The 56953-nt window shown below is 75.7% G+C and carries 52 protein-coding genes and 1 pseudogene (2 of these 53 cut by a window edge); 15 read left to right on the top strand and 38 right to left on the bottom strand.

The annotated features are described in order from the left end of the window. The 3 genes from pyk to ACGFZ2_RS18040 form a co-directional block, all read right to left on the bottom strand. Window positions 1-516 carry the 5' end (the start) of a pyruvate kinase gene (gene pyk / locus ACGFZ2_RS18050; RefSeq protein WP_357701687.1) on the bottom strand. It extends 933 nt beyond the left edge of the window, so only the first 516 of its 1449 coding nucleotides appear in the window; it begins with the start codon at window positions 514-516; the stop codon falls past the left edge of the window. Between the two features lie 567 nt (window positions 517-1083). Beyond that, window positions 1084-1449, bottom strand: a complete 366-nt coding sequence (locus ACGFZ2_RS18045) for a YciI family protein (protein WP_357701685.1) — start codon at window positions 1447-1449, stop codon at window positions 1084-1086. A gap of 393 nt (window positions 1450-1842) precedes the next feature. Beyond that, the gene (locus ACGFZ2_RS18040) at window positions 1843-2622 is read right to left on the bottom strand and encodes a lipase family alpha/beta hydrolase (RefSeq protein WP_393454813.1); all 780 of its coding nucleotides are present in this window, start codon (window positions 2620-2622) and stop codon (window positions 1843-1845) included. 249 nt (window positions 2623-2871) lie between these two features. Between ACGFZ2_RS18040 and ACGFZ2_RS18035 the strand changes: the two genes are divergently transcribed. Genes ACGFZ2_RS18035 through ACGFZ2_RS18025 form a run of 3 tightly spaced genes read left to right on the top strand, consistent with a single transcriptional unit; the run spans window position 2872 to window position 5208 of the window. Next, window positions 2872-4224 (top strand): pentapeptide repeat-containing protein, encoded by a 1353-nt coding sequence (locus ACGFZ2_RS18035; RefSeq protein WP_393262640.1) that lies wholly within the window; start codon window positions 2872-2874, stop codon window positions 4222-4224. Between the two features lie 30 nt (window positions 4225-4254). After that, window positions 4255-4743, top strand: coding sequence for an isochorismatase family protein (locus tag ACGFZ2_RS18030; RefSeq protein ID WP_393262643.1), 489 nt, complete (start codon window positions 4255-4257; stop codon window positions 4741-4743). Window positions 4744-4761: 18 nt separating this feature from the next. Beyond that, complete coding sequence (locus ACGFZ2_RS18025) at window positions 4762-5208, top strand: nitroreductase family deazaflavin-dependent oxidoreductase (RefSeq protein ID WP_393262646.1); 447 nt, start codon at window positions 4762-4764, stop codon at window positions 5206-5208. 123 nt (window positions 5209-5331) lie between these two features. Here ACGFZ2_RS18025 and ACGFZ2_RS18020 read toward each other — a convergent pair whose 3' ends face one another. The 5 genes from ACGFZ2_RS18020 to gltB form a co-directional block, all read right to left on the bottom strand. Continuing rightward, entirely contained in the window at window positions 5332-6207 is an 876-nt protein-coding gene (locus tag ACGFZ2_RS18020) for a hypothetical protein (RefSeq protein WP_393454810.1), read from the bottom strand. 4 nt (window positions 6208-6211) lie between these two features. Then, window positions 6212-8809, bottom strand: a complete 2598-nt coding sequence (locus ACGFZ2_RS18015; protein ID WP_393454807.1) for an FtsK/SpoIIIE domain-containing protein — start codon at window positions 8807-8809, stop codon at window positions 6212-6214. 125 nt (window positions 8810-8934) lie between these two features. Next, window positions 8935-10473, bottom strand: coding sequence for an MFS transporter (locus tag ACGFZ2_RS18010; RefSeq protein WP_393262652.1), 1539 nt, complete (start codon window positions 10471-10473; stop codon window positions 8935-8937). Between the two features lie 175 nt (window positions 10474-10648). Next, window positions 10649-12157 carry a glutamate synthase subunit beta gene (locus ACGFZ2_RS18005; RefSeq protein WP_393454804.1) on the bottom strand — a complete coding sequence of 503 codons (1509 nt, stop codon included), beginning with the start codon at window positions 12155-12157 and terminating at the stop codon, window positions 10649-10651. Next, complete coding sequence (gene gltB, locus ACGFZ2_RS18000; RefSeq protein ID WP_393454801.1) at window positions 12150-16844, bottom strand: glutamate synthase large subunit; 4695 nt, start codon at window positions 16842-16844, stop codon at window positions 12150-12152. The genes ACGFZ2_RS18005 and gltB overlap by 8 nt, the downstream gene beginning before the upstream one ends. Before the next feature lie 155 nt (window positions 16845-16999). On the opposite strand from gltB, the gene ACGFZ2_RS17995 reads away from it, so the two are divergent. Next, window positions 17000-17836, top strand: coding sequence for a GNAT family N-acetyltransferase (locus ACGFZ2_RS17995; RefSeq protein ID WP_393263298.1), 837 nt, complete (start codon window positions 17000-17002; stop codon window positions 17834-17836). A 30-nt stretch (window positions 17837-17866) separates the two neighbouring features. Here ACGFZ2_RS17995 and ACGFZ2_RS17990 read toward each other — a convergent pair whose 3' ends face one another. Further along, window positions 17867-19054 carry an FAD-dependent oxidoreductase gene (locus ACGFZ2_RS17990; RefSeq protein ID WP_393262661.1) on the bottom strand — a complete coding sequence of 396 codons (1188 nt, stop codon included), beginning with the start codon at window positions 19052-19054 and terminating at the stop codon, window positions 17867-17869. Between the two features lie 13 nt (window positions 19055-19067). Continuing rightward, window positions 19068-20225, bottom strand: coding sequence for a prolipoprotein diacylglyceryl transferase (gene lgt, locus ACGFZ2_RS17985; protein ID WP_393454798.1), 1158 nt, complete (start codon window positions 20223-20225; stop codon window positions 19068-19070). 101 nt (window positions 20226-20326) lie between these two features. Between lgt and ACGFZ2_RS17980 the strand changes: the two genes are divergently transcribed. Then, window positions 20327-20950 (top strand): NUDIX hydrolase, encoded by a 624-nt coding sequence (locus tag ACGFZ2_RS17980; protein ID WP_393454795.1) that lies wholly within the window; start codon window positions 20327-20329, stop codon window positions 20948-20950. A gap of 154 nt (window positions 20951-21104) precedes the next feature. Here ACGFZ2_RS17980 and trpA read toward each other — a convergent pair whose 3' ends face one another. Genes trpA through trpC form a run of 3 tightly spaced genes read right to left on the bottom strand, consistent with a single transcriptional unit; the run spans window position 21105 to window position 23991 of the window. Beyond that, window positions 21105-21908, bottom strand: a complete 804-nt coding sequence (gene trpA / locus ACGFZ2_RS17975; RefSeq protein WP_393262670.1) for a tryptophan synthase subunit alpha — start codon at window positions 21906-21908, stop codon at window positions 21105-21107. 4 nt (window positions 21909-21912) lie between these two features. Beyond that, complete coding sequence (trpB, locus tag ACGFZ2_RS17970; RefSeq protein WP_393262673.1) at window positions 21913-23151, bottom strand: tryptophan synthase subunit beta; 1239 nt, start codon at window positions 23149-23151, stop codon at window positions 21913-21915. Window positions 23152-23187: 36 nt separating this feature from the next. After that, entirely contained in the window at window positions 23188-23991 is an 804-nt protein-coding gene (gene trpC / locus ACGFZ2_RS17965) for an indole-3-glycerol phosphate synthase TrpC (protein WP_350681602.1), read from the bottom strand. Between the two features lie 486 nt (window positions 23992-24477). On the opposite strand from trpC, the gene ACGFZ2_RS17960 reads away from it, so the two are divergent. Beyond that, entirely contained in the window at window positions 24478-24735 is a 258-nt protein-coding gene (locus ACGFZ2_RS17960) for a hypothetical protein (RefSeq protein WP_393262674.1), read from the top strand. Here the strand turns inward: ACGFZ2_RS17960 and ACGFZ2_RS17955 are convergent. The 6 genes and pseudogenes from ACGFZ2_RS17955 to ACGFZ2_RS17930 form a co-directional block, all read right to left on the bottom strand. After that, window positions 24728-25357, bottom strand: coding sequence for a Trp biosynthesis-associated membrane protein (locus ACGFZ2_RS17955; protein WP_393454792.1), 630 nt, complete (start codon window positions 25355-25357; stop codon window positions 24728-24730). The genes ACGFZ2_RS17960 and ACGFZ2_RS17955 overlap by 8 nt on opposite strands. Next, window positions 25354-26943 carry an anthranilate synthase component I gene (locus tag ACGFZ2_RS17950; RefSeq protein WP_393454790.1) on the bottom strand — a complete coding sequence of 530 codons (1590 nt, stop codon included), beginning with the start codon at window positions 26941-26943 and terminating at the stop codon, window positions 25354-25356. The genes ACGFZ2_RS17955 and ACGFZ2_RS17950 overlap by 4 nt, the downstream gene beginning before the upstream one ends. Next, window positions 26940-27377: a phosphoribosyl-AMP cyclohydrolase gene (gene hisI, locus ACGFZ2_RS17945; protein WP_393263300.1), complete on the bottom strand. Its 438-nt coding sequence runs from the start codon at window positions 27375-27377 to the stop codon at window positions 26940-26942. The genes ACGFZ2_RS17950 and hisI overlap by 4 nt, the downstream gene beginning before the upstream one ends. A gap of 180 nt (window positions 27378-27557) precedes the next feature. Next, a pseudogene (locus ACGFZ2_RS17940) lies at window positions 27558-28154 on the bottom strand (phosphoribosyl-AMP cyclohydrolase); the annotation flags it as partial. Between the two features lie 159 nt (window positions 28155-28313). Continuing rightward, a complete protein-coding gene (locus ACGFZ2_RS17935) occupies window positions 28314-29318 on the bottom strand; it encodes an aldo/keto reductase (RefSeq protein ID WP_393454787.1) in 1005 nt (334 codons plus the stop codon). Then, a complete protein-coding gene (locus ACGFZ2_RS17930; protein ID WP_393262683.1) occupies window positions 29315-29701 on the bottom strand; it encodes a MerR family transcriptional regulator in 387 nt (128 codons plus the stop codon). The genes ACGFZ2_RS17935 and ACGFZ2_RS17930 overlap by 4 nt, the downstream gene beginning before the upstream one ends. 108 nt (window positions 29702-29809) lie before the next feature. On the opposite strand from ACGFZ2_RS17930, the gene ACGFZ2_RS17925 reads away from it, so the two are divergent. The 3 genes from ACGFZ2_RS17925 (at window position 29810) to ACGFZ2_RS17915 (ending at window position 31978) form a co-directional block, all read left to right on the top strand. Beyond that, complete coding sequence (locus tag ACGFZ2_RS17925; protein ID WP_393262685.1) at window positions 29810-30556, top strand: ABC transporter ATP-binding protein; 747 nt, start codon at window positions 29810-29812, stop codon at window positions 30554-30556. Further along, window positions 30553-31308, top strand: a complete 756-nt coding sequence (locus ACGFZ2_RS17920; RefSeq protein WP_393262687.1) for an ABC transporter permease — start codon at window positions 30553-30555, stop codon at window positions 31306-31308. The genes ACGFZ2_RS17925 and ACGFZ2_RS17920 overlap by 4 nt, the downstream gene beginning before the upstream one ends. A gap of 61 nt (window positions 31309-31369) precedes the next feature. Beyond that, window positions 31370-31978: a TetR family transcriptional regulator gene (locus ACGFZ2_RS17915; protein ID WP_393262688.1), complete on the top strand. Its 609-nt coding sequence runs from the start codon at window positions 31370-31372 to the stop codon at window positions 31976-31978. Between the two features lie 119 nt (window positions 31979-32097). Here ACGFZ2_RS17915 and ACGFZ2_RS17910 read toward each other — a convergent pair whose 3' ends face one another. The 3 genes from ACGFZ2_RS17910 to ACGFZ2_RS17900 form a co-directional block, all read right to left on the bottom strand. Beyond that, the gene (locus ACGFZ2_RS17910; RefSeq protein WP_393262689.1) at window positions 32098-32856 is read right to left on the bottom strand and encodes a DUF2470 domain-containing protein; all 759 of its coding nucleotides are present in this window, start codon (window positions 32854-32856) and stop codon (window positions 32098-32100) included. A gap of 76 nt (window positions 32857-32932) precedes the next feature. Next, window positions 32933-34729, bottom strand: a complete 1797-nt coding sequence (locus tag ACGFZ2_RS17905) for an ABC transporter ATP-binding protein (RefSeq protein ID WP_393454784.1) — start codon at window positions 34727-34729, stop codon at window positions 32933-32935. After that, window positions 34726-36606 carry an ABC transporter ATP-binding protein gene (locus ACGFZ2_RS17900; protein WP_393262693.1) on the bottom strand — a complete coding sequence of 627 codons (1881 nt, stop codon included), beginning with the start codon at window positions 36604-36606 and terminating at the stop codon, window positions 34726-34728. Before ACGFZ2_RS17900 ends, ACGFZ2_RS17905 begins: the two co-directional genes overlap by 4 nt. Before the next feature lie 146 nt (window positions 36607-36752). On the opposite strand from ACGFZ2_RS17900, the gene ACGFZ2_RS17895 reads away from it, so the two are divergent. From ACGFZ2_RS17895 to ACGFZ2_RS17885, 3 genes are all read left to right on the top strand, one after another. Beyond that, window positions 36753-37382, top strand: a complete 630-nt coding sequence (locus tag ACGFZ2_RS17895; RefSeq protein WP_357701640.1) for a TIGR03085 family metal-binding protein — start codon at window positions 36753-36755, stop codon at window positions 37380-37382. Between the two features lie 125 nt (window positions 37383-37507). Next, a complete protein-coding gene (locus tag ACGFZ2_RS17890) occupies window positions 37508-38458 on the top strand; it encodes a terpene synthase (protein ID WP_393454781.1) in 951 nt (316 codons plus the stop codon). Window positions 38459-38597: 139 nt separating this feature from the next. Further along, window positions 38598-40424, top strand: coding sequence for an AMP-dependent synthetase/ligase (locus ACGFZ2_RS17885; protein ID WP_393454778.1), 1827 nt, complete (start codon window positions 38598-38600; stop codon window positions 40422-40424). 93 nt (window positions 40425-40517) lie between these two features. Here the strand turns inward: ACGFZ2_RS17885 and ACGFZ2_RS17880 are convergent, their stop codons facing one another. Both ACGFZ2_RS17880 and ACGFZ2_RS17875 read right to left on the bottom strand, forming a co-directional pair. Next, complete coding sequence (locus tag ACGFZ2_RS17880; protein ID WP_393262699.1) at window positions 40518-41801, bottom strand: low temperature requirement protein A; 1284 nt, start codon at window positions 41799-41801, stop codon at window positions 40518-40520. A 50-nt stretch (window positions 41802-41851) separates the two neighbouring features. Beyond that, a complete protein-coding gene (locus ACGFZ2_RS17875) occupies window positions 41852-43309 on the bottom strand; it encodes a PLP-dependent aminotransferase family protein (protein WP_393262701.1) in 1458 nt (485 codons plus the stop codon). A 58-nt stretch (window positions 43310-43367) separates the two neighbouring features. Here ACGFZ2_RS17875 and ACGFZ2_RS17870 point away from each other — a divergent pair, with 58 nt between their 5' ends. Then, on the top strand, window positions 43368-44021 hold the full coding sequence (locus ACGFZ2_RS17870) for a YitT family protein (protein ID WP_393262703.1): 654 nt from the start codon (window positions 43368-43370) through the stop codon (window positions 44019-44021). A gap of 187 nt (window positions 44022-44208) precedes the next feature. Beyond that, entirely contained in the window at window positions 44209-44670 is a 462-nt protein-coding gene (locus ACGFZ2_RS17865; RefSeq protein WP_393262706.1) for a hypothetical protein, read from the top strand. Between the two features lie 26 nt (window positions 44671-44696). On the opposite strand, the gene hisF is transcribed toward ACGFZ2_RS17865, so the two are convergent. The 12 genes from hisF to hisD form a co-directional block, all read right to left on the bottom strand. Then, window positions 44697-45464 carry an imidazole glycerol phosphate synthase subunit HisF gene (gene hisF / locus ACGFZ2_RS17860; RefSeq protein ID WP_393262708.1) on the bottom strand — a complete coding sequence of 256 codons (768 nt, stop codon included), beginning with the start codon at window positions 45462-45464 and terminating at the stop codon, window positions 44697-44699. Between the two features lie 139 nt (window positions 45465-45603). Next, complete coding sequence (locus ACGFZ2_RS17855) at window positions 45604-46152, bottom strand: hypothetical protein (protein WP_393454775.1); 549 nt, start codon at window positions 46150-46152, stop codon at window positions 45604-45606. A 14-nt stretch (window positions 46153-46166) separates the two neighbouring features. Beyond that, window positions 46167-46340 carry a hypothetical protein gene (locus ACGFZ2_RS17850; protein ID WP_393454772.1) on the bottom strand — a complete coding sequence of 58 codons (174 nt, stop codon included), beginning with the start codon at window positions 46338-46340 and terminating at the stop codon, window positions 46167-46169. A 46-nt stretch (window positions 46341-46386) separates the two neighbouring features. Then, window positions 46387-49134, bottom strand: coding sequence for an AAA family ATPase (locus ACGFZ2_RS17845; RefSeq protein WP_393262714.1), 2748 nt, complete (start codon window positions 49132-49134; stop codon window positions 46387-46389). A 90-nt stretch (window positions 49135-49224) separates the two neighbouring features. Next, on the bottom strand, window positions 49225-49614 hold the full coding sequence (locus tag ACGFZ2_RS17840; protein WP_357693332.1) for a RidA family protein: 390 nt from the start codon (window positions 49612-49614) through the stop codon (window positions 49225-49227). After that, complete coding sequence (priA, locus tag ACGFZ2_RS17835; RefSeq protein WP_350709329.1) at window positions 49611-50336, bottom strand: bifunctional 1-(5-phosphoribosyl)-5-((5-phosphoribosylamino)methylideneamino)imidazole-4-carboxamide isomerase/phosphoribosylanthranilate isomerase PriA; 726 nt, start codon at window positions 50334-50336, stop codon at window positions 49611-49613. The genes ACGFZ2_RS17840 and priA overlap by 4 nt, the downstream gene beginning before the upstream one ends. A 16-nt stretch (window positions 50337-50352) precedes the next feature. Further along, entirely contained in the window at window positions 50353-50676 is a 324-nt protein-coding gene (locus tag ACGFZ2_RS17830) for a hypothetical protein (protein WP_357693329.1), read from the bottom strand. 36 nt (window positions 50677-50712) lie between these two features. Then, entirely contained in the window at window positions 50713-51345 is a 633-nt protein-coding gene (gene hisH / locus ACGFZ2_RS17825) for an imidazole glycerol phosphate synthase subunit HisH (RefSeq protein WP_357456637.1), read from the bottom strand. Window positions 51346-51445: 100 nt separating this feature from the next. Beyond that, window positions 51446-51688: a hypothetical protein gene (locus tag ACGFZ2_RS17820; protein WP_393454993.1), complete on the bottom strand. Its 243-nt coding sequence runs from the start codon at window positions 51686-51688 to the stop codon at window positions 51446-51448. Then, window positions 51678-52289 (bottom strand): imidazoleglycerol-phosphate dehydratase HisB, encoded by a 612-nt coding sequence (gene hisB, locus ACGFZ2_RS17815; protein WP_088999256.1) that lies wholly within the window; start codon window positions 52287-52289, stop codon window positions 51678-51680. The genes ACGFZ2_RS17820 and hisB overlap by 11 nt, the downstream gene beginning before the upstream one ends. A 55-nt stretch (window positions 52290-52344) precedes the next feature. Next, window positions 52345-53415, bottom strand: a complete 1071-nt coding sequence (locus tag ACGFZ2_RS17810; protein ID WP_393454769.1) for a histidinol-phosphate transaminase — start codon at window positions 53413-53415, stop codon at window positions 52345-52347. Continuing rightward, window positions 53412-54734, bottom strand: a complete 1323-nt coding sequence (gene hisD, locus ACGFZ2_RS17805) for a histidinol dehydrogenase (RefSeq protein WP_393454766.1) — start codon at window positions 54732-54734, stop codon at window positions 53412-53414. The genes ACGFZ2_RS17810 and hisD overlap by 4 nt, the downstream gene beginning before the upstream one ends. 106 nt (window positions 54735-54840) lie before the next feature. On the opposite strand from hisD, the gene ACGFZ2_RS17800 reads away from it, so the two are divergent. Continuing rightward, entirely contained in the window at window positions 54841-55545 is a 705-nt protein-coding gene (locus ACGFZ2_RS17800; RefSeq protein WP_393454763.1) for an LON peptidase substrate-binding domain-containing protein, read from the top strand. Here the strand turns inward: ACGFZ2_RS17800 and ACGFZ2_RS17795 are convergent. Together ACGFZ2_RS17795 and ACGFZ2_RS17790 are read right to left on the bottom strand one after the other, a co-directional pair. Further along, a complete protein-coding gene (locus tag ACGFZ2_RS17795; RefSeq protein WP_393454760.1) occupies window positions 55460-56389 on the bottom strand; it encodes a DUF2567 domain-containing protein in 930 nt (309 codons plus the stop codon). The two genes, ACGFZ2_RS17800 and ACGFZ2_RS17795, sit on opposite strands and share 86 nt — an antisense overlap. A 56-nt stretch (window positions 56390-56445) precedes the next feature. Beyond that, a protein-coding gene (locus ACGFZ2_RS17790) for an AAA family ATPase (RefSeq protein ID WP_393454757.1) crosses the window boundary here: on the bottom strand, window positions 56446-56953 show its 3' portion. The gene runs 1100 nt beyond the window's last position; the window shows 508 of its 1608 coding nt (coding positions 1101-1608); its start codon lies off the right edge, out of view; the stop codon is at window positions 56446-56448.

The following is a 56953-nucleotide window of genomic DNA, read 5'->3' as shown; positions in this document are numbered from 1 at the left end:
GGACATCGCCGGGACGCTGACCGCCACGTTGGGCAGCGAGACGCCCTTGTTGTTGGAGACCGGGCCGCCCTCGGTGACCAGGCAGCGGATATCGTTGCCGGTGACGTCGGTGACCTCGACGGCGACCCGGCCGTCGTCGATCAGCAGCCGGTCGCCGGGCTTGACCTCCTGCGGAAGCTTCCGGTAGGTGCAGGAGACCCGGTCCTTCGTGCCGAGGACGTCGTCGCCGGTGATCACGACCGAGTCGCCGGTGCGCCACTCGTGCGGGCCGTCGGCGAACCGGCCGAGCCGGATCTTCGGACCCTGCAGGTCGGCGAGCACGGCCACCGGGCGTCCGGCCGCCTCCGCGGCCTCGCGGACCAGCCGGTACACCGCCTCGTGGTCGGAGTGGCTGCCGTGGCTGAAGTTGAGTCTCGCCACGTTCATACCGGCCTCGACGAGCCCCCGGATCCGCTCCGGGGACGAGGTGGCAGGACCAAGAGTGCAGACGATCTTCGCGCGGCGTGTCACGCCCATCAGGCTAGTCTCTCCTCCGGGTCGGACTGCGGGCCGACCCCTCGCGGGCTGCGGAAAATTGTCCAACGACGCGCGTCACGCGCGCAGCCGGCGGGCGGAACCCACGCCGGAACGTTGAGACGGCGGGCAACGGCGACCGCGCGCCGGAATCGTACGCCCCCGGCGCCACCGGGCACCGGGGTGCTCCCGGCCGGCGCGCCCGCCGTCGATGGCCGGTCCACGCCGTGCCGCGCCCGCCGTCGATGGCCGGCCCACGCCGTGCCGCGCCCTGGCCGCACACCCGCGGCGCGGACGTCCGCCCGGCCCTACCCGCGCACACTCGCCCCGCCCGACCCGCGGGCGGCCTGGCCCGCACGCCCGACCCCGCTCCCCGGCCGATCCGACGGGTTCTGCTGATGGCGCCGGAGGGGTGCCGGCGCAATGGTGGCGATGCCGTTCCACGGTCGCAGGTGCCCGACCGGGTCGCTCGCGCGTCGGGGGGCGGACCGCCGCGGGAGGCCGGCGGTGCACGCCGGGACGGCGGCCCGCGCCGCGCGCCACGGTGCGCCGGGCGTCCGGCGGAACCGCTCAGGTCTGCGTCTTGACCAGTGGGAACTCCAGCGAGCCCGCCGGGCAGAGAAAGGTCATCACGTCCACCCGGTAGAGCCCGGCCTGCACCGCCGGGTCGGCCTCCATCACGCTGCGCACGTCGTCCACGGAACCGGTCCGGGCCAGACCGAAGCCGATCGGCGGGTCCGGCTCGCGGGCCTGGCCGTCCACCGAGCCGGCGACCAGGATGATCCCCCGCCGCTGGAGGGCCTGCATGTGCGCGAGGTGCTCGGCCTGCAACCGCTGCACCGTCTCCGCCGGCAGCGCCCGTCCGGCCGCGCCGGGATACAGCACGATGCACTCGTACGTGTCGAGCGCGAAGTCGACCTGCGGCACTCCCGTCATGGGCGCTCCCTCCCGCGTCGCGCCGCGCGGCGACCCGTGGTCGACGCCGACCGGCACGGGCCCAGCGTCGCACGCGCGGGCGGCCCGCACGGGCGCTCCGGTCAACTCCGCCCACGCCCCGGCCCGGTTGCCGCCCCGCTGCGCCCTTTCCCCCCACACGGCCCCCGTCCACGCCAGGGCCACGGCACGGCGCCGCGTGCGCCGCCGCAGGCCCACCTCGACCACCTGCCGGCCCCGGTGCACGTACGGCCCTGAGCGCCGGTGTCGCCGGTCGCGCACCTGGAGGAGATCGTCGCCGCGGCCGAGGTGCGGCTCACCGACGACGAGTACGAGGCCCTCGCCAGGGCGGCCTGACGCGGGGCGGGCGGCGCGCCATCCGCCCCGGCTGGTCCGCTACAGGGCGAGGCAGTCCGGGCGGATCGGGGTGTCGCGCAGCGCCTGCCGGACCACGGTGTACGTGGTGCCGTCCAGCACGAGCCCGAGGTGCCCGACGATCCGCAGCGGGCACGCCGCCTGGATCAGCACGTTGGTCGCGCCGTCGGCGAGCGAGGCGTTGTCGACCGGCCAGACCAGCTCGTCCTGCCACGTCCGGACCGTGGTCCAGCGGACCGCGCCGGGAGTGTCGTCGCCGCCGTTGAGGTCGGCGAGGAAGTCGGAGCCGATCGACATCTGCTGACAGGCGACGACTCCGGCGCAGCTGCCGAGGCCGACGACCCGCAGGATGTTCGCGACGTACGTGCCCTGCTGGGGGCTGCCGAGGCTGACGTAGCGGCCGACGGCCGACGCGCCGCCGAGGAACTTCACGTACCAGCGGGAGACCAGCCCGCCCTCGGAGTGGCCGACGACGTCCACCTGGGACGCACCGGTGACGGACCGGACCTGCTCGACGTACGCGGCGAAGGCGCGGGCGGAGTCGCGGATGTCGCCGAAGCCGAGGCCGGGCAACTGGTAAACGAAGACCCGGAAGCCGTCGGCGCGCAGCCGGGCGGCGATCGGCTCGTACGCGATGGATAGGCCGATCAGGCCGCCGACGACGATGACCGGGTTGGCAGTGGCGGTGGCAGCCGGGGCTCCCGTGGCGGGGCGATCGCGGGCGGCCGTCGCGGCGGTGGCCGGGACGAGCAGCACGGCGGCGGTGGCGGCGACGGCGGCGAGGATCTTTCGGAGCAGCATGGCTGCACCTCCGGCGGGAGGTACCCGGAAACCCGGGACGGCGGGCGGGGGGGCCGATCGATCGTGGGACGATGATGAAGGTCGTGATTCGCGGTCGTCAATAAGACCGTTACGGGCCGGTAACCCTTGTCGCGCCGGGAGCGCAAACCGGCAATTCGCGTGGTTCTTCGAGCGCCGGCGACGCGGTGGCCCGCCGTCCACGAGGGACGGTGCACACGCGGGCCCGGCGCCGGTGGCATGCTGGGGCCCGTGCGCCAGACACCGACCGACGAGAAGCCGCTGCGGGTGATGCCCTGGTGGCTCGTGCTCGTCGGGCTGCTGGCCGCCGCGCTGCTGGGCTGGCTGGTCCTGGACTGGCTGCTCAACGAGGCCGACCGGGCCGCCCAGCCGGACACCCGCGCCACGTTGCGCATCGACGCCATCCGCACCGGGCTGACCGTGGTGGCCGGCACCGGCGGCGGGTTGGCGCTGCTCCTCGCCGCCCGCCGGCAATGGATCAGCGAGCGCGCCCAGCGGCACCAGGAGGCCGTCGCCGCGCAGGAGCAGGCGCACCGGGACCGGACGCAGACGCACGCGGAGTCGGTCGCCGAGGCCGGGCAGCGGCACCAGGACCGGCAGGCCGAGGCAGCCGAACACGACGCCGCCGAGCGCCGGCTGACCGAGCTCTACACCCGTGCGGTCGAACTACTCGGCGACGACAAGGCGGCGGTACGCCTGGGCGGCCTGCACGCCCTGGAACGGCTCGGGCAGGACAATCCCGCACAGCGGCCGACGATCGTGGCGGTGCTCTGCGCGTACCTGCGGATGCCGGCGGCCGACGACGACGCGGGCGAGGCGGAGGTGCGCCGCACCGCGCAGCGGGTGTTGACCCGGCACCTGCGCGCCGACGACGACGCCTTCTGGCCCGGCGTCACGCTGGACCTGACCGGCGCCCGCCTCGACGGCTTCGACGCCGCCGGCTGCACCCTGGTCGACGCGGACCTCACCGGCGCGGTCTGCGCCGGCACCACCAGCCTCGCCGGCGCGACCGTACGCGGCCGGCTGTCCCTCGGCGCCACCTTCGCCGACCTACGCTGCGACGACCTGCGCGGCGACGCCGAGATCGTCCTGGACGACGCCCGGATCGACGGCCGCCTCAGCTTCGACCGCGCCGACCTCGGCGGCGGCCTGTCGTGCCGGCACGCCACCGTCACGCGGGCGTACCTCCGGGGCACCACGGTCGGACGGACGGCGAGCTTCGACGGGACCCGCTTCACCAGAAGCGCGACGTTCCGCGAGGCGGTCTTCCTCCGCGGGCTCTCGATGGACCACGCCGCGTTCGGCGGCTACGCCGGATTCCGGCACGCCCGCTTCGCCGACCTGGCCCTGTTCCGCTGGACCGAGTTCGGCGGCCAGACCTGGTTCGAGCGGGCCCGCTTCGACGGCGCCGCGAACTTCGGCCGGGCCCGCTTCCACGATTCGGCGACCTTCGACGGCGCGACGTTCGCCCGGCCTCCCCTGGTCGACCAGGCGCGGGCGGCGACGGCCGGCCCGCACGTCTGGCCCGAGGGCACGACCGTCGCACGGCTCGACGACGACTGGCTGCTGCTCACCGACCCCTGATCCGCACCGCTCGCCTTTATGATCATCCGCGTGACGACCGCCCTCGTGCTCATCGACCTGATGCCCCGGATCATCGCGCTGGAGTTGGCCCCGCACCGTGGCGAGGATGTCCTCGACCGCTGCCGCCGGCTCGCCGCCGTGTTCCGTGCCCAGGGCCGGCCGGTGGTCCAGGTCCGGGTCGAGCGGCCCGGGGTGACCGAGCAACCGCCGGGCAGCGACTTCGCCGAGGGGCTGGTCGAGCCGGGGGACGTCGTGGTCGTCAAGCGCACCGTCGGCGCGTTCCACGGCACCGACCTGCACGAGCAGCTGCGCCGGCGCGGGGTCGACACCGTGGTGCTGGCCGGGCTGGTGACCACGATGGGCGTCGAGTCGACGGCCCGCGCGGCCAGCGACCACGGCTACGAGTTGGAGTTCGTGGCCGACGCGATGTCCGGCTTCGCCGCCGACGAGCACGAGTTCACCGTCGAGCGGATCTTCCCGCGCTTCGGCGCCGTCCGACGCGCCGACGACTACCGCTGAGGCGGCTACGCTGCTCTGATGGCGGAGACCATTGAGGACAGTCCGGTCGGCTGGGTGGCCAGCCACGTGGAGCGTTACCTGGCCACCGACGGCGCCGACGGCGGCAGGTTCCACGGATACGACGCCCTGCTGATCACCACCCGGGGGCGCCGGACGGGCAAGCTGCGACGGACGGCGCTCATCTACGGCCGGGACGGCGACCGGTACCTGCTGGTGGCGTCGAACGGCGGTGCGGCGCGACACCCGGCCTGGTACCTCAACCTCTGCGCCGACCCCGAGGTGCAGGTGCAGGTCGGGGCCGAACGGTTCCGGGGCCGGGCGCGGACCGCCACCGCCGAGGAGCGGCCCCGGTTGTGGCAGGTGATGACCGGCGTCTTCCCGACCTACGCCCGCTACCAGCAGGGGACCGACCGGGAGATTCCCGTCGTCGTGGTCGAGCCGGTGCCTTCCGACGTCGCGCCGTAACGGAACCACCGGTGGAACACCACGGCCGTCTCCGGGCGCCGGTGACGTCCACCGTGTTCCACCGGTCCCGAGGGCCGGGCGCGCTGGCGACGGCCGGGCGCCTGGCGGCGGAGCGACGGCCGGTCAGCGGAGGAGGCGGAACAGCAGCAGATAGGCGACGTAGGCGACCGGCACGGCGACGAAGCAGATCAGGAAGCCCAGGTGCACGTAGCGGGGCGGGGTGCCGACGACCAGGGCCGGCCGCCCCCAGCGCCCGAGCACCAGGTAGCCGGCGAAGAACGACAGCGCGGGCAGGCCGGCGCAGATCCAGGCGCCCAGGGTGAACCCGTCGACCAGGCCGACGCCGGAGGCGAGCACCATCACCACCATCAGCACCGCCGCCACGGCCGCGCAGCCGGCGTAGACGGCGAGCGCCCGGGCCACCGGCGACCAGGCCGGCAGCAGCGCGGGGCGTTGCGCGAGCAACTCGGCCTGCTGCCCGTGCCGGTCGGACTCGTCGGCGTAGCGCCGGGCCAGCTCCAGCTCGGTGGTCGGGTCGGCCTCCGCCGGGCGCGGGCCCGGCACCCCACCCGCCGCCGGGGCCGCCCCCGGCGGCAGCGCGAGCTTCGTCTCCCCCACCCCGACCTGGGGATACGCCCCGACCACCGGCCGCCCCGGGGCGCCGGCTGCGCCGGCGGGCTCCCCCGCCTCCGGTCCGGCGCCGCCGGCCGGTGCGCCACCCGACGCCCCGTCGCCGGCCGGCGCGGTGAGAGGGCCCGCGGGTGCGGTGGCGGCCGGGGTGGAAGCGGGGCCGGTGGGCACGCCGGAGGCCGGGATGCCGATGGCCTGGCCGAGCTGGTCGAGGCGCTGCCCCTGGGCGGTCAGCCGGTGCTGGAGGTAGTCCGCGGCGGCGTGCAGGTTGCGTCGGCGCTCGGCCTCGGCGGCGGCGCCGCGCTCACCGGCCCGGCGCCGCTCGGCGAGCTGGCGGGCCAGCGCCGCGTACTCGGAGTAGTCGGACACCGCCTCAGTCCTCCCCGTCCGGGCCGTGCCCGTCGCGGGCGAACGGCACGATGAGCCGGGTGCGCTGGTCGTGCCGGTCGACCAGCAGCGCCCGGTCGGGCCGGGGCGCGTACGCGAGGTCGTGCACCCCGAGGTGCAGCCCGAGCTCGGTGCCGGGCACGTTCAGCGCCACCAGGCAGGCGACGTCGTCGCGGTTGTGCGCGCCGCCGAGGTCGTCGGCGAGCCGACGCAGCCCGCGCCACCAGCCGAGCAGGTGCACGCCCCGCGCGGGGCCCTGGCGCAGCAGCGCCCCCAGGTCGTCGTGGCCGGAGCGGAACGTCTCCGGGTCGGTGGCGGCGAGCGCGGCGCTGGCGGCGTCCATCCCGAACACGACGAGGTAGGTGCGGCCGGTGTCCGGCGCGGCACTGCCCTCCGGCCGGGCCGGGGTGGTCGGGCCGGACGCCGCGGTGGGGGCCGACAGCCCGGCGGCGAGGGTGGCGACGTGCCGGCGCAGGCCGGCGGTGTCGAGGCGGTCGACGGCGTGACCGGCGGCGACCAGGGTGGCGGTGGTGTCGTCGGCGGCGGGCTCGGCGGCGGCGACCAGCGGGGCGAGGAGGAACCGGGCGTCGCCCGGGGCGTGCTGGCGGGCGAGGCTCAGGGTGGCCGCCCGCAGCACCTCCGCGCCGGTGGCCGAGGTGCCCACCACGGCCAGGTGCCGGCCCGGGGTGGCGTCCATCATGAACAGCGCGGAGGTGCCGTCCACGTCGACCGTCCGCCCGACCAGGGCGAGCGGGCGACGCCCACCCGGGCGGAGCCCGGCGAAGGTGGGGTCGTCCTCGACGCGCGCGGTCTCGTAGCCCCTGAACACCGACGGGGGGCGCGCGCCCGCCGGCCGCGCCTGCCACAGCTCGTGCCGCAGTGCGGCCAGCTCGGCCGCGGCGGCGTGGGCGTCGGGGAAGCGGACGACGGTGTCGGCGCCGACCGCCCCGGCGGCGGTGTTGAGCACGGCCGAACCGACGGGCAGGGTGTGGGCGGCCTCGTTCAGCGGGTCGAGCACCCCGCCGCCGCCGGGCAGCGCCACCCGGAGCGCGAACTGACCGAAGATCGCCTCGGCCCGCCCGTAGAGCGCCTCGACGCCGGTCATGCTCTGGCTCGCCAGGACCAGGTGCACGCCGTACGAGCGGCCCTTGCGGGCCAACTCCTCCAGCAGGTCGACCGATTCGCGGGCCAGCGCGTCGTTGCCGGCGAGCAGCACGTGGAACTCGTCGACCACCGCCACGATCCGGGGCACCGGCGTGTCACGGGGCAGGTCGGCGAGCTTGGTGACGCCGTGCCGCTTGAGCGCGGCGGCCCGCCGCGACAGCTCGCGGCGCAGCTCCCGCAGGACGGCGACGCCGTATTCCCGGTCGGACTCGATGCCGACGGCCCGGGCGTGCGGCAGCCAGGACGGGTCGCGGGGGGTGGGGACGAACTCGGTGAAGCTCACCCCCTCCTTGAAGTCGAGCAGGTAGAGCTGTAGCTCGGCGGGCGAGTAGCGGGCGGCGAGCCCGTAGAGGACGTCGAGCAGGAAGACGGTCTTGCCGGCGCCGGTGCGCCCACCGACGAGCCAGTGCGGGGTGGCGTCGTCGAAGGCGACGGTGACCCGGTCCCGGCCGGCGCGGCCGACCACGGTGCGCAGCCCGTTGCCCGCAGACTCGGCCCACCGCCGCTCGGGCAGCAGCTCGGCGAAGCCCACCGCGTCGCCGCGCCGGGCGGCGGCGCCGAGATGGGCGGCGAGGGCCGCCACCGACGCGGCCGGCGGGTCGCCGTCGAGCAGCACGGGGGCCGCCAGGCCGGTGCCGTCGACGCTGAACGGGGCGCCGGGCGGGTCGCCGACGTGGGCGTACCGCTCGGTCAGCCGGACCGTGGTGGTGGCGCCGAGCTGCGGCGGCGGGTCGGCGGACGCGGCGGACGGCTGGCCGGCGACCAGGACACAGACGGCGGCGGCCGGCCCGGCGTGGGTGAGCGCGGCGAGCCGGGCCGCCTCGCGGGGCGGCGGCGTCGACGCGGCGACGACCAGCAGCAACTCCTGGTCGGGGCGGTCGGCGTGCCGGGCGGCGCGGGCGTGCCGTTCCGCGGCGTCGAGCAGGGCGGCCACCTCGGCCTCGCCGGTGGCGGGCGGGTCGAGCACGCCAGCGTCGACCAGCGGGCGCAGCGGCCCGAAGGTGGCGCCCAGCGCGGCGGTGTCGATCCCGGCGACCCGGACCCCGCCGGGCGGCGCCGTGGCGAGCAGCCGCAGCACGAGCGCCCGCAGCAGGCCGGCCACCCGGGGGTCGCGGGCGTCCGCGTCGACCGCGAGGTGGTGGCCGCCGCCCAGCGGCACGAGGACGGGGAAGGCGCCGTCGGGAGTGGACGCCTCACCGACGCGCACCGGGACGGGCGCGACGGCGACCGGGGTGGCCCCGGGGGTCGGGGTGGCGAGCGCGCCGCCGAGTTCGGCGAGCCGGGCGACGAGCGCGCCCGCGCCGTTCGGGACGGCCGGGGCGGCGTGGCCGGCGAGCGCCCGACGGGCGGTGTCGAGGTGGGACCGGGCCGCGCGGTGCGCCGCGACCGCCTGCCCGTACGCCGACGCGAGCCTGCCCACCCTCTGCTCCCGTCGCCGTCGCCCCGCCTGGTCCTCAAGGACCCTAACGGACACGGGCGACACCCGGACAGTGGCGAGGCGGGCGCGTCGGCCTTCCTTGCACCGTGGACAGGTGGGGCAGTGGGTCAGCCGGAGCGGGGGCATTCGGCCGGCTGGTCGAGCGGGCGTGCCGTGCCGGTCAGGTGGGAGCGGCGGCGGCCACGGCGCGGTGCGCAGGCTGCGCATTCGTGCGCCTCCCGGCCCGCCCGGGGTCGACCGGTGGCCGGCCGGGGCAGCACGGGGCGGCCGGCCGGCACGTCGCTTCCCGCCGGTCGGACGATCCGGGCGACGGCCCGGACGGGCCGGACGGACCGCACCGCGCTCGACGCCGGCCGGACGACGCGGGCCGCCGTCGAGGCGACCCGACGCACCGGACGCCGTACCGCCGGCACGGCCAGCGCCAGGGCGACCCGCCGGCGCAGCGGGCGCCCACGCAGTCGGTCGAGCCCGATCCCCGCCACCACGGTGGCGATCGCCGTCACCGTCCCGGCCAGCACGAGGGTCTGCCGGGGGCCCGCGTGCTCGGAGAGCCAGCCGAGCAGCGGCGCGCCGACCGCGGCGGAGACGGAGCCGGTGACCGCCAGCGCGGCCAGCACCCGGCCCCGCATCGCGTAGTCGGTGTCGAGCTGGGCCCGGGCGCCGACGGTGGTGTCGATGACCACGGCCGCGGCGGCGACCGGCAGGATCACCGCCGCGAAGCTCAGGGTGCCCGGGGCCAGGCCGGCGACGATCTGCAGCACGCTGGCCAGCAGGCCGGCAGCGAGCAGGATCCCGTAGCCCAGCTCACGCCGCCGGGCCGCGACGAGGGCGCCGAGCACCGTGCCGATCGCGAAGACGGTGGAGAGGAACCCGTAGCCGGAGGCACCGCCGCCCAGTGGTCCGTCGCTCATGGCCGCCATGGTCACCTGGTAGTTGCGGCCGAGGCTGCCGAGCACGAACGACAGGGCGAGCGCGACGAGCACCACCGGCTGGCGCAGCAGATAGCGGAAGCCGGCGACGATGCCGCCGTCCGCCTGCTCCGCGTCGGCCGGCGCCGGCTCCCCCGCGTGCAGCTCCCGCTCGCGTACGGCGAACAGGGCCACCACCACCGCGACGAAGCTGGCGGCGTTGACCGCGAAGAGCAGCGCGGGGCCGACGGCGGCGACCAGGACGGCGCCGGCGCTCATACCGAGGATGCGGCCGGCCGAGTTGGTCAGCGAGCCGAGCGCCAGGGCGTTGCCGAGGCTCTCCCGGTCCACCAGGGTCGAGCACCAGCGGCCCATCACCGGACCCTCGATGGCCGAGACCGCGCCGGTCACCAGCGAGATCGCGTAGATCGCCGGGAGGCCGCCCACGCCGGTGACGGCGACCAGCGCCAGCCCGGCCGCCAGGGCCGCGTGGAGCGCCTGGGCGATGATCAGCAGCGGCTTCGCGCGCAGCCGGTCGGCCAGCGCCCCGCCCCAGACGCTGAGCAGCAGGGTGGGAAGGGCCTGGAGCAGGACGGTGAAGCCCATCGACGTCGCCGAGCCGGTCTCGGCGAGCACGTACCAGTTCACGCCCAGGACCTGCATCCAGGTCCCGACGACGGACACGAACCCGGCGGCGGCCCAGATCCGGTAGTTCCGGTGGCGCAGCGCGGCGAACACGACTGATTCCCCCGTGGGACGGCGACATGACGGTGCCGAACCCGGGTGCGGTGCGCGGCAGCCGCCAAGTCTGGCGGCAATTAAACCGATTTGCCGTCTTTCGTGAGGCGGCTCACGCAATGTGGCCCCGGCCTGCCAGGCGCAGGCCGGGACCACGTCGGGTCCGAGCGGGTGGTCAGCGGGCCGCGAGCGGCTGCCGGGCCGGGTCCACCGGGGCCGGGAGCGTTCCGACCCCGCCGAGGTACGCGTGGATCGCGGCGGCCGCCGCCCGCCCCTCGGCGATCGCCCAGACGATCAGCGAGGCGCCCCGGTGCATGTCACCGGCGACGAAGACGCCATCGACGGCGGTCTGCCAGTCCGGCCGGGCGTCGACCGCCCCGCGCGCGTTGCGGACGACCCCGAACTGGTCGAGCAGCGGCTGCTCCTCGGTGCCCTCGAAACCGATGGCCAACAGCACCAGGTCGGCCGGCAGCTCCCGCTCCGAGCCGGGCAGCGGGGTGACGATCCGCCGCCCGTCCCGCTTCTCCACGCTCACCTCGGCGATCCGCACCGCCCGCACCTGCCCGGTGCCGTCGTCGACGAACTCCTGCACCGCGACGGCGAAGACCCGCTCGCCGCCCTCCTCGTGCGCCGGGTAGCTGCGCAGGAGCCACGGCCAGGTCGGCCACGGGTCCCGGGCCTCGTCGCGGGCCTGCGGCGGCTGCGGGTAGAGGTCGAGCTGGTGTACGCCGGCCGTGCCCTGCCGGTGCGCCACGCCGAGGCAGTCCGCCGCCGTGTCGCCGCCACCGATGATCACCACGTGCTTCCCGGCCGCGTCGATGGGCGTGCCGTCGGGCAGCACGGCGGTGTCGGGCCGGCCGCCGGCCGCCGCGGCGACCACCCGGTTGGCCGCGACGAGGTGCTCCATCGCCTGGTGCACGCCGCGCAGGTGCCGGCCCGGGGTCTCCGGGGTGTCCCGGCCCTGCAACGCGCCGCAGGCGAGCAGCACCGCGTCGTGCTCGGCGCGCACCTGCTCGGCGGTGACGTCGACGCCGACGTTCACCCCGGTGCGGAAGCGCACGCCCTCGGCGGCGAGCTGGGCCAGCCGCCGGTCGATGTGGGCCTTCTCCAGCTTGAAGTCGGGGATGCCGTACCGGAGCAGGCCACCGATCGCGTCGTCGCGCTCGTACACCGTCACGGCGTGACCTGCGCGGGCGAGCTGCTGCGCGGCGGCGAGGCCGGCGGGCCCGGAACCGACCACGGCGACCGAGCGGCCGGTCGGCGCGGGCACCGGGCGTGGCAGCAGGCCGCCCCGCGCGACGGCCGCGTCGGCGATCTCCACCTCGACCTGCTTGATGGTGACCGGCTGGCCACCGCCGATGCCGAGCACGCAGGCCGCCTCGCAGGGCGCCGGGCAGAGCCGGCCGGTGAACTCCGGGAAGTTGTTGGTGGCGTGCAGCGACTCCACCGCCGCGTCCCAGCCGCCCGTGCGGACCAGGTCGTTCCAGTCGGGGATGCGGTTGCCCAGCGGGCAGCCGTCGTGGCAGAACGGGATGCCGCAGTCCATGCAGCGGGTGGCCTGCTCGCGGATCAGCTCCTCGCCGGCCGGCGGGTAGACCTCCCGCCAGTCGCTGATCCGCACCGGCACCGGGCGGCGCGCCGGCAGCCGCCGGTCGTAGCGCAGGAAACCGTTCGGGTCAGGCACGAGCCACCTCCTGGACCGCCGCCCGCGGGGCGGGCGTGGTCGGCATGGACTTCGCGGCGGGCGCGGAGAGCGCGCTCATCACCGCGTCGTCGACGTCGCGGCCGGCGGCTTCGGCGGCCCGCATGATCTCCAGCACCCGGCGGTAGTCCCGGGGCACCACCGCGGTGAACTCCGCCACCGCCTCCGGCCAGCGCTTGAGCAGTTCCTCGGCGACCGCCGAGTCGGTCTCGGCGAAGTGCCGCTGCACCAGCTCGTGCAGCACGGCCTGCTCCTCCTCGGACAGCGGGGCCAGGTCGACCAGCTCCGCGTTGACCCGGCGACGGTCCAGCCGGTACACGAACGCGGTCCCGCCGGACATGCCGGCGGCGAAGTTGCGGCCGGTCGGCCCCAGCACCACCACGGTCCCGCCGGTCATGTACTCGCAGCCGTGGTCGCCGACGCCCTCGACGACGGCCAGCGCGCCGGAGTTGCGCACCGCGAACCGCTCCCCCACCCGCCCGCGCAGGAAGAGTTCGCCCGCGGTGGCGCCGTAGAGGATGGTGTTGCCGGCGATGGTCTGGTCCTCGGCCCGCTCCCCCGGTGCGGCGTCGCCGTCGACGAAGGGGGCGGCGGCGTCCGGCCGCACGATGAGCCGGCCGCCGGAGAGGCCCTTGCCGACGTAGTCGTTGGCGTCGCCGTGCAGCCGCAGGGTGACCCCGCGCGGCAGGAACGCGCCGAACGACTGCCCGGCGGTGCCGCGCAGCGTGAACTCGACCGTGTCGGCGGGCAGGCCGGCTCCGCCGAAGCGGCGGGTCACCTCGCCGCCCAGCATCGCGCCGACGCTGCGGTGCTCGTTGCGCACCGCCACCTCGACCCGTACGGGCGTGCCGTCGCGCAGCGCCGGCCCGGCGAGGGCGATCAACTCGTTGTCCAGCGCCAGGTCCAGGCCGTGGTCCTGGGCGCGGACGCCCCGGCGGGCGGCGCCGGCCGGCAGCTCCGGCAGGTGCAGCACGGGGGTCAGGTCGAGCCCGCCGGCCTTCCAGTGCGCGATCGCCGGGGCGACGTCGAGCAGCTCGGCGTGCCCGATGGCCTCCTCGATCGAGCGGAAGCCCAGCTCGGCCAGGTAGCCGCGGACCTCCTCGGCGAGGAAGAGGAAGAAGTTCTCCACGAACTCCGGCCGGCCGGTGAAGCGTTCCCGCAGCACCGGGTTCTGGGTGGCGATGCCGACCGGGCAGGTGTCCAGGTGGCACACCCGCATCATCACGCAGCCCTCGACGATCAGCGGGGCGGTGGCGAAGCCGAACTCCTCGGCGCCGAGCAGCGCCGCGACCAGCACGTCCCGGCCGGTCTTGAGCTGGCCGTCGACCTGCACGGTGACCCGGTCGCGCAGCTTGTTGAGCAGCAGCGTCTGCTGCGCCTCGGCCAACCCCAGCTCCCACGGGGTGCCGGCGTGCTTGAGCGAGTTCAGCGGGGACGCGCCGGTGCCGCCGTCATGGCCGGAGATCAGGATGACGTCGGCCTTGAGCTTCGCCACGCCCGCCGCCACGGTGCCGACGCCGACCTCGCTGACGAGCTTGACGTGCACCCGCGCGGACGGGTTGACGCACTTCAGGTCGTGGACGAGCTGGGCGAGGTCCTCGATGGAGTAGATGTCGTGGTGCGGCGGCGGGGAGATCAGGCCGACGCCCGGCGTGGCGTGCCGGGTGCGGGCGATCCACGGCCAGACCTTGTTGCCGGGCAGCTGCCCGCCCTCGCCGGGCTTGGCGCCCTGGGCCATCTTGATCTGGAGGTCGTCGGCGTTGACCAGGTATTCGCTGGTCACCCCGAACCGGCCGCTGGCGATCTGCTTCACGGCGGAGCGGCGGGCCGGGTCGTGCAGCCGCTCGACGTCCTCGCCGCCCTCGCCGGTGTTGGACTTGCCGCCGAGGCGGTTCATGGCGATCGCGAGGGTCTCGTGCGCCTCCGCCGAGATCGACCCGTACGACATGGCGCCGGTGGCGAACCGCTTGACGATCTCGGTGGCCGGCTCGACCTCGTCGAGGGGCACCGCCGGCCGCACGCCGGTACGCAGGGTGAACAGCCCGCGCAGCGAGCCGGCCTTCGCGGCCAGCTCGTCGACCTTCGCCGTGTACTGGCGGAAGACGTCGTACTGGCGGCTGCGGGTGGCGTGCTGGAGCAGGAAGACCGTCTCCGGGTTGAACAGGTGCAGCTCACCCTCGCGGCGCCACTGGTACTCGCCGCCCACCGCCAGCCGCCCGGAGGACTCGGCGCCCGGCTCCGGCCAGGCCACGGCGTGCCGGGCGGCGACCTCGGCGTGGATGCCGTCCAGCCCGATCCCGCCGATCTTGCTCGGGGTGCCACGGAAGTAGCGGTCGACCAGCCGGGAGTCCAGCCCGACGGCCTCGAAGACCTGCGCCCCGCAGTACGACGACACCGTCGAGATGCCCATCTTGGACATGATCTTCAGGACACCCTTGCCGAGGCCCTTGACGTAGTTGCGAACCGCCTTCACCGGCTCGACGCCGACGAGCGCGCCGGTGGAGATCATGTCCTCCACCGACTCGAAGGCCAGGTACGGGTTGACCGCCGCCGCGCCGTAGCCGATCAGCACGGCCGCGTGGTGCACCTCGCGGCAGTCGCCGGACTCGACGACCAGCGCCACCTGGGTGCGGGTCTGCTCGCGGACCAGGTGCTGGTGCACGGCGGCGGTGAGCAGCAGCGACGGGATCGGGGCGAGGTCGGCGTTGGAGTCCCGGTCCGACAGCACCAGGATGCGTACGCCGTCCTCGATCGCCTCGGAGACGTGCCGACAGATCTCGGTCAGCCGGGCCTTGATCCCCGCGCCGCCCTCCCGGACGCGGTAGAGCCCGGAGACCCGGACGGCCTTGAAGCCCGGCAGGTCGCCGTCCTCGTCGATGGAGAGGATCTTGGCCAGCTCGTCGTTGTCGATCACCGGGTACGGCAGCACGATCTGCCGGCAGCTCGCCGGGCCCGGGTCGAGCAGGTTGCCCTCCGGGCCGATCGTCGACGCCAGGCTGGTCACCAGCTCCTCGCGGATGGCGTCCAGCGGCGGGTTGGTGACCTGCGCGAAGAGCTGGTGGAAGTAGTCGTAGAGCAGCCGCGGCCGGGTGGACAGCGGGGCGATCGGGGTGTCGGTGCCCATCGAGCCGAGCGGCTCGGCGCCCGTCCGCGCCATCGGCGCGAGCAGGATCTTCAGCTCCTCCTCGGTGTAGCCGAAGGTCTGCTGCCGGCGGCGCACCGAGTCGTGGGTGTAGACGATGTGCTCGCGCGGGGGCAGGTCGGTCAGCTCGATCAGGCCGGCGTGCAGCCACTCGGCGTACGGCTGCGCGGCGGCCAGCTCCGCCTTGATCTCGTCGTCGTGCACGATCCGCCCGGCGACGGTGTCGACCAGGAACATCTTCCCCGGCTGGAGGCGGCCCTTGGCGACCACCCGGGCGGGGTCGAGGTCGAGCACGCCGGCCTCGCTGCCGAGCACCACCAGGCCGTCGTCCGTCCGCCACCAGCGGCCCGGGCGCAACCCGTTGCGGTCGAGCACGGCGCCGACGATCTCGCCGTCGGTGAAGGCGACCGAGGCCGGCCCGTCCCACGGCTCCATGAGGCTCGCGTGGAAGCGGTAGAAGGCCCGCTTGTCGGGGGCCATGTCCGGGTCGTTCTCCCACGCCTCGGGGATCATCATCAGCACCGCGTGCGGCAGGCTCCGCCCGGCCAGGTGTAGCAGTTCGAGGACCTCGTCGAAGTTCGCCGAGTCGGAGGCGGCGGGGGTGCAGACCGGGAAGACCCGGCGGACGTTGCCGGGGAGGTTCGGGCTCCGCAGCAGCGCCTCGCGGGCCTGCATCCAGTTCCGGTTGCCCCGGATGGTGTTGATCTCGCCGTTGTGCGCGATGAGCCGGTACGGGTGCGCCAGCGGCCAGGACGGGAACGTGTTGGTGGAGAACCGGGAGTGCACCAGCGCGATCGCGCTCTCCACCCGCTCGTCGGTCAGCTCCGGGTAGAACGCGGGGAGCTGGTCGGGGGTGAGCATGCCCTTCCAGACCATGGTCCGCGCGGACAGCGACGGGAAGTACGCCGGCACTCCCCGCTCGGCGCTCTCCCGCTCGGCCTGCTTGCGCACGCAGAACGCCACCCGCTCCAGCTCGATGCCGCCCAGCGGCGACCCGGCCGGCCCGGCGGGCGAGTCGGTGAGCCGGTGCGCGGCGAGGAACAGCTGCCGGACCCGGGGCATCGCCGCGAGGGCGGTCTCGCCGAGGCCGCTCGGGTCGACCGGCACGTCCCGCCAGCCGAGCAGGTCGGCCCCCTCGACCAGCGCGTACTTCTCCACCACGCGGCGGGCCCGGGCCTCGGCAGCGTCGTCGTCGGGGAGGAACACCAGGCCGGTGGCGTACGCTCCGGCGGGCGGCAGCGGGAAGTCGACCACCGCGCGCAGGAACGCGTCCGGCACCTGGATCATGATCCCCGCGCCGTCGCCGGTGTTCGGTTCCGCGCCACGGGCTCCCCGGTGGTCCAGTCGGCAGAGCGCGTCGAGGCCGTTGACCACGACCGCGTGCGAGCGCCGTCCGTGCAGGTCCGCCACGAAGGCCACACCGCAGGCGTCGTGCTCCTGGGCGGGGTCGTAGAGCCCGGCCGCGGGCGCTCCCGGGCCGAGGTGCGGGGCCTGCTGGGGGCTGCGGTGAGGGTACGGAAAGGCCACCGGGCCTCCTGTCGTCACTCAGGATGGATCTGGATCGGGACGACGTCGGCCCTCAGGGGTCTATTGAGTCTACGTTAGGGTCCGGCGCGCAAGGCCAGTGCAGATTGATCACACCTTCCAGAGTGTGGGACGTGTAGTCTCGCCCGGTGGATCGCCTGCCGAAGGACCTGTTCGACCGGTTGGAACGCTTCTACGACGCGGTGCCCCGGGACGTCGCCCGGACGGAGGAGCACGGCGCACTCGTGCTGTTCGTCCGGAACGGGGCCGGCTGGCCGTTCTACGCGCGGCCCCGGCTCGACGCCACCGAGCCGCCGTCGCTGGCCGACGTCGCGGCGGTGCGCGAACGGCAGCGCGAACTCGGCCTGCCCGAGGCCCTCGAGTGGGTGCACGAGACGACCCCGGACCTGCTCGCGGTGGCCCGGTCGGCGGGCCTGTCCGTGCTGGAGGCTCCGCTGATGGTGCTCGACCCGGGCGCCCTGCCCGACCCGGGCACCCTCACTGACGTGCCGGTGCGGCTGCTCGACCCGGCGGGACCCGGCTTCGCGGCGGACGTGGCCGCGCAACGAGCGGTCGCCGCCGTCGGGTTCGCCGCGCCCGGCACCGACCGCGGCGAGGCCGGCCCCGCGCAGCGGGACGCCGCCGTGGCCGGGTTGGACGAGGCGGCGCTGGACGAGGAGCGGGCCCGGATCGCCGACGGTCGGCGACTGTCGGCGCTGGTCGGCACGCCCGCCGACGGCGCGCTGGCCAGCGGCATGGCGATGCGGGTCGACGACGTGGCCGAGATCGCCGGGATCGCCACCCTGCCGGCCGCCCGCCGCCGCGGCCTGGGCGCGGCGGTCACGGCCGCGCTGGCCCGCGCGCTGCTCGCCGCCGGCACCGACCTGGTCTTCCTCTCCGCCGGCAGCGAGGACATCGCCCGGGTCTACCTCCGCGTCGGCTTCCGCCGCGTCGGCACCGCCTGCATCGCCGAGCCCGCCCCCGTCACCCCCTGACGCCCGCCCCGGCGGGGTGGGGTGGGCGGGTCAGGTCGGGGGCCGCCACTGGGCGGCCGTGGTGGCGGCAGTGGAGAGCAGGCGGGGCGTGATCGTGCCGAGGGCGGCGTCGCGGGCGCGCAGCGCCAGCGGGCCCCGGGCCTTCAGCACCGCCGACATCCGGCGGGTCTGCCGGACCACCGTCGCCGCGCGGGGGCGGCGCACCCGGTCGTACGCGACCACGGCGTCGGGCAGTCGGGACTCGCGCAGCAGCGAGGCGAGGGTCGCCGCGTCCTCGAAGGCGAGGCAGGCGCCCTGGCCGAGGTGCGGCGGCATGGCGTGCGCGGCGTCGCCGAGCAGCACCACCCCGCCCGGGCCGGCCGGGAAACCGTACGACCTGGGCAGCGGTCGCAGCTCGCGGATCTCCTGCTGCACCAGGTCCGCCGGGTCGGTGGCGTCGAGCAGCTCGGCGATCGGCGCGGGCCAGCCCGCGTACCAGCGGCGCAGCAGGGCCAGCTGGGTCTCCGGCGGCTCCGGGCGGGGCGCCCCGGCGGCCGTGGCCACCCAGTAGATGCCGCCCCGGCTGGAGGCGCCGGAGGATCCGCGCTCGCCCAGCGAGGCGGACACGAACCGGTACCCGGCGCCGAGCACCTCGCCGCCGACGGGCCGGTCGGCGGGCAGCTTCGGGGCGCGGTACCAGGGGATCACCGCCCGCCACGCGGCGCAGCCGGAGCTGACCACCCCGGACTCCGGGGCGAGCTGCCGGCGGATCTCGCTGTCGGTGCCGTCCGCGGCGACCACCAGGTCCGCCTCGACGGTGTGCCGGCCGTCGCCGACCGACGGGCGTTGGCCGGGCTCGGCGCGGACCGTCCGCACCGTCACCCCGGTGCGCAGCTCGACCTCGTCGCCCAGCCCGGCGATCAGCGCGTCGTGCAGGTCCTCCCGGTGCACCACCACCGGCATCCGGTCGGCGGGGGTCGGCCGGGGCTGCACCAGCCAGTGGCCGTCCGGGCGGCGTACCCCGCCGTCGGGCAGCGGCGTGGCGATCGCCTCCAGGCCGGCGCCGAGACCGAGGGCGCGCAGCGCGCGTACGCCGTTGGGCCAGAGCGCCACGGCGGTCGGCTCGGGGCGGACCCGGTCGGCGCGCTCCAGCAGGGTGACCCGCCACCCGGAACGCGCCAGCGCGCCGGCGACCGCGAGGCCACCGATGCCGGCCCCCACCACCACCGCGCTACGCATGTGGTGCTCCCCCTCAGCTGTCGCGGTCGGCGGGCCGGGAGCCGGCAGCCCCCGCCCGGTCCGCCGAGCTCTCCTCGTCACCGTCCGGCTCGGCGGACCCGTCGCCGGCGCTCGCGGCGTCCTTGCCGGTCGCCGTCTCCCCGCCGGTCGTGGCGGGCAACTCGCCGGTCTCCCGCCAGCGCCGGTACTGCTCCTCGCCGACCACCCGGTAGCCCTCCGGCGCGGCCGGCTTCGCCCCCGCCTCGGCGGCGGAGAGGTCGACCTGCGAGACGTCGGAGTCGGCGGGCACGGGCGGCGTCGCGGCGGCGCCGACCGGAACGAGGTACTCGCGGGGCCCGCGCACCCGCAGGAAGTAGACCAGGGCGCCGAGGAACACCAGGCCGGCGGTCCAGACGTTCAGGCGTACGCCGAGGATGGTGTTCGCCTCGTCGGTGCGCATCAGCTCGATCCAGAACCGCCCGGCGGTGTAGCCCATCACGTAGAGGGCGAACGCCCGCCCGCGGCCGAGGCGCAGCTTGCGGTCGAGGACGAAGACCAGCGCGGCGACGCCGAGGTTCCACAGCAGCTCGTACGCGAACGTCGGGTGGTAGAGCCCCGGCTCGAGGATCGGCCGGCCGGCGTCGTCCCGCAGCGCCTGGCCGGGGTTGTCCGGGTCCATCCGGTGGATCTCCAGGCCCCACGGGAGGGTGGTCCGGCCGCCGTACAGCTCGTTGTTGAACCAGTTGCCGAGCCGGCCGATCGCCTGGGCCAGCGGCAGGCCGGGGGCCAGTGCGTCGGCGACCACCGCGAACGGGATGCCGAGCTGGCGGGCGGCGATCCAGGCGCCGACCGCGCCGCCGGCCACCGCGCCCCAGATGCCGAGACCGCCCTCCCAGATGGCGAACGCCTTCAGCGGGTCGCCGCCGGTGCCGAAGTACTTCTCCGGCGAGGTGATCACGTGGTAGATCCGGGCGCCGATGATGCCGGCCGGCACCGCCCAGACCGCGATGTCCAGGACCGCGCCGGGGGCCACGCCGCGCTGGCGCAGCCGCCGTTCGGTGACCCAGCAGGCCACCACGATGCCGACGATGATGCACAGCGCGTACGCCCGGACCGGCAGCGGTCCGAGCTGCCACACGGCGGTGCTGGGGCTGGGCAGGGCCGCCTGGGGGGACAGCGAGGCGAGAGTCACGGATGCACACGCTACCGCCGTGGGCCCCTCCGGCGGCACCCCGGTCCACCGTCGCCCGATCCCGGTGACTTCTGGTTTGCGCCCCCGTAGGCTCTTTGTCCATGGGCGCGCTCACCTGGGCGGTCGCGGCGGTCGTCACCGACGACGCCGGCCGGGTGCTGCTCTGCCGCCAGGGCCGGGGCGAGCGACGCTACGGGCTCCCGGGCGGCCGGCTGCGCCCGGCGGAGAGCCCCGTGCACGCCGCGATGCGCGACATCCGGGCCGAGACGGGCTGGGAGGTCGAGGTCGTGGACCTGGTCGGCCTCTACCACCTGGCCGGCGCGTGCGCCCCGGCGCCGACGAGCCCCGCCGCCCCGGCCTCGTCGGCGGGCCGGATCGCGTCGTCGGCCGGTCGCGCCGGGCCGCTGCCCGACGTCCTGGTGCACGTCTTCCGGGCGCGCGTCCGGGGGCCGGGGCCGACCGGCGAGCCGATGGGCGGCTGCCGGGCGTCCTGGCACGACCCCGCGGCTCTGCCGGAGGCGCTCACGCCGACCACCCGGGCCGCGCTCGCCGACGCGCTGGCGGGCCGCTCCGGCGTCCTGCACACCGCCACGCCCTCCACCCCCGCACCGGACAGCCCACCGGACACTGCGGCCGAAAGGGACACCACTCCGAGCGCGATCGCGCCCCCGGCCGGACACCCGCCGGGCCAGCGGGCCAATCCACCCACGGCAACCCGCCACTAACTCCCCACGCGCCCCCGCATCCCCACGCTCCCGCCCAACTCTCGCGATCTTGCACTTTCCGCCCCGACAAAAGAGGGCATCCCGTGCATTACGCGGGCACAAAGTGCAAGATCGCGGGCGGCGGACGGCAGGGCGAGGGAGGGAGGAGGGTGGGTCAGGGGGTGGGGGTGCGGACGCCTTGGGCGAGTTCGGCGCTGAGGGTGCGGAGGGCGGCCAGGCCGGACGCCTCGTCCGGGGCGTCGAGCAGGCAGCGGATCAGGGCGCTGCCGACGATGACGCCGTCGGCGTACCCGGCGACCGTGCCGGCCTGTGCGCCCGTGCCGACGCCCAGCCCGACGCCGACCGGCAGGTCGGTGACCTCCCGCAGCCGGGAGACCAGGACCGGCGCCGCGTCGGAGGTCTTCGCCCGGGCGCCGGTGACACCCATGATCGCGGTGGCGTAGACGAAGCCCCGACAGTGCGCCGCGGTCATCGCCAGTCGCGCGTCCGTCGAGGAGGGCGACACCAGGAAGGTACGGTCCAGCCCGTACGCGTCCGAGGCGGCGAGCCACTCGCCGGCCTCCTCGGGGATCAGGTCCGGGGTGACCAGACCGGTGCCCCCGGCCGAGGCGAGGTCCCGGGCGAAGGCGTCCACGCCGTAGCGCTCGACCGGGTTCCAGTAGGTCATGGTGACCACGGGCGCCCCGGTGGCCGCGACCGCCTCGATGATGCGCAGCGTGTCGGCGGTGCGTACGCCGCCGGCGAGGGCGATGTCGCTGGCCTTCTGGATCACCGGGCCGTCCATCACCGGGTCGGAGTACGGGATCTCCACCTCGATCACGTCGACGCCGGCCTCGACCATCGCGGTCATCGCGGCGATGCTGCCCTCGACGGTCGGGAACCCGGCCGGCATGCAGCCGACCAGCACCGCCCGCCCGTCGGCGCGCGCCTTGTCGAACGCCACCCCGATCCGGCTCACGTTCTCACTGCTCCTTGTCGAGGATGCCGAAGTAGTTGCCGGCCGTGTGGACGTCCTTGTCGCCCCGGCCGGAGAGGTTGACCACGACGGTGGGCTCCCGGCCCAGCTCGGCGGCGAGCTTCGGGGCGATCTTGAGGGTGCCGGCGAGCGCGTGCGCGCTCTCGATCGCCGGGATGATGCCCTCCGTCCGGCAGAGCAGCTCGAACGCGGCCATCGCCTCGTCGTCGGTGACGGGCACGTAGCTGGCCCGGCCGGTGTCGTGCAGCCAGGCGTGCTCCGGCCCGACACCGGGGTAGTCCAGCCCGGCGGAGATCGAGTGCGACTCGCAGGTCTGGCCGTCGGCGTCCTGGAGGACGTACGTGCGGGTGCCGTGCAGCACGCCGGCGGAGCCGCCGGTGATGCTGGCCGCGTGCCGCCCGGTCTCCACCCCGTCGCCGCCGGCCTCGAAGCCGTAGAGCCGCACGTCGGGGTCGCCGACGAAGGCATGGAAGATGCCCAGCGCGTTGGAGCCGCCGCCGACGCAGGCGGTGACCGCGTCCGGCAGGGCGCCGGTCAGGTCGAGGCACTGCTGGCGCGCCTCGTCGCCGATGCCGCGGACGAAGTCGCGGACCATCGCCGGGAACGGGTGCGGCCCGGCGGCGGTGCCGATCAGGTAGTGGGTGTCGTCGACGTTGGCGACCCAGTCCCGCATCGCCTCGTTCATCGCGTCCTTGAGGGTGCGCGAGCCGTTGGTGACCGGGACGACGGTGGCGCCGAGCATGCGCATCCGCGCCACGTTGAGCGCCTGCCGCTCGGTGTCGACCTGGCCCATGTAGACCACGCAGTCGAGGTCGAACAGGGCGGCGGCGGTGGCCGTGGCCACGCCGTGCTGGCCGGCGCCGGTCTCCGCGATCACCCGGGTCTTGCCCATCCGCTTGGTCAGCAGCGCCTGGCCGAGCACGTTGCGCACCTTGTGCGCCCCGGTGTGGTTGAGGTCCTCCCGCTTGAGCAGCACCCGCGCGCCGGCCTTGGCGGAGAACCGCTGGGCCGTGTAGAGCAGCGAGGGCGTGCCGGCGTAGTCGCGCAGCAGGGCGGCGAACTCCGCCCGGAACGACTCGTCGGCCATCGCCGTGCGGTGCGCGGCGTCCAGCTCGTCGAGCGCCGCGACCAGCGCCTCCGGTACGAACCGGCCGCCGAACCGGCCGAAGTGACCGGCGGAGTCGGGCTGCGGACCGGCCGGGGCGGCCAGCGCTTCGGCGCTCATGGATTCTCCTCTCGGTGCTGGCGAACCGGCGCGGGATCAGCGCACCGGGCGGGGCGTGGCCGGGTGGTTGCCGGCGTTGACCAGCTCGGCCACCGCCTCGCGGGGGCTCTTCTGGGTGACCAGACCCTCGCCGACCAGGACCGCGTCGGCGCCCGCCGAGGCGTACCGGATGAGGTCGTGCGGACCACGCACCCCCGACTCGGCGATCTTGACGACGCTGCTGGGCAGGCCGGGCGCGATCCGCTCGAACACCGAGCGGTCGACCTCAAGGGTACGCAGGTTGCGGGCGTTGACCCCGATGACCTGGGCGCCGGCCTCCAGCGCCCGGTCGGCCTCCTCCTCGTCGTGCACCTCGACGAGCGCGGTCATGCCGAGCGACTCGATCCGCTCCAGCAGGCCGACGAGGGCGTTCTGCTCCAGGGCGGCGACGATCAGCAGCACCAGGTCGGCGCCGTGCGCCCGGGCCTCGTGCACCTGGTAGCTGGAGACCACGAAGTCCTTGCGCAGCACCGGGATGTTGACGGCGGCACGGACGGCGGCCAGGTCGTCGAGCGAGCCGCCGAACCAGCGCCCCTCGGTGAGCACGCTGATCGCCCGCGCGCCGCCGGCGGCGTAGTCACCGGCCAGGTCGGCCGGGTCGGCGATCTCCGCCAGCCGCCCCTTGGACGGCGAGGAGCGCTTCACCTCGGCGATCACCGCGACGCCCGGCTTGCGCAGGGCCGCGTACGCGTCCAGCGGCGGCGGCGCGGCGGCGGCCAGTTCGCGGATCCGCTCCAGCGGAACCTGCTCCTGTCGCCGGGCCACGTCCTCACGCACGCCGGCCAGGATCTCGTCGAGCACGCCTAGGGACGCCGCCGGACCGGCCTCGTCCCCCTCCGCGTGCGCATGCTCAGCAGTCACCAACGGACTCCCCTCTCCGGGTGTCATGGGCCGATGCTAGGGGGCGCCACCTGGCGACGGGTGCCGGGGGTATGGCGTGCCTCACGAGATGGGCTGCGGCATAATGGCCGACTTCCGGTGAACGGGACGTCACTCAGGGCGACCGCGCCCATCGACGACCGCCGCCCCGTCTCGTCGCCCCGCCGCGCGAGGCATTCGGCCCGATCCTGTCCACTCCCGCGACCGGCCGCCCGGCGCGGCCACGGCGGGACGCCGGCCCCTGTGACCTAGCTCAAGGGCGAACGGCCCTTTCCCTGGTCGCGGGCCCGGACGGAGAGTTGACGTGTCGGTCACCACGGCGAAACGTGAGCCAGCCAGCATCTCTCTCGGGCAGACTCGATGTCGCGCCTGCCCCACCGACACCAACGATCTCCGTGCGGGGTGATCATGAGCACTGTCGAGCCCAACCAGACCATCGGACTGACGACCATCTCGCGTACCGTCGCGTCGCTCGCCGCCGGCGTGGTCCACACCCTGGAGCGCGCGGTGGTCGGCGAGGCCCGGATGCGGACCGCGCGCGGCAACGCCTGGGAGGCCGTCTGCGCCGACCGGGCCCGCGCCGAACAGCGGGCCGAGCTGGACCGCCTGGTGGCGGAGCTGACGGCCGCCCGGGCCGCCGCCCGCGACCGCCAGCCCGTCAGCTGACCGTCGGATCCTCGCCGCGGTCCAGCGCGTCCCACGCCTCCGTCGTGCGCCGGCCGGTGACGCGGCCGTCCTCGCCCCGGGCGGCCGGCACGCCGCCGCCCCGGGCCGGCCGCTCGTAGCGGGCGCCCATCGCCGGCCACCGCCGGCCCCGCAGCGCCGTCAGCAACCCGCCCGCCGCGGCGAGCACCCCGCCGACCAGGCAGAGCGCCGGCCAGTGCCGGCTGACCTCACCGTCGAACCCGGCGACCAGGCCGTAGCCGCCGCCGGCCGCCACCGCCGCGCCGAGCCCGCAGAGCAGCGCGCCCAGCAGCCGCCGCGACCGGCCCCGGGTGGCGAGCACCGCGCCGCCCCCGGCCAGCCCCACCAGGGCCAGCGCCGGCAGCCACGGCAGCAGGCCCGCGCCCGTGCGCGCGTCGCGTACCGGCGGCAGCGGGGTGGGCCGGGCGGTCAGTTCGACCGCCCAGGTGCGGGTCGACGCCCAGAACGCGAGGCCCGCGCCGGCCACGCAGAGCAGCACCGCGTACGTCAGCTCGCGCCGGCCCGCGACGGCCCGCGCGCGCTCCTCGGCCTCGGCCGCCGCGGCCGTCCCCGACTCGTGGCCGCGCGGCTGCGCCGCCGTCATCGGGCGGGCCGGAGGGTCTCGGCGGCGGCGATCGCGGCGAGCACCGCCGCGGCCTTGTTCCGGGTCTCCTGGTCCTCGGCGGCCGGGTCCGAGTCGGCCACCACCCCCGCCCCGGCCTGCACGTACGCCCGGCCGTCGCGCATCAGCGCGGTGCGGATGGCGATCGCCATGTCCAGGTCCCCACCGAAGCCGAAGTAGCCGACGGTGCCGCCGTAGAGGCCGCGGCGGACGGGCTCCAACTCCTCGATGATCTCCATCGCCCGCACCTTCGGCGCGCCGGAGAGCGTGCCGGCGGGGAAGGTCGCGGCGAGCGCGTCGAAGGCCGTGCGGTCGTCCCGCAGCGTGCCGACGACGGTCGAGACGATGTGCATGACGTGGCTGTAGCGCTCGATGGTGGCGAACTCCGGCACCTCCACGGTGCCCGGACGGCACACCCGGCCCAGGTCGTTGCGGCCCAGGTCGACCAGCATCACGTGCTCGGCCCGCTCCTTGGGGTCGGTGAGCAGCTCCGCGGCGAGCCGGGCGTCGGCCTCCGGGGTGGCGCCGCGCGGCCGGGTGCCGGCGATCGGGTGCAGCAGCGCCCGCCGCTGCCCCTCCGCGTCGGCGGTCACCTTCAGGTGCGCCTCCGGGGAGGAACCGACGATGTCGAAGCCGTCGAAGCGCAGCAGGTACATGTAGGGGCTGGGATTGGTCGTGCGCAGCACCCGGTAGACGTCCAGCGGGTCGGCGTGCGTCTGCCGCTCGAACCGCTGGGCCAGCACGATCTGGAAGCACTCGCCGGCCCGGATCGCCTCCTTCGCCGCCTCCACCGCCTTCGGGTAACCGCCCTCGGGCGTGCGGCTGCGCACCTCCCCGGCGGGTGGCCGGTCGACGGTGGACACCATCGGCGGGATGGGCCGGGACAGGGCGGTGGTCATCGCGTCGAGCCGGCCGACCGCGTGGTGGTACGCGGCCGCGACCCGGGCCTCCCGGTCCGGCTCGTCCAGCGGCGGCAGGATCGCGTTGGCGACCAGGATCGCCGAGCCGTCGTAGTGGTCCAGCACCACCAGGTCGGCGGCGAGCATCATGCCCAGCTCGGGCAGGCCCAGGTCGTCCTCGGTCAGCTCGGGCAGCCGCTCGAACCGGCGGATCAGCTCGTAGCCGAGGTAGCCGACCATGCCCCCGGTCAGCGGCGGCATGCCGCTGGCCGCGTCCCAGGCCGGGCCGGCGAGGGCGTCGACGGTCTCGCGCAGCACCCGGACCGGGTCGCCGGAGGTGGGCACGCCGGCCGGCGGCTGCCCCGTCCACGTCGCCACGCCGTCCCGCTCGGTCAGCGTGGCGCTGCTGCGTACGCCGATGAACGAGTACCGCGACCAGGCCAGCCCGGCCGAGCCGACGCCCTGCTCGGCGGACTCCAGCAGGAACGTTCCCGGACCACCGGCCAGCTTGCGGTAGACGCCGACCGGCGTCTCCGCGTCGGCGAGCAGCCGCCGGGTGACCGGGACGACGCGCCAGCGGGTGGCCAGCTCGGTGAAGGAGGCCACGTCCGGGCTGACCGCGCCGTCGGTCCGGGACCCGCCGCCGGGCGTCGCGCGCTGCGCCGTCACCGGGCCCCCGCTTCTTCCCCGCTGACCGGCAGCTCCGTGAAGAAGCAGGTGCGGTGCCCGGTGTGGCAGGCCGCGCCGACCTGGTCGACGTCGACCAGCAGCGCGTCGCCGTCGCAGTCCAGGGCGACCGAGCGGACGTACTGGTGGTGCCCGGAGGTGGCGCCCTTGACCCAGTACTCCTGGCGGCTGCGCGACCAGTAGGTGGCCCGGCCGGTGGTCAGGGTGCGGTGCAGCGCCTCGTCGTCCATCCAGGCGACCATCAGCACCTCGCCGGAGTCGTGCTGGCGGACCACCGCGGCCACCAGGCCGTCGGTGGTGCGGCGCAGCCGGGCGGCGATGGCCGGGTCGAGCCGGGACGCACGGGCCGGGCCGCCGGCCGCGGGCTCCTGCGGGGTGGGGTGGGCGCCGGTCACCGGCGCGTCAGGTACGGGCACAGTGACCCATTGTCCCGCACGCGGGGCGGGCACCGGCGACGGCTCCCGCCGGGGGCGCGGCGGCCGGCCGGCGGGCCGGGTCAGCTGGTCGACGTAGCGGTCCAGCCGGCCGTCGACCAGGGCGTCGGCCAGGTCCGCGCCGGCGACCTCGGCGATCTCGGCGGCGTACGGGCGGATCAGCGGCAGGGCGCCGGCGACCAGGCGGGCCGCGGCGGCGCAGACCTGCCCGACCGAGCCGGGGCGCAGCCCGAGGCAGAGCAGCATGTCCTCCCGGTAGTTCGGCGGCGCCACCGGCAGGTCGAGGGCGGCGGCGAAGGCCTCCCGGCGGGACGCCACCCGGACCGTCGGGTTGGCCGGCCGCAGCACGGACGGGCAGAGCCGGGCCAGGTCGGCGGCGGCCAACCGGACGCCGAGGTGGTCGTCGGCGTCCCGCGCGCCCGCCACCTTGCCGAGAGTGGCGATCAGCTCCTCCAACTGCGGCTCGCCGGCCGGCTGGCAGAGCACCGGCAGGTCGATCCGGACCCGCCAGTGCGGATCCGCCCAGAGCAGCCGGGCCGGCGCCGTCACCGGCAGCCCGAACGCCCAGTCGGCCGGCTCGCCGAGCCGGCTCAGCCAGGAGCGCACGTCGCGGGCGGCCACGGAGACGTGGGTCAGCCGCCCGGCGTGCTCCGCCAGGTACGCCCGGCGGGCCGCGTACGGGGCGCCACCGAGCAGCACGTCGACGTCGACGTCGCTGTGCGCGGTGGCGGCCCGCCGGGCGTGGCTGCCGCGCAGCATGATGCCGACGACGGGCTGCTCGGCGCCGGCCCGCAGCCGGGCGGTCCAGTCGCGGAGGAACCCCTCGTCCGGTGACGGAGCGTGACCCACGGCGCCATCGTGCCGTACGCCCGATCGGTGCGCAATGCCCGATGGCGGACCCGGTGTCCGGTCCGAAGGCTAATGCCCGACGAACCTCATCGACGCCTCGGGGTACCGTTCGCCGGCCGCCGCGCCCGGCGGCACCGCCTCGCCCAGCCGGGACCGCTGCCCCGGGGTGAGCCGGATGTCGGCCGCCGCCGCGTTCTCCGCCAGCCGGTGCGCCCGCCGGGTGCCCGGGATCGGGAAGACGTCCTCGCCCTGGGCGAGCAGCCAGGCCAGGGCGGCCTGGGCCGGGGTGCAGCCGATCTCGTCGGCCACCGCCCGCACCTCGTCGACCAGCTTCAGGTTGGCGTCGAGGTTGCCCTCGGCGAAGCGCGGCGCCGTCGTGCGCCAGTCGTCGGCGGCGAGCTGCTCCCGGCTGGTGATCGCCCCGGTCAGCAGCCCCCGCCCCACCGGCGAGTACGCGACCAGCGCCACCCCCAGCTCCCGGCAGGTGGCCAGCATCTCGCCCTCGACGTCCCGGCTGAACAGCGAGTACTCCATCTGCACGGCGGTCACCGGGTGCACCGCGTGCGCCGCACGCAGGGTCGCCGGGCTGACCTCGGAGAGGCCGATGAGCCGCACCTTGCCGGCGGCGACCTGCTCGGCCATCGCGCCGACCGTGTCCTCGATCGGGGTGGCCGGGTCGCGCCGGTGCAGGTACCACAGGTCGATGGCGTCCACCCCGAGCCGGCGCAGCGAGGCGTCGCACGCCGCACGCGCCCAGGCCGGGCTGCTGTCCACGTACGCACCGGGGCTGCCGGTGGCGCCGGGGCCGTCGCCGCGAACCCGGTTGCCGAACTTGGTGGCCAGGAAGACCTCGTCGCGGCGCGCCCGCACCACCGGGGAGAGCAGTTCCTCGTTGCGGCCCCGGCCGTACATGTCGGCGGTGTCCAGGTGGTTCACGCCCAGGTCGAGCGCCCGGTGCAGGGTCCGGGTCGACTCGGCGTCGTCGGCGCCGCCGTAGGCGAAGCTCATCCCCATGCAGCCCAGCCCGATCGCGGAGACCTCCGGCCCGGCCGCGCCCAGCCGACGGCGGATCATCGGCACCCCTCCGCCCGGCGGTAGTTGTCGATCTTGTAGTTGAGCACCTTCAGGTCCTCCTCCAGCTCGGCCATCCGGCTCAGCACGCGGGCGCGGTGCGCCTCGAACAGCGCCCGCCGGGCGGCCAGGGTGGCGTCGCCCTGCCGGGCCAGCTCGGCGTAGCGGCGCATGTCCCGTACGGGCATGCCCGTACGGCGCAGCCGGGTGAGCAGGAACAGCCAGTCCACGTCCCGTTCGGTGTAGCGGCGGCGCCCGGCCGAGTCCCGCCCGACCGGGGCGACCAGCCCCTCCTGCTCGTACCAGCGCAGCGTGTAGGTGGTCAGGCCGACCCGCTCGGCCGCCTCGCCGACGGTGAGGGTCGTCTCCCGCGTGCTGATGTCCACGCCCCCAGGCTTCCAGTTCGAGTGCACGCGAAGTCAACCGTTGCGCCCCGCGAGACATCTCAACTAGCGTCGAGTTCAACAGCCGTTGAGTTTCCGGGGTGGTGGGCGATGGACGAGGCGATCGCCGTCCGTGACCTGGTCGTCGACCGGGGCGGGCAACGGGTGCTGCACGGCATCAGCGCGTCCGTGGCGCGCGGCCGGGTCACCGGGCTGCTCGGGCCGAGCGGCAGCGGCAAGACGACGCTGATGCGCGCGGTCGTCGGGGTGCAGGTGGTCGGCGCCGGCTCCGTCACCGTGCTCGGGCTCCCCGCCGGAACGCCGGAGCTACGCCGCCGGGTCGGCTACCTCACCCAGGCGCCCAGCGTCTACGCCGACCTCACCGTGCGGGAGAACGCCCGCTACTTCGCCGCCCTGCACGGCCGGGGCCGGGCCGACGCCGACCGGGCGGTCGCCGACGTCGGGCTCGCCGGGGCGGCCGGCCAGCTCGTCGGCAGCCTCTCCGGCGGGCAGCGCAGCCGCGCGTCCCTGGCCTGCGCGCTGGTCGGGGAGCCGGAGCTGGTCGTCCTCGACGAGCCGACGGTCGGCCAGGACCCGGTCCTGCGGGCCGACCTCTGGGCCCGGTTCCACGCCATGGCCGCCGCCGGCACCACCCTGCTGGTCTCCAGCCACGTGATGGACGAGGCGGCCCGCTGCGACCGGCTGCTGCTGATCCGCGAGGGGCGGCTGATCGCCGACGACACCCCGGACGCGGTGCGCGCCGCCGCCGGCGTCGACGACCTGGACGAGGCGTTCCTGCGGCTGATCAGGGCGGGCGAGGCGGGCCCGGCGGGCGGCGCCGGGCGGGCGGCGTCGTGAACCCGCGGATCCTGGCCGCCACCACCGGCCGCATCCTGCGCCAGCTACGGCACGACCGGCGCACCGTGGCGCTGCTCGTGGTGGTGCCGTCGGCGCTGCTCGCCCTGGTCTACTTCATGTACGTCGACCAGCCCGCACCGCCGGGGCAGCCGTCGACGTTCGACCGGGTCGCCCTGGTGATGCTCGGCTTCTTCCCCTTCGTGATCATGTTCCTGGTGACCAGCATCGCGATGCTGCGCGAGCGCACCACCGGCACCCTGGAGCGGCTGCTCACCACCCCGCTGGGCAAGCTCGACCTGCTCTTCGGCTACGGCATCGCGTTCGGGCTGGCCGCGGTCGTCCAGGCCGTCATCGCGTCCGCCGTGGCGTACGGGGTCTTCGACCTGGACACCGCCGGCAGCAGCGGCCTGGTGATCATGATCGCCGCGCTGAACGCGGTGCTCGCGGTCGCGCTCGGGCTCTTCTGCAGCGCCTTCGCCCGCACCGAGTTCCAGGCCGTACAGTTCATGCCGGTCGTGGTGGTGCCCCAGTTGCTGCTCTGCGGGCTGTTCGTGCCCCGGGGCGAGATGGCCGGCTGGTTGCAGGCGGTCAGTGACGTGCTGCCGCTGTCCTACGCCGTCGAGGCGCTGCAGGAGGTGGGCGCGAACGCCGAGCCGACCGGCACCATGTGGCGGGACATGGCGGTCGTCGCCGGCGCGGCGGTGCTGGCGCTGGTGCTCGCCGCGGCCACCCTGCGGCGGCGCAGCCACTGATGCCACCGGCACCCGCCACGAGGTGGGACCGGCGGCGGACGACGACGAGCGAAGGGCGGCGATGGCGCGGCGGACCGGACGGCGACCCGGCAACCCGGACACCCGGGAGGCGATCCTCGGGGCCGCCCGCGCCGCCTTCGCCGAGCGGGGCTTCGACGGGGCCTCGATCCGGGCCATCGCCGCCGCCGCGCAGGTGGACCCGGCGCTGGTGCACCACTACTTCGGCAGCAAGGACCAGCTCTTCCTGGCCGCGATGCACGCGCCGGTCGACCCCGGCGAGCTGCTGCCGAAGGTGCTCGCCGGGGACCGGGACGGCCTCGGGGAGCGGCTGGTCCGCACGTTCCTCGGCGTCTGGGACTCCCCGGCCGGCACCGCCGGGGTGGCCCTGCTGCGCTCGGCGGTGAGCAACGAGTGGACCGCCCGCCTGCTGCGCGAGTTCCTGGTCAGCCAGGTGCTCCGCAAGGTCCTCGACCAGCTCGACGCCGACCCGGCCGAGCTGCCGCTGCGGGGCTCGCTGGTGGCCAGCCAGATGCTCGGGCTGGCCATGATGCGGCACGTGGTCCGGCTGGAGCCGGTCGCCTCGGCGGCCCCGGAGACGCTCGTCGCGGCGGTCGGCCCGACGGTGCAGCGCTACCTGACCGGCGACCTCGCCGAGGTCTTCGCCGCCTGACCCGCGCCGGCACCCCTGGCCGGCCGAGCGGCACCCGGCGGCCGGCCAGCCGCGGCCGGCGGGACCGCGGCGACGCGGCGGGCTCAGGTCTGCTCGCCGGGACCCGGTACGCGGCGGGATCAGGCGTGGTCGGCGTGCCGGGAGGCGGCGTGGCGGCAGAGCATCGGGTGCAGGAGGCGGGCCAGCTCCTCCTCGCCGTCGAGCGGGCGCGGGAACGCCAGGCGGGCCCGCCGGCGGGCGCCGGGCCGACCGTGGTCCGCCAGCAGGCCGTACCGGTCGATCCGGACCACCCGGGGCGCGGCGTCCGGGCCGCTGTCGGCCAGGCCGAGCTGCCGCCGCAGGTAGGCGGCCACCTCGGCCGCGTGGTGCTCGGCGAGGTCGGCCAGCAGCCCGGCCTCGACCGCGTGCAGGGGGTCCGGCTCCGCCTCGGCGTACGCCGTGGGGTCGATCCGGCGCACGGAGTCGGCGCGTTCCCAGCGGGCCTCGGCCACCTCGAAGCGGTGCAGCCGGAACCGGGTGCCGACGTCGAGCAGGTCGCCGGTCGGCTCGACCGCCGCGAAGTCCAGCGCGGCCCGGCGTTCCTCCGCGCCCTCCAGACGGGTCGCCCAGCCGGAGACCCAGGCCCGGCCGAGGCTCGGCGCGCCCGCGGCGGGCGGCAGGTCGAGCACGTCCAGCACCAGCGCCACGTCGGACTCGCCGTCGGCGGGCCGCAGTGCGGCGGCGAGGTCGCTGACCACCGGCACCAGCAGCAGCACCCGCCCGTCCGGGTCGGTCACGTGCCGGACCTGGTGCGGGCCGGGCCGGTGCGCGACGTGGGCGATGCCGGGCAACCGGCCCGCGACGAGGGTACGGACGATCTCCGCCGGGCTGGGCCGCATGACACGACCTCCTTTGGTTAGGCTTACCTAACCCGGAGACTAGAGCACCGGATCGGAGACGTCCAGCGGGACCGGGTCAGCGGGTCTGCTCCAGCCAGGAGGCGTAGAGCAGGCCGTAGACCGACTCCGGGTCGCGGACCAGCTCGTCGTGCGGGCCGCGCTGCACGATCCGGCCCCGGTCCACCACGATCACCTCGTCTGCGGACTGCGCCGTGGAGAGCCGGTGCGCGATGGCGAGCGTCGTCCGCCCCCGCGTCACCGCGTCCAGGGTGCGTTGCAGCCGCACCTCGGTGGCCGGGTCCACCGCGCTGGTCGCCTCGTCCAACACCAGCAGGTCCGGGTCGGCCACGTACGCGCGGGCCAGCGCGACCAACTGCCGCTCCCCCACGCTCAGCGCCTCGCCCCGCTCCCCCACCGGGGTGCGCAGGCCCGCCGGCAGCCCCTCCAGCCAGTCGGCCAGGCCCAACTCCGTGAAGGCAGCGGCGAGCTGCTCGTCGGTCAGCTCGGGGCGGGCGAAGCGGACGTTCTCCGCCACCGTGGCGTCGAAGAGGAAGCCGTCCTGCGGCACCATCACCACCCGCGACCGCAGCGAGGCGAACCGGACCTGCTCCAGCGGCAACCCGGAAAGCAGCACCCGGCCGGCGGTCGGGTCCATGAGCCGGGTCAGCAGCTTGGCGAACGTGGTCTTGCCGCTGCCGGTCTCGCCGACCACCGCCACCCGGCTCTTCGCCGGGATCTCCACGTCGATCCCGTGCAGCACGGGCGGGCCGCCCGGGTAGGCGAATTCCACCCCCGCGAAGCGGATGTCCAGTGGGCCGGGCGGCAGCTCGCGCCCCTGCTCGCCGGGGTCGGCGACGTCCGGCGCGACGTCCAGCACGTCCAGCACCCGGCGCCAGCCGGCGATGGCGTTCTGCGCCTCGTTGAGCACCTCCGTGGCGATCTGCACCGGCTGGATGAAGAGGGTGACCAGGAAGAGGAAGGCGGTCACCTCGCCGACGCTCAGGGTGCGGTCGGCGCCCAGGGTCACCCCGAGCACCACCACGCCCGCGAGGGCCAGCCCGGCCGCCAGCTCACCGACGGAGCTACCCAGGATGCTGATCCTGATCGCCCGCTGCTGCGCCCGCCGCTGGCCGTCGATCGCCCCGTCGAGCCGGCGGGCGGTGCGCCCGGCGATCCCGTACGCCCGGATGACCGGCGCGCCGACCACGCTCTCCCCGATCGCGCCGAGCAGCGCTCCCGTGCGCTGCCGGACCACCCCGTACGCCCCGGCGAGGCGGCGCTGGAGCACCCGGATCACGAGCACGGCGGGCAGGAAGGCGGCGTAGACGAGCAGGGTCAGCTGCCAGGAGTACGCCAGCATCACCAACGTGGTGACCACCAACTGGCCGAGGTTGATCACCAGGATCACGCCGCCCCACTGGAGGAACTGGGTGATCTGGTCGACGTCGCTGGTCACCCGCGACACCAGCGAACCGCGCCGCTCGGACTGCTGGTGCAGCATGGACAGGTCGTGCACGTGCCGGAACGCCCGCACCCGCACGTTGGCCAGCGCGGTCTCGCTGACCGTGAACAGCCGGCGCATCATCAGGTAGCCGCAGACCGTGGTCACCAACAGCACGGCGGCGGTGGCGGCGACCACCGTCCAGACCACGGTCAGGTCGAGACCGCCGACGATGCCGTTGTCGATGCCCTGCTGCACAGCCACCGGCACGGCCGCCCGGCCGACCATGTAGACCAGTGCCAGGCCGAGCGTGCCGGCGAGGCCGACCCGCAGCTCCGGGGAGAGCGCCAGGCCTCGCCGCAGCGTCTGCCAGGTCGTCTCGGTCGCCTCGGCCGTCTCGGCCTCGGTCGCCCCCTGCGCCTTACCACTCACCGGTCCACCTCGATCTCCAGGCCCGAGCTCAGCGGGGCGACCTCGTCGTACGTCTCGTCCTTGGCGTGGTCGACCTCGGCCTGCTCGTAGGCGGTGACCAGGTCGGCGTAGCCGGGCACGGTGGCGAGCAGCTCGGCGTGGGTGCCACGGGCGACCACCCGGCCCTGCTCCAGGTAGACCACCTCGTCGGCCAGCGCGATGGTGGCCCGCCGGTAGGCGACCACCAGGATCGACGCGGCCGGCGCGCCGGGCTCCCCGGCGGAGGACCGCAGCCCGGCCAGGATGGCCGCCTCCACGCGGGGGTCGACGGCGCTGGTCGCGTCGTCGAGGACGAGCAGGCGTGGCCGGCCCGCGAGCGCGCGGGCCAGGGTGAGCCGCTGCCGCTGGCCGCCGGAGAGCGAGGTGCCCCGCTCGCCGACCTTCGTGTCGAGACCGTCGGGCAGCGCGGCGACGAAGCCGTCCGCCTCGGCAAGCCGCAACGCGGCCCAGACGTCGTCGTCGCCGATGCCCGGCCGGTCCAGGGTGATGTTGGCCCGCACCGTGTCGTCGAAGACGAACGGCACCTGGGCGACCAGCGCGGCGGTGCGGGCCAGCGAGGCGGCGGTGAGCCGGCGCACGTCCACCCCGTCCAGGGCGACCGTGCCGGCCCCGGGGTCGACCAGCCGCACGGCCAGCGAGGCGATCGTGGACTTGCCGGCGCCGGTCGGCCCGACCAGGGCGACGGTCTTCCCCGCGGGCACGGTGAAGGAGACCTCGCCGAGCACCTCCGTGCCGGGCAGGTGCGCCTCGGCGGGCTCGTAGCCGAACCGGACGCCGGCGAAGGTGAGGGTGGCGGGGCGGGGGTCGGCCGGGTCGAGCGTCGTGTCGCCGTACGGCATCTCGCCGGTGGCGTCGAGGACCCGGCGGACCCGGTCCCAGCCGGCGACGCTGCGCGGCAGCTCGGCCAGCACCCAGCCGATGGCCCGGACGGGGAAGGCCAGCACGGTGAAGAGGAAGGCGACGCTGACCAGCTCGGCGACGCTGATCGCGCCCTGCCGCAGCCGGAACGTGCCGACCACCAGCACCGCGAGGGTGCCGAGGCTGGGCAGGGTCTCCAGCACGGGGTCGAAGACGCCGCGCAGCCGCCCCACCGACACCAGCGCGTCGCGCAGCTCGCCCGCGCGGGCGGCGAACCGGTCCGTCTCCTGGGCCTCCCGGCCCATCGTCTTGACCACCAGGGCGCCGTCGAAGCTCTCGTGGGCGATGCCGCTGACCTCGGCGCGCAGCCGCTGCGCCCGCGCCTGGCGGGGGGCCATCCGGCGGGAGTAGGCGACGTTGAGCGCGAAGAGCGCCGGGAAGACCGCCAGGCCGACCAGGGCCAGCGCCCAGTCGGTGGCGAAGAGCGAGGCCACCGCGCCGACCAGCATCACCAGGGTGCCGACCGCGAACGGCAGCGGGGCGATCGGGTGCCAGGCGGCCTCCACGTCGGAGTTGGCGTTGGACAGCAGGGTGCCGGTGGCGTTGCGGTGGTGCCAGGACAGCGGCAGCTCCAGGTAGCGCCGGGTGACCCGGCGCCGGTAGGCGGCCTGGAGGCGGTACTGCATGTAACCCGCGCCGAGCCGGCGGCCGAAGATGCCGGCCACCCGCAGCACGCTGATGCCGAACAGCGCGACGGCCGCCAGGGCGAGCGCCCCGACCCCGACCGAGCCGCGCTCGATCGCCGGGACCACCACGTCGCCGACCACCGCGCCCACCACGTATGCGCTGGCCACCGTCATGGCGCCGAAGAGCACGCTGCCGGTCACCGCGACCGCGAAGATCCGCGGCTGCTCCCGGATGGCCACCCCGAGGACGGCCAACCCCCGACCGAGCACGTCCCGACTTGTCCTGCTCGCCACGCTCTCCCCCGCCGTAAGCCGCAATTATCTCCCTCATCCTTACCGGTCGGGGCCGGCTCCGCCGCCCCGGGCCGCTATGTCCGCCGTCACGGCCGACCCGCCGCGCCGGCGCGCCGACCCGGGCGTCCGCGCCTACGATCGATGCCATGCCGCGGTACGCCCGATCGGAGCGCGAGGCGCTCGCCGACCTGATGCTCACGCTGGGACCGGACGCCCCGACGGTCAACGAGGGATGGACGACCCGCGACCTCGCCGCCCACCTGGTGCTGCGTGAGCGCCGCCCGGACGCCGCCGGCGGCATCCTGCTGCGACCCCTGCGCGGGTACGCCGAGCGGGTGCGCCGGCGCATCGCGGCGCGCCCCTGGCCCCGCCTGGTCGAGCAGGTGCGCCGGCCACCGGTGTGGAGCCCGGTCAGCAACCCGGTGACCGACGAGCTGGCCAACACGATGGAGTTCTTCATCCACCACGAGGACGTGCGCCGCGCCCGCCCGGGCTGGCTTCCGCGCGACCTGGCGGCCCGGCTCCAGGCGGCACTGTGGACGCGCGCCGCCGGGCTGGCCCGGCTGGCACTGCGTCGGTTCCCGGCCGACGTCTTCGTGCAGGCGCCGGGCTACGGCGCGCTCTCCGTCGGCCGGGGCGGCGAGCCCGTCCGCGTGGTCGGGGCGCCCGGCGAGCTGGTCCTGTTCCTCTCCGGCCGGCAGCGGGTGGCCCGGGTGCAGGTCGACGGGCCGACGGCGCTGGCCGACCGGCTGCGCAACGCCCACCTGGGCATGTAACGGACTGTACGGAAGTGGTCACGATCTCTCCGGCAGGCTGCCTCTACCCAACGACCGCCGCCGATCCCCTCTCCCGTACGCTGTCCCGCGCCGTCCCGCCCGGGGGCGGCGCGACAGGGGGCGCCATGCGGACCTTCGCGCTCTCGGCGCTGCGGGAACCCCCTTTTCCCGCGCGCCGGCACGACGCCACCGACCAGGTGGCACAGGAGAGCACCGAGTGGGTGCTCGGCCACGGCCTGATCGCTAACGGGCACCGGCTGCACCGGCTGCGCCGGGCCGACGCCGCCGGCCTCGCCGGTCGGGCCTGCCCGGAGGGGCCCGTCGACCGGCTGCGCCTGCTCGCCGACCTGATCTCCTGGCTGTTCGTGATGGACGACGCCTGCGACGAGGACGGCCTCGGCGACGGCCCCACCCGGCTGGCGCCGACGGTTGCCGCCATGCTGGACGTGCTGGACCGGCACGGCGACCCGGTGGCACCCGCCGGCGCCGCCGGCCCGCTGGGCGACGCGCTGGCCGACCTGTGCCGGCGCGTGCGCGCCGCCGGGACGCCGGCGGTGCTGCTGCGCTTCACCAGCCAGGTGCGGGAGTACCTGCTGGCGCTGCTCTGGGAGGCCGCGAACCGCGAGCACGGCCGGGTGCCGGAGCTGGCGGAGTACGTCCAGATGCGCCGGCACACCGGCGCGGTCCACCCCAGCTTCACCCTCACCGAACTGGCCGCCGGCGGGCGGCCGGGGGCGGCCGAACGCGCCGAGCCCGCGCTGGTCACGCTCGACCTGCTCGCCGCCGACCTGGTCTGCTGGTGCAACGACGTCTTCTCGTACGGCAAGGAGAGCCTCGCCCAGCCGGACGGCCACAACCTGGTGGCCGTCATCGCCGCCGGGCGGACCGGCGGCGACGAGCCGTCGGCCCTGCGGGCGGCGGCCGACCGGTTCAACGAGTCCCTGGCGGCCTACCTGGCGACGGAGTCGGCGCTGCTGGCCGCCGGCGACGAGGGCCTGCGACCGGCGGTGTTCGCCCGCCGCAACTGGATCCGGGCCACCTACGACTGGTCGCTGCGGGCCGCCCGGTACGCCTGAGGGCGCCCCAGGTCCCGGGGACGTGGCCCAGCCGTGATCGACCGGGGCTGGCCGACGCCCGGGGTGCAGGCAATACTCTTCGGTAACGAATACTGACGTGACGACCGTCACGCCTCCACCCCCGAAGGCGGCTACAGCGATGGCTCTCGATGTACCGTACCGCTCCATCCCGGACATGTTCCTCAAGCGCGTGGCGGCGTCCCCCGACCGCGACGCCTTTGCCCACCCGGCCTCCGACGACTCGGGGCCGGTCTGGTTGACCTGGGCGCAGGTGGCCCGCCGCGCCAAGGCGGTCGCCGCCGGGCTGCACGGGCTCGGCGTCGGCCAGGAGGATCCGGTGGCGATTCTGGCCAACACCCGGCTCGAATGGGTGCTCGCCGACCTCGGCATCATGTGTGCCGGAGGCGCGACCACCACCGTCTACCCCACCACCGAGCCGGAGGACGCGACCTACATCATCGCCGACTCGGGCTCCCGGGTGCTGTTCGCCGAGAACCCGGCCCAGGCCGCCAAGATCGCCGGAGCCGACCTGCCGGCCCTGACCCACGTGGTGCTCTTCGACGGCGCGGCCGACCCGTCCGCCGCCGTCCCGCAGCTCACCCTCGCCGAGTTGGAGGAGCAGGGTGCCCGGGCGCTGGCCGCCGAGCCCGACCTGATCGAGATGCTGGTCGCCGGGATCGGCCCCGACCACCTGGCCACCCTGATCTACACCTCCGGCACCACCGGGCGCCCGAAGGGCGTCGAGCTGCTGCACGGCGGCTGGTGCTGGGAGGGCGTGGCGCAGGCCGAGCTGGGGCTGCTCCGCGACGACGACCTGCAGTACCTCTGGCTCCCGCTGTCCCACTCGTTCGGCAAGACGCTGCTCTGCGGGGTGATCCACGTGGGCCTGCCGACGTACGTCGACGGGCGGGTGGACAAGCTGGTCGAGCTGCTCGGGGTGGTGAAGCCGACGCTGATGTGCGGCGCGCCGCGGGTCTTCGAGAAGGTCTACAACAAGGCGGTCACCACGGCCCAGGACGCCGGCGGCGCGAAGGCGAAGATCTTCGCCTGGGGCGTGCGGGTCGGCAAGGAGAGGGTCGCCCTGGAGCAGGCCGGCAGGCCGGTCCCGACGGGGCTGAGGCTGAAGTACGCGGTGGCCGAGAAGCTGGTGTTCAGCAAGCTCCAGGCCCGCCTCGGCGGCCGGATCCGGGTGCTCGTCTCGGGCGCCGCACCGCTCAGCGCGGAGATCGCCACCTTCTTCGCCGCCGCCAACCTGCCGATCTCCGAGGGCTACGGCCTCACCGAGACCAGCGCCGGCAACTTCGTCAACCCGCCGGACGGGCTGCGGATCGGCACCGTCGGCAAGGCGTTGGGCGATCTGGAGTGCCGGATCGACACCGACGGCGAGATCCTCGTCCGCGGCCGGCCGGTCATGCGCGGCTACCACAACCTGCCCGAGGAGACCGCCGCCGCGTTCACCGAGGACGGCTACTTCCGCACCGGTGACATCGGCACGCTGGACGCCGAGGGCTACCTGAAGATCACCGACCGGAAGAAGGACCTGGTCAAGACCTCGGGCGGCAAGTACATCGCGCCCTCGCACATCGAGGGAATGTTCAAGGCGACCTGCCCGTACACCTCCCAGGCGGTGGTGATCGGCCAGGCCCGCAACTACTGCACGATGCTGGTCACGCTGGACCAGGACGCGATCAGGGGCTGGGCCGCCGGCACCCCGCTGGAGGGCCGCGACTACGCCGAGATCGTCGCCTCGCCCGAGGCGCAGGCCATGGTCGAGGGATACGTCGCGGAGCTCAACACCAAGCTCAACCGCTGGGAGACGATCAAGAAGGTCGCCATCCTGCCACGCGACCTGACCATCGAGGACGGCGAGATCACCCCGTCACTCAAGATCAAGCGCAGTGGGGTGGAGAGCAACTTCGCCGCCGAGATCGAGAAGATGTACGCCGGCACGCTCGCCGAACTCTGAGCACGCCGCGTCGGCGGCCCGCCCGGCCAGGCGCGGGCCGCCGACCGTCACAGGTGGCGGCCCCGCCACCTCGTCTGCGCTGCCTCTGAGGGGTCAGCGGCCGGGCTCGGGCCCGGCGCCGTGCGCGGTCAACGACGCGTCCCGCAGGGCTCGCCGGTCCTCGCCGAAGAGCCACACCTCGGCCGCCACCATGCCGACGCAGACGACGGCGAGCACCGCGAGCGCGGCCAGCGCCGGCAGCCGGTCGGCCAGCGGCACGAGAGCGACCAGGAGAACCACCGTCACCGCCCGTGGCCAGTTCACCGAGCCCATGTTGCGCAGCCGGAAGCCCAGGTGCCCGAGCAGGTAGAGCACCACCCCGCCGTAGAGGGCGTAGAGGCCCAGGCCGTGCAGCGGGTCGGTGAGGTCGTGCGCGCTGCCGTCGCCCACGTACGACAGGACCTTCTTGAAGCCGAGCGCGAGCAGGATGATGCCGACCACCATCGGCAGGTGCAGGTACGTGTACGAGTCCCGGCCCAGCGCGGCGCGGGCCGCGCCCTCGGCCCGGTGCAGCACCTGCTCCGCCGCGATGGCCACCACGTCGAAGTACGCCCACCACAACGCGGCCGTCACGGTGATGGCCAGCACGGAGGCGACGATGATCGGCCAGGAGATCGGCAGGTGCGTGACGCCGACGCCGATGGCCACCAGCGACTCCCCCAGCGCCACGATGATGATCAGCCCGTGCCGCTCGGTCCAGTGCGCGGCCGAGAAGATCCGCCAGCCATCCGCGCCGATGGCCATGATCCCGCCGTAGTCCACGGCCAGCGCGAGCACCCACAGCGCCGTACGGATGGTGGAGGCCCGGGCCGGGTCGTCGGCGAGCTGCTGCGGCAGCAACGCGGCGGAGAAGAGCAGCAGCGCCCCGCCCAGCATGGGCAGCACCGCCCGCAGCAACTGCCGGCGCAGCCCCTCGTCGCCGCGCGCGGCGTGCCAGTAGATCACCAGGTGCAGCACCCGCACGACGAGGTAGCACGCGGCGAAGACCACCGGCCCGGAGAGCCCGCCGGGCAGGTCGTCGAAGGCCTCCGGGATGGTCACCGCGACCACGAACATGGCGGCCATGACCGCGAACAGGGCCACCCGGACCACGCCCTCGTCGGCCCGGACCGTGTTGCCGAGCCACGCGTAGCAGCACCAGCACCACCAGAGCAGGGCCAGCACCAGCAGGCCACGCAGCAACCCACGCCCGGTGAGGTCGTCGGCCATCAGGGCGGTCACCTGGGTGAGCGCGTAGACGAAGACCAGATCGAAGAAGAGTTCGAGCGGGGTCACGGTGGACCCCTCCCGCATGACCCGCATGCGCGGCGCGCGCCGCGTCGTACTACCAGTCGCCACGGCGCACAGTCTGGCAGCCGCCCGCGGTGGGGTGTCCCGGCGTCCCGGGGTCAGGCGATGACGGCCGGCTCCCGCCACTGCGGCCGGCCGCCGCGGTCCAGGTCGTACCGGACGGCGGCGATCCGCCCGACCGCCTCGACGAGGTCGGCGGCGGGCAGGGTGAACGGCAGCCGTAGGAAGCGCTCCAGCGTGCCGTCCAGGCCGAACCGGGGGCCGGGTGCCAGCCGTACGCCGACCTCCTCGCTGGCCCGGGCGAGCGCGCTGGAGATCGGGCCGTCGAGTTCGGCCCACAGGGTCACGCCGCCGTGCGGCACGGTGACCCGCCACTCGGGCAGGCGCTCGGCCAGCGCCGCCAGCAGCGCGTCGCGCTGGGCGGTGAGCTGCGCCCGGCGCGCGGCGACGATCGCCGGGGCGTCGGCGAGCAGGTGGACCGCGACCAGCTGGTCCAGCACCGGGCTGGCCATGTCGACGCCGACCCGGGTGGCGGCCAGCCGCTGCACCTGCGGGGCCGAGGCGCGGACCCAGCCGATCCGCAGGCCGCCCCAGAAGGGCTTGCTCATCCCGCCGATGGTGACCACCCGGGAGTGCCGGTCGAAGCTGGCGGTCGGCGGGGGCAGCACCGTCCCGTCCAGGGGCAGGTCGACGAAGGACTCGTCGACGACCAGGTCGGTGCCGACGGCGTGCGCGGTGCCGACCACCCGCTCGCGCAGCGACGCCGGCATCAGGTGGCCGGTCGGGTTCTGGAAGTCCGGGATCAGGTACGCCAGCTTGGGCCGGGCCTGGCGGAGGCTGCCGAGCAGCAGGTCGGCGTCCCACCCGGGCTCGTCGACGGCGAGGCCGTGGGTGGTGATCCGGGCTCGCCGGGCGGCCAGCGCGGCCAGCGCGTTGGGGTAGCTGGGCGCCTCGACCAGCACGTTGCCGCCCGGCGCGAGCGACAGGCGCAGCACCAGGTCCAGCGCGTGCTGGGTGCCGTTGGTGACCATGATCTGGTCGGGCGAGGTGGGCAGGCCACGCTCGGTGTACGCCCGGGCCACCGCCTCGCGCAGCTCGATGATCCCGGTCGGGTGGTAGCCGGCGCCGCCCAGGTAGCGCGGCAGGTCCTCGGCGGCGGCCCGGGCGGCCGGCAGCAACTCCGGCGGGGCGGCGAGCGCGGCCACCCCGAGGTCGATCATGTCCCGGTCGTCCAGCGGGGTCCACAGGCCGGTGCTCGCCACCCGGTGGGTGCCCGGGAGCATGGTCCAGCTGCCGGCACCGCGCCGGCTGGCCAGGTGGCCGCTCTCCCGCAGCTCCCGGTACGCGGCGGTGACGGTGGTCCGGCTGATCTTCAGAGCCTCGGCGAGCTCCCGCTCTGCCGGCAGCCGGACGCCCAGCGGCAGCCGGCCGTCGGCGAGCAGGCCCCGCACGGCACCGGCCAGGGCGGCGTAGTCGGGGCTGCGACGGCGGCCCGGAAGTGCATGCCACTGGCCGAGAAGCCGAGCCAATTGAGCACCCCGAACCTGACTCGTCATGGCCACCCCTCCGATATTGGCTCTTCCATCCCGCCAATTGGACCCTAGAGTGGCATGAGTGGCAGCGATTGGCAATCTCCGGCATCGTCCCGCGCGGCGGCTGACCCAGCTCTACGCGGGGCTCGTCCTCTACGGCGTGAGCATGGCCCTCATGATCAACTCCGGGCTGGGCCTCGACCCGTGGGACGTGTTCCACCAGGGCCTGGCCGAGCTGACCGGCCTCTCCTTCGGCACGGTCACCATCGCGGTGGGCGCGTTGGTGCTGCTGCTCTGGATCCCGCTGCGCCAGCGCCCCGGCCTCGGCACGGTGAGCAACGTCCTGGTGATCGGGCTGGTGGTTGACGCGACGCTGGCCCTGCTGCCGGCCGGCGGGCCACTCGGCGTACGGATCGGGCTGCTGGCGGCCGGCATCGTGGCCAACGGCGCGGCCACCGGCCTCTACATCGGCGCCCGCCTCGGCCCCGGCCCCCGCGACGGCCTGATGACCGGCTACGTCGCCCGGCGGCCCGGCCGGTCGATCCGGCTGGTCCGCACCGTCATCGAGGTCACGGTGCTGGCGCTCGGCTGGCTGCTCGGCGGGACGGTCGGCGTCGGCACGGTCGCCTACGCCCTCGCCATCGGCCCGCTGACCCAGGTCTTCCTGCCGCTGTTCACCGTCCCCGAGCCGGCGGAGGTCGCCCCGGGCCGCGTCGAACCGCTCCCCGCGACCTGACCGGTCCCACCGCAGCACCTCTGCGGCGACCCGGGCCCTCCCGGGCGGCCCGACCGCTCCCGCCAGGCCCTCCCGGCGACCGGCCCCTCCGCGAGACCTCGGCCGCGGGCGGCCACGAACCCCTGTTCCGGGACGCCGGCGCGGCGTCGGTGTTCCCTTCGGCCGCCACGCCCGGCAGAATCCTGGCATGGGGGAGAACGGTTGGCGCTGGACCGACGCCTGGATCTTCGTCTCGCTGGTGATCGCCAGCGGTGCCGGCCGGCACCGCCGGGCGGCGTCCAGCCGCCGGCCCGAGGGCGTGCGCCTCGCCGACGTGCTCTCCACCGCCGACCACCTCAACCAGGCGATCCCCGAGCGGCACGAGGTGGAGGTGGCGGTCCGCCGGCTCGTCGGGGCCGGGCTGGTCAGCGTCGCCGACGGCTGGTTCCGGATCACCGCCGACGGTGAGCGGCTCTGGCGCACCCGACCGAGCGCCGGGCTGGCCACGACGGTGGACACGGTGCAGGGCGTGCTCAGCCGGCGCCACACCCCGGTCAGCGCCGAGTGGCACCTCGACGAGGAGGAGCACGCCGCAGCCGTGCAGGAATACGTGGTGCGGTCGATCCCGGCACCCCGGCGCTCCCCGGAGAACCGGTCCCGCCCGGACTGACCCCGGCCGACGCCCCAGGCCTTCGGTCAGCGGACGGGGTGGCCTGCTCCGCGCAGCGCGTCCTTGACCTCGGCGACGGTCAGCTCCCCGAAGTGGAAGACGCTGGCGGCGAGCACCGCGTCCGCGCCGGCGCCGACCGCCGGCGCGAAGTGCGCCACCTCGCCCGCGCCACCGCTGGCCACCACCGGCACGTCGACCACCCGGCGCACCGCGCCGATGAGTTCGAGGTCGAAGCCGGCCTTGGTGCCGTCGGCGTCCATCGAGTTGAGCAGGATCTCCCCCGCGCCCAGCTCGGCGCCCCGCCGGGCCCACCCGACCGCGTCCAGCCCCGTGCCGCGCCGGCCGCCGTGGGTGGTCACCTCGAAGCCGCTGGGCGTGGTGCCGGCCGGCGCGCGCCGCACGTCGAGCGAGAGCACCAGCACCTGCCTGCCGAACCGGTCGGCGATCTCGGCGATCAGCTCGGGGCGGGCGATCGCGGCGGTGTTCACCCCGACCTTGTCCGCGCCGGCCCGCAGCAGGGTGTCGACGTCGGCGACCTGCCGGATGCCGCCGCCGACGGTCAGCGGGATGAAGACCGACTCCGCGGTGCGGCGGACCACGTCGAGCATGGTGCCGCGGTCGCTGGAGGAGGCGGTGACGTCGAGGAAGGTCAGCTCGTCCGCGCCGGCCCGGTCGTACGCCGCGGCCAGCTCCACCGGGTCGCCGGCGTCGCGCAGGTCGAGGAAGTTGACCCCCTTGACCACCCGCCCGGCGTCCACGTCCAGACACGGGATCACGCGTACCGCCACCGTCATGCCGCGAGCCTATCCTTCCCGGTGACGGCGCTGACCGGCCCTGTGAGGCCGACCACCGCCGCAGACACGGGTTCCCTGCCCCAGCGGAGGCGTCCGGAGGTGCCCGTCCGCACGCCCGGACGAGCATCCGCCCACCCGCTCAGAGCCGTCCCGCCACGGTGCGGGCCACCCGCTCCAGCGGCGCGCGGTTCTCCGCCGGGTCGTTGAGCCGCACCAGGCGCACCGACGCCCAGACCCCCGACCGGTGCACGAAGACGGCCTCGTGGCTCGCGTACGCCTCGTCGCCGACCCCGGCCAGCGGCCGCAGCTCGTGGCCGAGGTCCCGCTCGATGTCCAGGAACTTCCTCGCGCCCTCGCCCACGAAGATCTCCACCTGGGCCGTCGGCCCGCTGGTCGGCCCGGTGTAGGTGCAGGTCTCGCGCACCGGCTGGCCCTCCTCCAGCGGGGTGCCGGCGAGCTGTTCGGCCTCCCGCCGGGACACGAGCGCGCACGGGTCCGGGGCCGACGCCGCCGGCGTCGGGGAGGGCTCGGCGGCCGTGGTCCCGGTGACCACCGCCTCCCGGGTCGCCTCGACACCGGCGGCGGGCGGGGTCTCCTCCGTACCCCCGCAGCCGGCCACCGGCCCGGCCGTTGCGAGCAGCCCGGCCAGCAGCAACACGGACCGCCGGTGATGACGGATCTGCTTCACCTCGACGTACCTCCTCATGACGGTCGGAGCCGGTCACGGTCGACCAGCGCCAGCGCCACGTCGTCGGCCGGGATCCGCAGCGCGCCCCGCAGCCGGGTGACGCCGGTGCTCAGCGCGCCGACCGGCACGTCGGCGCACTCCCCCGGAACGCGGTCGTAGCGTTCGAGGACGAAGAGTCGAGTGGCCATGCGTCGACGCTAGGCCCGCCCGACGCCGGGGTAATCGGGTGTTTCCCTACCCTTCGCCGTCGGCCGCGCGGGCCATCGCGGCACCGAGTTCGGCACGGCTGGCGACCCCGAGCTTGCGATAGATCCGCGCGAGGTTGGCCTCGACCGTCTTCGGGCTGATGAACAGCGTGTCGGCGATGACGCGGTTGGTGCGGCCGGCGGCAGCGAGCCGGGCCACCTCGCGTTCCGTGCCGGTGAGCTGGCGGGGCGCGGGCGGGCGGCCCCCGGTGCGGCCCGCCTCCGCGCGGGCCCGGGCCGCCAGGGCGACCGCCCCGAGGGCCTCGAACTCGGCAGCCGCCGCGACCAGCGCCTCCCGCGCCTCGCGGCGGCGCCGCACCCGCCGGTACGCGACCCCGGCCACCAGCAGGCAACGGGCCCGGTCCAGGGGCAGCACGTCGGCGGGCACCGCGGCCCGGGCGGCGGCCAGCTCCGCCAGGGCGTCCGACGGGTCCCGGCCCCGCGCGCCGGCGAGCAGGGCCCGACTACGGGCCAGGCCCAGCCTGGTCCACGGCCGCGGCAGCCGCCGGTGCCGGGCGGCCAGCCGGTCCAGCACCGCCTCGGCGGTGGCCAGGTCACCCGCGCCGACGCAGGCCTCCAGCCAGTCCGGCTCGAAGCGCTGGGCGATCGGCTCGACCAGGCCCAGTTCGTCGACGGTCGCGGCCAGCTCGCCGTAGTGCCGGGCGGCCGCCGGCAGCCGGCCACCGGTCAGCGCGGCGAAGCCGGCCAGCTGGGCGTAGATCCGCCGCCGCCAACGGTCGTCCAGCTCGGCGGCCCGGCGCAGCCCGTCCTCGGCGACGCGGGCGGCCTCGGCCAGCTCGCCCCGGTACGCGCGGAGCAGCCCGTCCAGCCAGCGTTCGCCGGCCGAGTCGCCGCCGTACTGCTCGCCCAGTTCGCGGGCGGCGGCGATGTGCGCCGCGGCGGCCGGATACCGCCCGGCGAGCAGCTCGGTCTCCCCCAGGTGGCAGAGGAGCTCGTGCTGGGAGGGCTCGTCGCCGCGGGCGGCGGCCCGCGCCAGCATCCGGTGCAGCCGGTCGCGGGCCCGCCCGTGCTCGTCCACCGCCTTCCACCAGGCAGCCGGCACGATGCCCGCCAGCCAGGACGGTTCCTCCCCCTCCAGCGCCAGCCCCCGGTCCAGCAGGTCGACGCGGGCCGGCAGCCCGGCGCGCACCTCGTTGAAGAAGAGCAGCAGCAGCGCCGCGGCGTGCACCGGGCGGTCGGCCGGGCGGTCGGCCAGCAGGGCGACCGCCGCCTCCGCGTGCCGCCGGGCCGGGTCCGGCGCGTCCCGGAACAGGCTGAGATGCGCGTGGATCCGCCCCGCCAGCGACGAGCCGGCCGGGGCGGCGTCGAGCGCCCGGTCGGCCGCCGCCCGAACCACCTCCGGCGGCTCGTCGGAACTCCACGCGACGACCGCCCGCAGCAGCAGCGCCTCGGCGCGCGCCGGCCCGGTCAGCTCCTCGGCCGCGCGGTCGGCAGCCGCCTTCGCGGCCGGGTAGTCGCCGCTGTCGAACCGGCACTCCGCGGCGGCCAGTCGCCACCGCGTGTGCCCGCCGGGCGCGCCCGGCGGGGCGAGCCGGGCCGCGCTGTCGTACAGCCCGGCCGCCGTCTCCGGCGCCCCCCGGCTGCGCTGGCGCGCGGCGGCCGCCGCGATCTCGGCCGCCGCCGCCGGGTCGGGGCCGGCGACGCACCGGGCCAGCTGCCGGGCCCGCTCGTCCGGGTCGGTCGCGGTGTCGGCCAGCAGCCGGTGCGACCGGCGGCGCACCCCCGGCGGCACGTCGTCGCGGACGGCGGCCGCGTAGACGGGGTGGGTGAACACGACCTCCTCCCCGCGCACCGCGACCAGGCCGGCCTCCTCGGCCGGGTCGAGGGCGGCCGGCGGGACCCCGGCCCGGGCCAGCCCCGCCACGGTGGGCAGGCCGGAGAGGGCGACCAGCCGGATCGCGTGCCGGGTGTCCGGCGGCAGGGCGGCCACCCGCTCGGCGACGAGCTGCCGCAGCGACGGCGCGGCCGGCAGGTCGGCACCGGGCGCCGGCAGCTGCGGCATCCGGAGGACCGCCCGGGCCAACTCGATGGCGAGCAGCGGATTACCCCCGGCCGTCTCGGCGATCCGCACCAGCAGGGGCCGGGGCAGCGCCGTCCCGGTCTCGGTGCGCAGCACGTGGTGCAGCGCCCCCACGCCGAGCGGGCCGAGGGCCACCCGGTCGAGTCCGGCGCCGCGGTCGAGCCCGAGCGGGGCCGGCTCCGTCCCGGCGGGTGCGGCGCGGGCGGTAACCAGGACGGCGACCCGGGGCACCAGCCGGCGCACCGCGAACCGCAGCGCGCGCTCGCTCGGCGGGTCGAGCCACGGGGCGTCGTCGACGGCCAGCAGCAGCCGGGGCGCGGCCGGGTCGGCGGCGGCGTCCAGCAGCGACCGGGTGGCCGCGCCCACCGTCCGCTCGTCGACCGGCTGCGCCACCTCGTCGCCGGCGAGCAGCACCCCGCCCAGCGCCGCGCGCTGCGGCGCGGGCAGCTCGGGCACCCGGGCGGCGAGCGGGGCCAGCAGGTCGGCGAGCGCCGCGAACGGCAGCGCCGCCTCCGTCTCCGTCGGCGCGCAGGCCAGCACCAGCCAGCCGGCCCGGCCGGCCGCGGCCAGCAGCGCCCGGTGCACGACCGTCTTGCCGATCCCGGCGGGGCCCTCCACCAGCACCGACCGGCCCTCGTCCAGGGCCCGCCAGGCGCGGTCGATTACCGCGTCCCGACCGACGGCCGCCCCGTTCACCGGGTCAGTCTGGCACCGGCGGGCCGGGTCGGTCGAGGACCGGACGGCGGGTCGCGCCCGGCCTTCCGGAGCGGGATGCCGCGGCGGCGCTCAGCGGTCGCCGAGGTACGCCTCCACCTCCACCTCGACGAGGTGGTCCGGATCCAGCAGGCCGGCGACCACCACCATCGTGGCGGCCGGGCGGACCGCTCCGAAGACCGCGTTGTGGGCTCGGCCCACCTCGTCGGCGTACGCGCGGTCGGTGACGTACATCCGGGTGCGGACCACGTCGCCGGGCGCCGCGCCGACCTCGGCGAGCGCGTCCAGGGCGATCCGCAGGGCCTGCGCGGTCTGCGCCGCCGCGTCCCCGACGTGGGTGACCACGCCGTCCACGGTGGAGGTGCACCCGGCGGTCCAGGCCAGGTCGCCGGCCCGGACCACCCGGGAGTAGCCGTACACGGCCTCCCAGGGGCCGCCGGAGCCGAGCCGGGTGGCGGTCACGCCGCGGCCAGGGTGTCCAACGCCTGCGCGACGGTGAACGCGCCCGCGTAGAGCGCCTTGCCGGCGATCACGCCCTCCACGCCGATCGGCTCCAGGGTGGCCAGCGCCCGCAGGTCGTCCAGGGTGGAGACGCCACCGGAGGCGATCACCGGGGCGTCCGTGCGCGCGCAGACCTCGCGCAGCAGGTCCAGGTTCGGCCCGCGCATGGTGCCGTCCTTGGTGATGTCGGTGACCACGTACCGCGCCGCGCCGGCCTTGTCCAGCCGCTCCAGCACCTCGTAGAGGTCGCCGCCGTCGCGGGTCCAGCCCCGGGCGGAGAGGGTACGGCCCCGCACGTCGAGCCCGATCGCCACCCGGTCGCCGTACTCGCCGCAGATCCGGTCGCACCAGACCGGGTCCTCCAGGGCCGCGGTGCCGATGTTCACCCGGGCCGCGCCGGTACCGAGCGCGGCCTGCAACGACTCGTCGTCCCGGATGCCGCCGGAAAGCTCCACCTTCACGTCGAGCTGGCGCACCACCTCGGCCAGCAGGTGTGCGTTGGAACCCCGCCCGAACGCCGCGTCGAGATCGACCAGGTGGATCCACTCGGCACCGTCCCGCTGCCAGGCCAGCGCGGCCTCCAGTGGGTCGCCGTACGTCGTCTCGCTGCCGGCGGCGCCCTGCACGAGCCGGACGGCCTGGCCGTCGGCGACGTCCACGGCGGGCAACAGGGTGAGGCTCACGATTCTTCTCCTCGGGTCAGGTGCGACGGTCCAGGGCGATCACCACGATCGCCGGCAGTACGAGCAGCAACAGCACGACCAGCGCGATCCGCAGCGCCAGGTCGTCCACGAGCGACCAGATCAGGACCATCGCCGCCAGGGTCAGCAGCACGATCGCGGCCCGCTCGCCGCGGCTGTGCCGGGGCAGCCGGCCGGTACGCCGCCGGCGCAGCGCGGGCGTGATCCGGCGGACCAGCGCCCGCCGGCGCTCCCGCCGGGCCGCCCGCCGTTCCCGGACGACCCGTTCCCGGGCCGCCTCGGCCTCCCGGGCCGCCCGGCGACGGGCCCGCTCCTTGCTCACGGCGTGCCCCGCCGGCGGACGGAGGCGGACGGGCGCTCAGTCACCGGTCGACAGCGTGGCGAGCCAGTTGCCCAGCAGCGCGGCACCGGTGTCGGCGGACTTCTCCGGGTGGAACTGCGCCGCGCACAGCGCACCCCGCTCCACGGCCGCCACGAAGTCCGTCTCGTGGTGGGCGGTGGTGACCGTGGCGCCGGCGGCGGCCAGCGCCCCCGGGTCGCCGACGGCGTACGAGTGCACGAAGTAGAACCGGCTGTCGGCGGGCAGCCCGGCGAAGAGCACCGACCCGGCCGGCGCCGACACCGTGTTCCAGCCCATGTGCGGCAGGCGGTCGGCGGCCAGCCTCGTCACCCCGCCGGGGAGCAGCCCGAGGCCCTTCGTCACCACGCCGTGCTCGTCGCCGTGCTCGAAGAGCACCTGCATGCCGACGCAGATGCCCAGCACCGGACGCCCGGCGGCGACGCGCTCCGCGATCACCGGCCCGGCGCCGAGCGCCTCGATGCCGGCCATGCAGGCGGCGAACGCGCCCACGCCCGGCACCACCAGGCCGTCCGCCTCGGCGGCGGCGGTCAGGTCGTCGGTCACCGTCACGTCCGCGCCGGCGCGGGCCAGGGCCCGCTCCGCCGAGCGCAGGTTGCCCGACCCGTAGTCGAGCACCACCACGTTGCTCATGCCGCCACCTCGCTTCGCTCGGTGGCGGCATGAGGCACCACGGCGCCGCACTGATGACTCGCTCGCTGACGCTCGCTCATGCCGCCACCGAGCCGCCGGCTCACGAGCCGTCCCCGGGCAGCAGCCAGAGCACGCCGCCGGCCGTGGCCAGCACGGCGAGCAGCGCGGTCACGACCACCGCGCCACGTGGTGCGCCCTGCTTGTGCAGCGACCAGGTGCCGCCCACCAGCACACCGGCCAGGATCAGCAGCAACGTCGGCAGGACCCCGCCCATCAGCTCCGCCCTCCGTCCGCGGCTGCGGGACTCCGCCGTGCCGCCCTCCTCGCGCCCATCAGAGAGCACCCTTCGTGCTGGGGATCGCGCCCGCCGCGCGCGGGTCGATCGCGGTGGCCTCGCGCAGCGCGCGCGAGACGGCCTTGAACTGCGCCTCCACCACGTGGTGGGCGTCCGGGTGCCCGCCGGGGCGGGCCGCTCGCAGCACGTCCACGTGCAGGGTGATCCGGGCCGCCTGGCCGAAGGACTCCCAGATGTGCCGGGTCATGCTGGTCGGGTAGACCGGCCCGATGTACGGCGCGAGCGCCGGCTCGTCGTGCACCACGTACGGGCGGCCGGAGAGGTCGACCGCGGCCCGGACGAGGACCTCGTCCATCGGGACGGTGGCGGAGCCGTACCGCCGGATGCCGGCCTTGTCGCCCAGCGCCTGGTCGAACGCGGCGCCCAGGGCGAGCGCGGTGTCCTCCATCGTGTGGTGGGCGTCGATCTCCAGGTCGCCGACGGTGCGCACCGTCAGGTCGAAGCCGCCGTGCCGGGCGATCTGGTGCAGCATGTGGTCGTAGAAGCCGACCCCGGTGCCGATCTCGGCCCGGCCGGTGCCGTCGAGGTCGATCTCGACGAGGACCTTGGTCTCCTTGGTGATCCGCTCCACCCGGGCGGTCCGGCTCATTGCTTGCCTTTCGGTCGCGACTGCGGGGCTGGCGAGCTCGTTCCTCGCGCTCCCACTAGATCTTCTCCATGGCGGCGAGGAAGGCGTCGGTCTCGGCGGGGGTGCCGGCGGTGACCCGCAGCCAGCCGGGCAGGCCGACGTCGCGGACCAGCACGCCGGCGTCGAGCAGGGTGCGCCAGGCGGCGGCCTGGTCGCCCCCGACCTCGAACAGCACGAAGTTGGCGTCGCTGTCCGCGACCCACAGCCCCCGGCCGCGCAACTCCGCCACGATCCGGTCGCGCTGCTGCATGATCGCGGCCACCGTGCCGAGCAGGGCGTCGCGGTGTGCCAGCGCCGCCCGGGCCGCGGCCTGGGTCAGCGCCGAGAGGTGGTAAGGCAGCCGGACCAGCTGCACCGCCGCCACCACCGCCGGGTCGGCGGCCAGGTAGCCCAGCCGGCCGCCGGCGAACCCGAACGCCTTGCTCATCGTCCGGGTCACCACCAGCCGCGGGTGCCCGGGCAGCACCGCCAGCGCGCTGACCGTGCCGGGGCGGGCGAACTCGGCGTACGCCTCGTCGACGACGACCATGCCGGGCGCGACGTCCAGCACGGCGGCGACCACGGCCGGGTCGAGCGCCGTGCCGGTCGGGTTGTTCGGCGAGCAGAGGAAGACCACGTCCGGGGCGTGCGCGCGGACCTGGGCGACCGCCTCGTCGGCGGTCAGCCCGAAGTCGACGCCGCGCCGGGCCGGCACCCACCGCGTGCCGGTGCCGAGCGCCAGCAGCGGGTGCATCGAGTACGCCGGGGTGAAGCCGAGCGCGGTGCGCCCCGGCCCGCCGAACGCCTGGAGCAGCTGCTGCTGGATCTCGTTGGAGCCGTTGGCCGCCCACACCTGCTCGACGGTGAGCCCGTGGCCCAGGTAGCCGGCGAGGTCGGCGCGCAGCGCCACGGCGTCGCGGTCCGGGTAGCGGTTGAGGTCGCGCAGCTCCGCCGCGAGGGCCTTGCCGATGGCGTCCACCACCGGCTCGGGCACCGGGTAGGAGTTCTCGTTGGTGTTCAGCCGCACCGCGACGTCGAGCTGCGGCGCCCCGTACGGCGTGAGCCCGCGCAGGTCGTCCCGGATCGGCAGGTCGTCGAGCCCGCTCACGACGCCGTCCCCGGGAAGCGCACGCTGACCGCCTGCCCGTGCGCGGGCAGGTCCTCCACTCCGGCGAGGGTGACCACGTGCGGGGCCACCTCGCGCAGCGCCTCCTGCGAATACTCCACGAGGTGGATGCCGCGCAGGAAGGACTGCACGGAGAGCCCGGAGGAGTGCCGGGCGCAGCCGCCGGTGGGCAGCACGTGGTTGGAGCCGGCGCAGTAGTCGCCGAGCGACACCGGCGACCAGGCGCCGACGAAGATCGCCCCGGCGTTGCGCACGCGCAGCGCCCACTCGCGGGCGTCCCGGGTCTGGATCTCCAGGTGCTCGGCCGCGTAGGCGTCGACCACCCGCAGCCCGGCGTCGAGGTCGTCGACCAGGACGACGCCGCTCTGCTCGCCGGTCAGCGCGGTGGTGACCCGCTCGGCGTGCTTGGTGGCCGGCACCTGCCGGGCCAGCTCCCGCTCGACCGCGTCGACCAGCGCGACCGACGGGGTGACCAGCACGCTGGCGGCGAGGGGGTCGTGCTCGGCCTGGCTGATCAGGTCGGCCGCGACGTGCGCCGGGTCGGCGGTGTCGTCGGCCAGGATGGCGATCTCGGTCGGGCCGGCCTCGGCGTCGATGCCGACGACGCCGCGCAGCAGCCGCTTGGCGGCGGTCACCCAGATGTTGCCCGGGCCGGTGATCATGTCGACGGGGTCGCAGTGCGCGCTGCCCCCGGCGTCGACGGCCGCCCCGTACGCGAGCATCGCGACGGCCTGGGCGCCGCCGACGGCGTAGACCTCGTCGACGCCGAGCAGGGCGCACGCGGCGAGCACCCGGGGATCGGGCAGGCCGCCGTTGTCCTTCTGCGGCGGGCTGACCACGACCAGGGAGCGGACCCCGGCCGCCTGGGCCGGCACCACGTTCATCACCACGGTCGACGGGTACATCGCCAGGCCGCCGGGGACGTAGAGGCCGACCCGGTCGACCGGCACCCAGCGCTCGGTCACCGTGCCGCCCGGCACCACCTGGGTGGTGTGGTCGGTGCGCCGCTGGTCGGCGTGCACCTTGCGGGCCCGCGTGATCGACTCCAGGAGCGCGGCACGCACCCCGGGGTCGAGGGTCCCCTCCGCCTCGGCGATCGCCTCGACGGGCACCCGCAGCACCTCGGGCGAGACCCCGTCGAAGCGCTCGCTGGCCTCCCGGATCGCCGGGTAGCCATGCTCCCGGACCGCCTCCACGAGCGGGCGGATCCTCTCGACGGCCACGGAGACGTCGAGCTGGGCACGGGGCAGCAGGCGGCGCGGGTCGCGGACGCCGCCGCGCAGGTCGATCCGGTTCAACACCCTTGCGAGTCTAGGCGGCCGGCCCGGACACCGACCGCTGCCGCCCGCACGCCGGGACGGTGAGCCGGGACACGCCGCCGCGCCGGGATCGGGCTACCCTCGACGCGTGACTGCGCGGCTGCCGGTATTTCCGCTCGGGACGGTCCTCTTCCCCGGTCTGGTGCTGCCACTGCACATATTCGAGGAGCGTTACCGCGCCCTGGTCCGGCACCTGGTCGGGCTCCCCGAGGGCGCCCCACGCGAGTTCGGCGTGGTGGCCATCCAGGCCGGCTGGGAGGTCGCCCCCACCGCCCCGGACGGCCGGCCGGTGCCCGGCGGCGGCGACGTCACCCTGCACGAGGTGGGCTGCACGGCCGAGCTGCGGCAGGTCACCGAGCGCCCCGACGGGGGCTTCGACATCGTCACGGTGGGCCGGCGCAGGTTCCGCGTCACCGACGTCGACCGCGAGGCCGCGCCCTACCTCACCGCGGAGGTGGAGTGGCTGCCGGAGCCGGACGGGCCGGACGAGGTCGCCGACCTGCTCGCCGCCCGGGTGATCTCGGTCTTCCGGCAGTACCTGGGGCTGGTCCGGGCCGACCCGGAGGAGCTGTCCGAGCAGTTGCCGGAGGACCCGACGGTGCTCTCCCACCTGGTCGCCGCGACGGCGGCGCTGACGGTGGCCGACCGCCAGCGGCTGCTCGCCATCGACGACACCGCCGCCCGGCTCCGCGCCGAGCTGCGGCTGCTCAACCGTGAGGCGGCGCTGCTGCGCCAGGTGCGGGCGGTTCCGGTGCCGCTGGCGGAGCTGGCCTCCCCGCCGACTCCCAACTGACCCCGGGCGCGCCGGGCTCGGGCTCCGGGCGCAGCGACGGCCAGCGGGACCAGCCCGCCAGCAGGGTGTACGTCACGGCCGCGCCGAAGGCGGGCAGCAGCAGGTTGCCGTGCGGCACCGGCAGCACGCCGAAGATCAGATCGATCCCGCCGGCCCGCAGGTCCGCCGGCTTGCTGAAGGCCCGGCCGTCCGGGGCGGTCTCCAGCAGCCGCTGGTAGCCGGCCAGCCCGATCCGCCGGCCCACCTGCCAGGCGACCAGCGCCGCGCCGAACGCGCCGAGCACGGTGGCGAGCAGGCCGACGGGCCCCCGCACGCGGCGCAGCACGAACCACAGCGCGAGCGCGGCGAGCACCCCGAAGCCCAGCCCGAGCAGGCTGAACCAGCCGTCGGCGGCGACCGGCTGCTCCGGCTGCGGCTCGGCGTAGATCGCGCCGTCGGGGACCTTGAGCACCGGGGTGTCCGGGGCGAGCGCGGCCCAGAGCAGCCCGAGCGGCACCCCCAGGACGGTCAGCGCGAGCCCCGCGCCCGCCGCGAGCCGCACCGCCCGGCGACGCGGCAGTTCGGGCTCGGCGGGCGGGACCGGTTGGCCGACTCCGTAGGCGGCGCCCGGGTCGCCGTAGGGAAACGCGCCGGGGCCGTCGTACGGGCTCACGGCGCCCGCCGTCGGCGGGGCGTACGGGCCGGCCTCCCACGCGACCTGCTGGTCGACCTCCCGGGCGCCGTACGGGCCGGCGGGGGCATCCCCGGCCGGGGCGGCGCGCTCCGCCGGGGCTGCCGGTGCCGGGGCGCCCGGCTCGTCGGGCCGGCGGCCGGGCCGGTCGGGTTCGGGGGTGTCCGCGCTCACCCCGTGATCCTCTCAGGCCGGGCTGCGGCGCGGGTGGCCGGTGGCGGCACACCCGCTCACCGGGCGAACGGTTCCAGCATCACCGCGGCGGCCTTCAGCCACGCCTGCCGGGTCTCCTGCTGGAGCTGCTGGTACTCGATCGAGGAGCCGGTCTCCAGCGCCGGGTCGTACGGCACGACGGCGACGGCGCGGGTGCGGGTGGCGAAGTGGCGCTCCAGGTCGTCCTGCAACGGGGAGCGGCCCGGCGTGGGGCAGGAGATCAGGGTGACCGCGTTGTCGGCCAGCTCGCCCATGCCCACCTCGTGCAGCAGGTCCAGCATCCAGTCGGCGCTGAACGCGGCGTCCTCGCGCGGCACCGTGGTCACCACGAGTTGGTCGGCCGCCTGCATGACCGTACGCCAGTTGGCGCTCTCCACGTTGTTGCCGGTGTCCACGCAGATCACGTCGTGGGTGCGCCGCAGCAGCTCCAGCACCCGCCGGACGGTGAACTGGTCGAGCCGCTGGGCGAACCGGGGGCTCTCCTCGCCGGCCAGCACGTCGTACGAGCCGTCGGAGGCGTGCCGC

This window comes from Micromonospora sp. NPDC048063, from assembly GCF_043202855.1.
Classification (GTDB): Bacteria; Actinomycetota; Actinomycetes; order Mycobacteriales; family Micromonosporaceae; genus Micromonospora.
This window is presented reverse-complemented; position numbering and strand designations above follow the sequence as displayed.

Excerpts from the sequence above, each read along its gene's own strand:
- ACGFZ2_RS18045 (WP_357701685.1), bottom strand. The coding sequence starts at position 1,449 with ATGACGGGAGTGCCGCAGGTCGACTTCGCGCTCGACACGTACGAGTGC.
- ACGFZ2_RS18040 (WP_393454813.1), bottom strand. The coding sequence starts at position 2,622 with ATGCTGCTCCGAAAGATCCTCGCCGCCGTCGCCGCCACCGCCGCCGTG.
- ACGFZ2_RS18025 (WP_393262646.1), top strand. The coding sequence starts at position 4,762 with ATGGCGGAGACCATTGAGGACAGTCCGGTCGGCTGGGTGGCCAGCCAC.
- ACGFZ2_RS17990 (WP_393262661.1), bottom strand. The coding sequence starts at position 19,054 with ATGCGTAGCGCGGTGGTGGTGGGGGCCGGCATCGGTGGCCTCGCGGTC.
- ACGFZ2_RS17980 (WP_393454795.1), top strand. The coding sequence starts at position 20,327 with ATGGGCGCGCTCACCTGGGCGGTCGCGGCGGTCGTCACCGACGACGCC.
- trpB (WP_393262673.1), bottom strand. The coding sequence starts at position 23,151 with ATGAGCGCCGAAGCGCTGGCCGCCCCGGCCGGTCCGCAGCCCGACTCC.
- ACGFZ2_RS17960 (WP_393262674.1), top strand. The coding sequence starts at position 24,478 with ATGAGCACTGTCGAGCCCAACCAGACCATCGGACTGACGACCATCTCG.
- ACGFZ2_RS17955 (WP_393454792.1), bottom strand. The coding sequence starts at position 25,357 with ATGACGGCGGCGCAGCCGCGCGGCCACGAGTCGGGGACGGCCGCGGCG.
- ACGFZ2_RS17935 (WP_393454787.1), bottom strand. The coding sequence starts at position 29,318 with ATGATCCGCCGTCGGCTGGGCGCGGCCGGGCCGGAGGTCTCCGCGATC.
- ACGFZ2_RS17925 (WP_393262685.1), top strand. The coding sequence starts at position 29,810 with ATGGACGAGGCGATCGCCGTCCGTGACCTGGTCGTCGACCGGGGCGGG.
- ACGFZ2_RS17915 (WP_393262688.1), top strand. The coding sequence starts at position 31,370 with ATGGCGCGGCGGACCGGACGGCGACCCGGCAACCCGGACACCCGGGAG.
- ACGFZ2_RS17910 (WP_393262689.1), bottom strand. The coding sequence starts at position 32,856 with ATGCGGCCCAGCCCGGCGGAGATCGTCCGTACCCTCGTCGCGGGCCGG.
- ACGFZ2_RS17895 (WP_357701640.1), top strand. The coding sequence starts at position 36,753 with ATGCCGCGGTACGCCCGATCGGAGCGCGAGGCGCTCGCCGACCTGATG.
- ACGFZ2_RS17890 (WP_393454781.1), top strand. The coding sequence starts at position 37,508 with ATGCGGACCTTCGCGCTCTCGGCGCTGCGGGAACCCCCTTTTCCCGCG.
- ACGFZ2_RS17885 (WP_393454778.1), top strand. The coding sequence starts at position 38,598 with ATGGCTCTCGATGTACCGTACCGCTCCATCCCGGACATGTTCCTCAAG.
- ACGFZ2_RS17875 (WP_393262701.1), bottom strand. The coding sequence starts at position 43,309 with ATGACGAGTCAGGTTCGGGGTGCTCAATTGGCTCGGCTTCTCGGCCAG.
- ACGFZ2_RS17865 (WP_393262706.1), top strand. The coding sequence starts at position 44,209 with ATGGGGGAGAACGGTTGGCGCTGGACCGACGCCTGGATCTTCGTCTCG.
- hisF (WP_393262708.1), bottom strand. The coding sequence starts at position 45,464 with ATGACGGTGGCGGTACGCGTGATCCCGTGTCTGGACGTGGACGCCGGG.
- ACGFZ2_RS17850 (WP_393454772.1), bottom strand. The coding sequence starts at position 46,340 with ATGGCCACTCGACTCTTCGTCCTCGAACGCTACGACCGCGTTCCGGGG.
- hisH (WP_357456637.1), bottom strand. The coding sequence starts at position 51,345 with ATGAGCAACGTGGTGGTGCTCGACTACGGGTCGGGCAACCTGCGCTCG.
- hisB (WP_088999256.1), bottom strand. The coding sequence starts at position 52,289 with ATGAGCCGGACCGCCCGGGTGGAGCGGATCACCAAGGAGACCAAGGTC.